This is a genomic window from Frankia sp. AgB1.9 (genome assembly GCF_016786355.1).
Classification (GTDB): domain Bacteria; phylum Actinomycetota; class Actinomycetes; order Frankiales; family Frankiaceae; genus Pseudofrankia.
On record NZ_JADWYX010000001.1, the window covers coordinates 55992 to 112321 of the forward strand.

A 56330-nucleotide genomic window follows, 5' to 3' on the forward strand; every position below is an offset into this window, starting at 1 on the left:
AGTATGGCGAGAACGGTCCAACGCGGTGCCTCCGGCTCCGACATGTCGAGGATGACGACGAGCGGCAACCCGGCGTCGTCCCGTGCCCGGAAGACGACCAGATGTCCGGGTGATCCATCGGGCACCACGGCGGATGGTCTGCCGTCGCCGGCGAGCGCACGCAGCTCACCGCGAACCGCACGGGCGACGTCCTTCGCCTGGTCCGTGGTGACGACTTGTTCGATGCCCGACGATCGGAGGAGGCCCATGGCCATCGCGCCGGCCGGACCGAGCCAGCGGGTGGGAGCAGGCGCTCGCAGGTAGGCGATCAGGCTCGCGATCGGATTGGCGAAGACGGTTGGTCCGAGCTGGGCCCGCTGCCCACCGAGCCGTTCATACCCCTCCCGCGCCGCCTCCTCAGCCTGCCCGCCATAGGGGGGCCACACGGGCACCGCCTCCCGGCTGCCGCCGAAGAGGTCCAGGTCGTCCCAGGTGATCTGGAAGACGACGTCGCGGCGGGCACGGAGCCGGGCCCGCTTGGCGGCGTCGTGGGCGATCCGGTTGTGGGCGTGGGTGGCGTGGAACCGGAACCCTTCGAGGTAGACGTGGACCTTCTGTCGCGGCCCGTCGACCCGGGTGAACGTGAAGTCTGGCCGGGTGCCGTCGGCTGGGTCCTGGGCGGTGAGCCGCCAGTGGACGACTTCGTTGCCGGCGGTGAACCGGAGATGGCCGCTGGCGTGGCCCTCCTCGTCGAGCGCGACATCGTCGGTGATCCGCGCCCAGGTCCTTAGCGTCGCGAGGAAGCGGGCCTCCAGGTCGGACTCGACCTGCTGGTCGAGTCCAACCGTGCCGGTGTCCTCAATGGCGGTGACGTCCCAGCCGTCGCCGCCGCCCGCGTCGAACAGCAGAGGCTCCAGCATCGCCAGCGCCGCCCGACGAGAGACCACGTCCTGTCGCGATTCCGGCGCGTACAGGTGCAGACAGCGGTGGCAGGCTCGACGCTGCTCCTCGGCGCACGGGCAGTCGAGCAGCTTGTCGTAGGCGGCGCGCAGGGTGTCGCGCATGGCGTCCGGCGCGGTGAGGCGGTCGAGGTAGCCAGTCCCGCCAGGTAGCGAGTCGAACAGGACGAGGAACCAGCGTCGCTCACCGGTCGCCCGGTCGGGCATGGACGCGATCGTCGTGGCGAGGTGCTGTGGATCGCCGCCGAAGTGCAGGTCCACGCCCATCCGCAACGCGGCCCGCAGTGACTCGACCCGTTCGTCGACGTCGGCGCTGGCCACCGGCAGAAGCACCCGCAGGGCCTCGGTGCGCAGCTGGTGGGCGAGCAGCACCGGCTCCTGGGTGACGCCCGCGTCGCGCTTACCGCGACGCAGTGGGCACCACGGCCGGTGATGCCGCAGAGCCGGGTCGCGCGTCGCCGACTCGGACAACGCGTCTGACGGTGGGTTGAACACGGGCTGGCCGTCGGCGGTCGCCGCGCCGCAGCCGGTGCACACGAAGAACGGAGCGAGGCGCAGCCGGTGGCCCGCGAACTGGTCGCGCGCCTGGGCGTCGAAGCGCATCGGGCCGACGTTGACCCGGCGGATCATCGCGGTGCGGCAGTAGTCGACGCCGAAGGTCTGATGGGTGTGCCGCCACGATCCGGGTTCGATCCGGTCGGCGGGGAAGTCGACGGCGTCGACCTCGGTGTAGAAACGCCGCTCGCGCTCGTCGTGGTCGTCGCTGATCCGGGCGTCCTCCTGCTTGTCCCGAGAGGTGACGGTCACCGGCTCGACGACCTGGAACAGGCACGAGCCGTCGTCAGCGATCTGGACCGAACTGCACCTGGGGCACGGGGAACGGTCCTCGGTGGCGTTGTCGGTGCGGACGTAGCCGCATTCGGGGCAGAACCGCCACCGCAGCCAGTCCCGGCGCCCATCGGTGGCAATCTCCAGACCGGTGACCTGATGGCGGTAGCCGTTGACGTAGAAGCTGTTGCCCGGTGCCAGCTCCGAGAGCGCGAGCCGCCGCGGCCGTTCGTACTCGACCAGGTCGGACGTGAACCGGATCTTGCCGGTGATGGGATCGACGCTCTCCGGGCCGTAGATCGCCGCTGACAGTGTGGTCACCGCGTCGATCAGCGCGTAGTTCGGCAACAGCCCCAGATCGCAGAGTGCGGTCGAGGCCGGGGTCTGACCGAGGTCGAGCAGCCGGCGTCCGACGGCGCGGTGCTCGGCATCCAGCTCGGCCTTCAGCACAGCCTGTTCTTCGTTGCTGTCGTGCAGCTCGTCGCGGGCCTCGCCGATCGCGCGCAGCCGGTTGCGCAGCGCCTCCTCCTTGCCGCGCCACTCCCGCTCGGCCGCTTCGACGGCTCCGGCGAGGCCGCCGGTCGCATAGCCGCGCAGCTCGCCCTGGGCCTGCTCGCTGATACCGGTGGGGAACAGACCGAGGAAGCGCTCGACGAGCGCGGCTCCGTCATGGAGCGCGGCTGTTACCAGGTCGACCAGATAGCCCGAGGGGCCGAAGAGCTTGGGCGCCCGCGTCGGCAGCGGGCGCAGCGGCACCTCGTCCGGCCGTGGCAGCCGGCCCGCGGCGGCCAGGTCCAGCAGGTGCGCCAGGTACTGGCGGCGCAGGATCTCCACCGCGGACAGGTAGCAGCCCGGCGGAACGATCGTCCCAGCGATCATGTCCTTCGGCTGGTCCATGAAGTAGAGGTCCCGCCGCCGCCGGTCCAGGATCGTCAGCAGGAACGCGTTGCCCGTCCGGCGCCCGGCCCGGCCGACCTGCTGGGCGTAGTTGGCCGGCCGGCGAGGCAGCGCCGCCAAAACCACCGCCGACAGATCCCCGACGTCGATGCCCAGCTCCAGCGTCGGTGTACACGACAGCACGTTCGGAGCCTTGAACCCCTCCCCGTCGCGGAAGGCCTTCTCGACCCGCTCCCGCTGCGGCCGGGTCAGCATCCCCGTGTGCTCGGCGGTGATCACGTGGTACGGGCCGGCGGTCCGGTACAAGCGCCGGTAGTAGTCCTGGGTGTAGTCACGGTCGCGGTGATGACGGCCGAGCCCGGCCGGCTGGTCACCGGCAACGAGCCGGCCGTCGCGGCACCGGTAGGACGGGCACGGCTGGCCACGCCACTGGTCGAGCAGCGACGGGTGCACCGTCTGCTCCCAGAAGCACACGGGGCAGCGGACGAAGGCGACCCGTACCTTGTCATCCGTCAGGAGCTCCGCTTCGATGGCTCCCGGTAGCAGACCGTAGACGCGAGCCGAGCTGTCGAGCGGCGTGTGCACCGCGAGCAGACCGGCCCGCACGAGCGCGGGCAGCGCCTCGCTCCAGAACTCGTCGGCTTGGTCGCGGGTCACCTCCAGACAGCGCTGCGCCCACCGCTCGTACCAGGACAGCCGGCCGGTGGCGACATCGAACTCGGTGCGGTTCTTCGGCTTTGCGAGTAGGAACTTCGGCGCGGCAATTCCGCGCGGAAACGCGCGCATGCCCAGTGGCCTTCCGCCCCAGACCTGGTAGCGGTTGGTTCCCGCCTCATCGAGGTAGCCGCCCAGCCACTGGTGCGCCACCGCGCCCCGGGTGCGCAGACGTTCCAGGAACACTCGCAGCAACGCCAGGTAACGTGCGTCGTCCTGCTCCTGGACCTGCATCTCCGTGCGACCGAGCCCACGATGGATCTCGCGGGCCATCGCGGCCGCGCCTGCGGGATCCCGCATGAGGACGTGCGCCGCGGCAGTGCGAGTCAGCTCCAGGGTGCGGCCATTCCGCGAGCGGAAACCGAACTCCATCAGCGTGTCGAAGGCGAGGCGCTGCCCGATCAGATCCCAGGTCGCCCGGTCACCACCCTTGCCGGACAGCAGCCGCTCCACCGGGCGCAGCCCATGCAGATCCGGCGGCACCACGGCGGACAGCGTCTTGTCCTCAGCCGGTGCCTCGTCGACCGCCGTGATCACATCGGCGATCAGGTCGTTGAGCGCGGTCGGCGCGTCCGTTGACAGCCGGCTGACCAGCAGCGCGCGCAGCGAGAACGTGAAGGACCGAGTCGCGACGAACCCGGCTCGGTGGGCTGCGTCCTGGACCGAGTCGTTGAACATCAACGTCTTGTCCTCGTGCAGCGAGCGGTCCAGCTCACCGGACGTGAAGAGCTGCGTGATCGACGCGGCGGCGAGCGCCGCCGGACCGGTGCCCAGGAAACGAATCGCGTTGCGTTCGCCGCACGCCGGGCACCAATCCTGCTCCGCGGCCGTGTTCGCCGACGGGCCGAGCTGCACGAGGACGAACGCGCTGTCTGGCGCTAGCCGAGGCGTCCGCTTCTCAGGGTCGAAGTCCCGGTCGAGAACGGGTATCCGCAGCCGCTGCGTCATCGTGTCCAGGACCTGCACCTCTCCGCCCACGGACAGCAGCGTCGACCCACCGGTGCGGGCGCCGGGCCGGCCGAGCCGTGCGCCGGCCAACGCCTCCTCGTCGGTCGCCGCGATCAGAGCGCGGACCCGCAGCTTGTCCGGGCCGACTGACGCCCGACGGATCTTGAAGGTGTCGAACTCGACGACGGCGTCATCGCTCTCCGGCGAGAACACCGCCCAGCCCGACCGGCCGCATGCCCGGCAATAGACCGCCGGCAGGAACACGTTCGCCGCCTGGACCGCCGTCGTCGTCGCGGCCGGCAGCACGCGGCCCCCATCGTCGGGGACAGCGGCCATCGTGCCGGCCACATCCCACCGGAACTCTGCCCGCGGCCACGGCAGTACACCGCGCAGCAGCTGCGACACGGCGCGGGCCCACTGGTGCACCTCGACGTGCACGAAGGGCCGCGGCGTCCGCTCGCCGCGCGAAGCCGGATCACGGGCCCAGGACAGCAGGGCGACGAACCGGGCCAGCGCCTCGGCCGCCTTCTCCGGCCGGCGAGTGACCGCCTCCGACCAGTTCGCGGCGCCGTGCCGCCACATCAGGTCCAGGATCTCCGGACCGGTCCGCACCTCGTCCCCGAGTGCCAGCAGCACCGCCCTGGTGAGCACATGGTGACGCAGCCGCTCCGCCAGCGCGAACGGGTCCAGGTTCTCCTCGTCGGTCACGGCCGCGGCCAGCCGGGCCAAGCCGTCGTCCGTCGTCGACGGATTCGGTAGCGCGAGCAGTTCCTCTGGTGTGGGGAGCGATTGATGGATCAGATCACCGGACGGGATGAAGTCGTCTACCGACTGCCGGCTCTCCCCGATCACCGCGTCCGCCGTGACGGCGGTGCCGAACACCTGGCTCGCCACGTCGAGCAGATCGCGCAGGCCGGACTCGCCAGCGGACGCCAGCGTCGCCGACGTCGCCACCGGGCAGATCGCTCCCAACGGCCGGCCGGGCTCCGCGGCGCCCACCGCCGAGGCGAGCCGGCGCAGGAGCATCGCGACGTCCGTGCCTTGCGCCCCGTCGTAGGTGTGGAACTCGTCGACGACGACGTAGCGGATGTCCGCGCCCGCCCACAGCGCCACGTCCTCGCCGCGGTGCAGGAGCTGGTCCAGCATCTTGTAGTTCGTGATCAGAATGTCCGGCGGCGACAGGCGCATGTCCGACCGGCTCGTCAGCACCCGGTCGTAGGTCACGGCGGCCTTATCACCGATGTAGAGGCCCGCCCAGACCTGGTTCAGATCCCTGGTATGGATCGTGAGAAGCTCGTTGATCCGGTTCGCCTGGTCCGTCGCCAGCGCGTTCATCGGGTACAGGAGCACGGCCTTCACACCGGCCCTGCCAACGGCCCGTTCGCGGCGGCAGTGGTCCAGCACGGGGTACAGGAACGACTCCGTCTTGCCCGAGCCGGTGCCCGTCGTGACCAGCGTCGGCTCCGGCACGTGGCCCTGCGCCGAGGTCAGCCGGGCGAACGCCGCTGCCTGATGCGCATAGGGGAAGAAGCGCTCCGGGCGCCATTCGAGGTGCTGCTCCCAGCCTGGTTCGGCCAGGGCGAACGGAGTCCGGACCCGCAGGAACGGGCCTCGGAACATTCCGGAGGTCTCGTCGCCCAGAAAACGGTGCAGGGCCTCCCTCGCGCCCTCGTCAGCGAGCGCATAGGTGGTTGTCAGGTACTGCAGCAGGCTCTCCTTGAGCCCCTGCGCCTCCAATGTCGGCTTCATCGCTTCGGCACCTCGCGGGTCACCGGATCCCACTCGCCGCGCGTGACCGCGTCATCGAGCCGCTGCTGGAACACCGCGTGTGCCGCGCGCATCTCCTGCTCGCGGTTGGCCTGGTAGAAGGGGCCGGTGTAGCCCTTTGGCACTTTCCTGGGATCCTTCGGCGGTTCCGTAGGATCCTGGAATTCGCGGTAGGCCGCGAACTGCGCCCAGCTCTCCTTGGTCTGCCGCTGGCCGTATGTCCGTGCGTTACCCGCGATCTTCCACCCGTCCGCGTCGAACCACGTCACCGAGTCGTACTTCTGCAGCACCGGGAACCGCCCCCGGTAGGCCGCGATGAGCGCGTCCGCACTCATCCCGATCCACACCGCGACCAGCGCGTCGATCTCGACCAGCGCCGCCCGGCGAGCGTATTCGGAGCGCAGCGGCGTGCTCCACCGCCAATTGGGCGTCACATCGTTGAGATCCGCCAGATCGGGCCAGCGTAGCGCCCAATTCTCGATCTGAGGCCAGGCCGGGTCGAACAGCTCCGCCCAGAGATCGGCGTAGGCGCTCGTCAGGCAGTTCAGACGCAGGGTCCGCAGCAGCAGCGCGGATGCCAGCGGGTAATGACGGTTCGGGGCCGGCATGGATTTCGCGCTGTTGACCTGTACGTGGCCAAGCCCCGTCGCACGAAGGAAGTAGTCCACGGGAAGGGACGACCAAAATCCGCCGAGCAGCACAGTATGCCGTGGTTCTGGCAGGGCAGTGCTGTGCACACCGTGAACATGCGACGCACCCGGTGGGATGAGCGCACCGTAGAGGGCCCGCTCCGTGTCAGGTGCGATTTGGGCCCGCCATGCGAGGCGGTAAAAGTGGGTGTACGGACGCCGGGCCTCGTCCGCCAGCCTGGCCTCGACGGCGAGGTCGAAATCAGGGCCAATCAGATCGGTCGTCGACGATACGTCGTACCTCAGCCTGGCAACGGTCTCAGGGTCTTCCCGGAGGCGGTCGAGGACCGCGTGATCGACCCATTGGTCCCGGTCACGGGCGGCATCGAATGCGGCACGGTTGTCTTCAACCGGTACATACGGCGTGTCAGGTACGAAATCAGGAGGCAGTTCCACCAGGTTGTAGCCGTACGGATCGTTCGGGTTCGCGTCGTGGCGCTTGAAGACGGGCGTCGCGGTGGCGATCTGCACTCCCTTGAGAATCACTTCGCCCCAGTCCGCTGGCTGATACTCGCCCCCGGAACTCGACGACCGATCGTAGTCGATCAAGCCGGCCTCCTTCGCGCCGGCCTCGTCGAAGCCGCGAGCGATCGGGGCGTCGAACGCGCCGAGCCGGAGCGGGTAGGCAGCGAGAGCCGCGATCGCGTCAGCCTCACCGGTGCTCACGGGAGACAGCAGACGTGCCTGCTGGTGAGGCTGCGCCTTGTCGTCCAGGAGGCGCTGCCAGATCCGGAGTGTTTCTGGGGTGATCTCGACCACGCGAGATCTGTGTGGTCGCTCGTCGTACTCGGCATTCCGATACCGGACGCCTGGTACCTCGCCCGACCCATCGTGACTCTTCGACGAGCGAAGTGCGTCCGGGGAGACCAGCCAGGAGAGATTGTCAAAGTAAATCTCCCTCGGCGATCCATAGATGTGAACGCCAAAGTGAGATGAATGTCCGATGGGTGGAGGGAAGAAGCGTCCAGCATTTACGAAGTCGCCGTGGACGCGCAGCCTAGAATACGCCTCCTCGCGGATTTTCCCTTCGTTGTCGCCGGTGAAATGGGTATCAGGGTGAAGCATGCCGATCGTTCCGGCCAGGCTGCTATGAATCCACGTCTGCCACATGAAGGCGCGGTATAGGTCTGGCTGCGTGCCAGCGATCAACGGGTAGACCTGCGGCGAGCTGAGGTAGGCGACCTGGGCGCTGACCTTCGTCAGTTCGGTGAGGAATCTCTGGGACGCCTCGGCGTGGCTCAGCAGCTCCTCGCGACGCTCGGCCCGATCTTTCGCAGTCGGCTTCTCCTCGGTCTCGAACCAGGGGTCGGACTCCGCCAGGACGGCGTTCTCCTTCCACTGTGGCCGGACCCAGGGTGGGTTGCCGACCTGGAGGTCGAAGCCGCCGGACTGGGTGAAGACGTGGGCGAACTCCAGCTCCCAGTGCAGGAAGCCTTCGCGGGTGGCGATGTCCTCGACGGTGTGGAGCCAGGGGAAACGTTCCTCGGGGTCGCCGAGGCCCATGCCCATGAGGGCGGGGAGGGTCTCCTCGTAGACCTTGAGCTGGTCGAGGGTGGTGAGGTCCTTGAACAGGGTGTCGTCGGGGATGTCGGCGCTGCCGAGCATCGCCTCCAGGAAATCCAGCCAGTTGTTCAGGCTCAGGAGTGGCACGGCAGTGCGCGGCGCCGCGGCGGTTGCCCTGCGGCCCTTCGAGGAGTCCTTCTCCTTAGGGCTTTTCGCCGGTGGCCCGACCTCTCGGACCTGTACCGCGGGCCGATCAGGCACCCCTGGCACGGCGGCGGCGTTCGGCTGTTCGGGGATGAGCACCTCTGCGGGCGGGTCGTAGCCGATCGGCTGCGCCGCCTCCTCCAATGCTCCCTCGTCCGGATCAGATCCGAGCAGCGCGGCCAGGAGGTCGAGCTGGGACGCAACGGCGCTCGTCGGCGGCCCGGTGGGCACCTCGCCGAGACTTGCGGAGCTGACCTCGCTTCCGGGGCCGTACTCCGGGGTGGCACCGGTCAGGAGGTCGACCTTGTCGAGCGGCCAGTACCAGAGGGCGCACCAGGCGTCCATGACCTTCTTCAGCCGCCAGTAGGGCGTGTCGGCGGCCAGGAAAAGGTCTTCGAGAACCTGTTCCTTGGGAACGGCGTGCTGGGGGCGGCGCAGGAAGCCGAACTCCTCGTCGTCGGGCGCGGCCCCCCAGACGTCGATGCGGCGGGCGATGGCCTCTTCGGAGATCTCCATCCGCCTGATGACCAGCGACCACAGGAACTCGACCCGGCGGGCCGCGTCGCGCAGCCGGTTGGCCTCGGATGACCTGCCCCCGGTGGCCTTCGGGCGTTGCAGGATGCCCTTCTTCCACGTGCCGAGTCGCGTGAGCTGCTCTTCAGCGAGCGGCCGGGCTTCCTTGGCTTCCTTGCCGCCGGTGATGGCGGCCCAACCAGGGTTGGGGAGTAGGAACTGGTGCACGGCGCCCGCCGGAAGCGCCTGTCGCTGGCCGTCGGCCTGGAACGGCAGCGGTGTCGGCGCGAGCCCGCCCTTGGCCTTCAGCCAGGCTTTCGCTGGCGAGGTGACGTCGGCGGCCGAGTACACGGCGCGCCGGGCGCCGATGAGGGAGTTGCCGCGGCGCAGGTGCAGGCCGAACCAGGGTGCGCGCATGCCGCGGTGCATCGTGTTCAGCCAGAGCGAGACCTCGGCCAGCTCGATGCCGGCGGGGTTGAGGTCGACGCCGTAGGCGTTGTGCAGCGCGATGTACGCCTTGACGCGCTGCTTCTCGGTGACCAGCTGGCGGGTCGGGATCGTCTCGCCGCGCTCCTCCTGCCGGCGCTTGAGGTACTCGTCGGCCAGCTGGTTGATGGCCTCGTTGAGGAACGCGCCGGAGCCGAGCGCTGGCTCGCAGACCCTCCATCGAAGCAGCTCAGCGGCCCGGGTCCTGATCGTGCCGCCGTCGGCGTCGAGCTGCTGGTCGAGGCGGTGCTTGAGGGCCAGCTCGACGGTGACCTTGGTCAGTGCCTCAGGGGTGTAGTAGGAGGCGGTCGTCTCGCGATCCCGCCCGGAGAGGCGGTAGGCGAACGAACCGGTCTCGTGGACGACGGGACCACGCTTGCCGTCGAGCTGGTCGGCCTCGTCGTACTTCACCAGCGCGGACTCCGGGTACTTGTCCTGCAGCCGGGCCGGGATCAGCCAGGTGCCCTGCTCGCCCTTGCCGCTCTTGCGTACCTCGTTGAGCGGCTCACCGGCGATGGTGCCGGTGTAGGACATCAGCCCTTCGTAGACCGCCCCGAGCTGGTTGATGCCCAGGTTCCGGTAGGAGATGAACCCACCCCGGCGCCCGGCGCGTGGCGCGCCCCGGCCGGTGGCGGCCTCCTTCATGGTGAGCAGCCGCAGGACCCGGTGCAGGGCGTCATTCCGGGGACGCAGGTCGAGCCGCCGCCCGCTGCCGTCGTCGAAGCGCGGGTCGGGAACGTCGTCGCGGATCAGGCGGATCGCGGCCGGGTCGAACAGCTCGCTGCGCAGTCCCTCGAAGCGCAGTCCCTTGTCCACGCCACTGCGGGTCACCGCCGGCACCCGACGCCGGGCGGCGGCCTTGGTGCCTGGCTGTGCGGGGTGGCCGTCGTTGACGGCGTCGAACAGCACCCGCAGCGACTGGTAGAGATAGAAGCCCTCGGCCGCGTCCGTGTCGATGAGTTTGCGGTCGCCGGCGACAAGCTCGCGCAGGTGGGCCATCGAGTAGCCCGCCTCGTAGGTCGTGTCGTCGGCCGGGACGATGCCCAGCTCGGGACGGGCCTCGGCGAAGAGCAGGAAGATGATCCGGTAGAGATACCGCAGGCACTCGCGGGTGAGCTCCCGGGCGAATGGCGTCCTCGGGTCTTCGAGCTCCGCCGGCGTGATGGCGTTCGACGGCTCGGCCATGCGGAGGAGAACCTCGTTGGCGAGGATCTCCACGGACTTCTTCAGACCGTGGCGCAGGTCCTTGTCGACGCCGGCGGCGCTCGTGCCCGACTTGCGGAGGATGTCATCGAGCACGGTCGCGGTGTCGTTGTCGCCTGGGCGCAGCGTCTCGTGACAGAACAACGCGGCCAACGTGGCCAGCTCGCCCTGCTGAGCGCGGTCATTGCGTTCCAGCGCGACGTCGAGGATCGCGGCCAGGTAGCGGCCTTCGTACCAGGTGCGCCTGTCGGCGAGGATGACTACGCCGCCGTGCAGGAGCAGCACGAACCGAGGGGTCGGCCCGCCCTGGCCACCCAGCTCGCCCTGGAACAGCCAGCCGGCCAGCGCGGTGCCGGTGTCGTAGTGTTCGGCGCCGCTTGCGCGCAGCGGAGCGAGCAGCCGGCTGCCTGGTCCGTCAGGATCGAGCGCGGCGTCCAGTGTGGGCGCCCAGCCACAGTCGACCGCGACGATGCCATCGCCGTGGAACGCGACCTGCACGGTGTGGTCGCGGCCCGCGCGATGCACGGTCAGCTCGGTGGGTTCCGGGCGAAAGCCGAGGGCCTCCAGCAGCGCGTGGTGCCAGACGGTCAGCCGCTTCTCCCATTGGGGATCGTCGACAACGTCCTGGACCCGCCCGGCCGTGCCTGCGGTGGCCGCCGCGGCGGAAAGGTACTCGCGGACGTCATCGCTGAAGTAGTCGCCGCGCAGCGCCCGCAGCCGTTGACGCGGGGTCGACCGGCGGTCGTACTCGTCGGTCTCCCGGCGGGACCAGCCAGCGAAGACGTTCTTGCGCAGATACTCGCCGAGCTCCTCGGCCACGTAGAACGCGGACAGGTACTCGCCCCGGTTCACCAGCGAGTCGTAGGCCGCGCTCACCGGGCACTCCCGTCTGCCATGGCACCGGCGCGAGGTTCCAGGACAGCCAGCACGCGCAGCAGCGGCTCGCTGGCCGTCTCCAGCGAGTCCGTCAGTTTCCGCAGCCGCTGTGTCGTCTTGTCGATCCGCTGCCTCGTCTTGGAGTCACCGGTCTGTGCGGAGACGAACAGCTCCAGCTGGCGCGACCGCCAGGAGTCGACCTGCTGGCGGTAGGGCGCCAGCGTGGCCGCGATCTGCTCGTCGTAGTTGGCTCGCGCAGCGCGCAGGTGGCGATCCGCTTCGTCCACGGCTGGCGCGACGAGGCTCGTCAGCCCGGCGAGGTCCAGCGGCGTGGCGCGGCCCGGCATCCACGGTCCGACGCCGTAGCTCCTCAGCAGGGACTGGGTGAGCCGTTCCGTGCGGGGCTTGCCGGGCAGCCCGCTTACTGCCATCCACTCGACGACGGTCGGCCGGCCGAGCGCGTTGGAGTAGATGCCCTGGATCAGGAAGACCGGTTCGGCGACGTCGGCGGCGAGGACCGGGGCCTGATTGCGACCCACCTCGACAAGTACCTTGTCGGTCACCCAGTCCAGGATCGGGTGAATGTCCGTCAGATAGCCCACCGTCGGCCATTGGCTCGTCGAGCTCTCCCGCGCCGCCTTCAGCCGCTCCTCGGCGAGCCGGTTCGAGAACGTGACCCTCACCCGGCCGGGTTCCTCGCCGACGGGCAGAATCCGCTGCTCGTCCAGGTAGGAACGCGGCAGCGCCCGCAGCCGGTGGACCAGCTCCGGCGTCGGCTCGAACGCGACCGTGCCGTCCGCCTCATGGCGCAGCTTGAGCGCCACCTCCGGGTTCGGCTGGCAGATCAGGTCGAGTGCCGCCTCGAAATAGTCCTCGGTCGTGGGGAACACGGTCAGCACCTCGGCACGAGGAACCTCAGCGTGAGCTGGCGCGGCGCCGACCTGGCCCAGCAGTCCGGCAAGGAACCCGGCCGCGCTCTGCCGCGACTGTGCGATCGACTCCTGCACCGTGCGGCCAGCGACCAGGTCGCGGATCAGCCGGTTCGCCTCCTCGTCTGCCTTGAAGAGTCCGGTGACCGCGTCGGCGGAGCCGTCGATGCGGTGTGCCTCCTCTTCCCGCTCCAGCAACCGGGCTCCGACGAGCCGGTCGTCCAGCGTGCGTGAATTGCCCGCACTGTCAGGACGCCAGGGCTTGTCACTGGTGAGGAGCAAGGCGGTGATCTCTGGGCGCTCGCGCTGGCCATAACGGTCGATGCGGCCGTTGCGTTGCTCGATCCGGATCAGCGACCAGGGCAGGTCATAGTGGATCAGCTCGTGGCACTGCTGGTGCAGGTTCACGCCCTCGGAGGCGACGTCGCCGGTGAACAGCAGCCGCACCGGGTCATCGCGCAGACCGAACTTCTCGATCAGCTCCCGCTGTTCGTCCTCGCTGTTCACGTCGCCGTGCATCACCTGGACGGCGCCGGCGAACGCCTTCCAGGGCTGCTTCTTTCGGTCCTCCTCATCGGCGATCTCGTCGCGAGTGAAACCGAGCAACGGTGGGACCGTGTCGGCCAGCCAGTTCAGCGTCGGGACGCTCTCGGAGAACACCACGACCCGCACGCCGGAACCGGGGCCGACCTTCAGTTCCTGTAGTCGCGCTACCAGGCCCGCCCGTTTCGCCGAGTCATCGTCGCCGATCCCTTCAGCTGCCTCCTTCAGCCGTAGCAGCGCTTCGCGCTCCGCGGCGCGCGCCGCGAGGCGGGCAGTAGACGGCGCTGGGGTGTCGGCGGAGGCCTGCTTGGAAAGCAAGCCCGACCGCTTCGGCCGTGCCGGTCCCTCGTCCAACGTCTTCAACCGGTTCTCGATCGTCGACAGCAGCGCCTTGTGCGAAGAAAGGAACACCTTCAACAGCTGGTAGGCATCAAGCTTCGTCTGTGCGGCGGTCGGCGCCCGCTCGTCGAGGGGCAGCCAGTGCGCCCGGAGCTCGTCGAGCACGGCCTCCTCCGCGGCCGTCGCCGGCAGCGGACGGCTGACCGGCGGAAGCCGGTCAGCCCAGGCGTCACGCAGCCCGTCGCGCACCTCCGTCGACGTTTTCGTCCGCCGGATGTACAGGTGCTTGAGCTCGTCGGGCTCGTACTTTCTCGGGTCCGCGATCGCGGCTTCGTCGAGCAGGCCGATCAGCTCGGCGAACGAGCGAGCGTCGCCGTTGTGAGGTGTCGCCGACGCCAGAACCAGAGCGTCGGTGTTCCGTGCCAGCAGCCGGGCCAGCTCGTTGCGCTGCGCGCCCCGGTTGATCAGGTTGTGCGACTCGTCGATCACCACCGCGTCCCAGTCCGTACCCTCCAGGTGCGGCGCGTAGATCGGGTCCTTCAACGTGTCCACCGAGACGATCACACGCTTGAAGTAGGCGAACGGGTTGCGGCCGGCTGGGATCTCCTGCTGCACCCGGGTGATGCCCGTCGAGTCCAGTCGCACGAGCGGCAGGCCAAACCGGGTCCACAGCTCTCGTTGGAACTGCTCGAGCACCTGCCGCGGTGTCGCGACCAGGATGCGCTCGCCGCGACCTCGGCGAATCAGCTCGGCCAGGAGAATTCCGATCTCCAGCGTCTTGCCGAGGCCAACCGCGTCGGCGATCAGGAGCCGCGGCTGCGGGTTGCGCATGGACAATGCCAGCTCGGCGGGCCGCCACTGGTGCTTCTGCTCGTCCATCAGGAAGCGGTCGGCCAGAGCCAGGCCGTGCTCGGTCTGCGGCAGGAACGTCTTGCGGATCACCGCCTCCAGGAACAGCCTGGCCCTGAGATGGTTCGCTGAGCCGTCCGCCACCAGCGTCGTCTCGCGTGGGTCCAGCACCCTGATCTCGTCAAGAGACTCGTAGAACACCGCGTCCGTGCCGCGCACGAACGACGAGACGCCGGTGACCTCGACCATCCAGCCGTCCCGCGTCGTCCGTGTCACCTTCCGCACGAGCCACAGCTCGTCTCGGATCAGCACCTGGCTACCGGGCGGGAATCCCGGCGTCGTGTCGTCGTCCTCGCCTGCGACCGGTTCCGCGCCAGCGGCTGATTCGGGATTCAGACCCTCCCCGAGGACCCACAACTCGCCAGGCGCGATCCCCCCTGATGCGCTCACACCCATCCCCGTCTCTCTCCCCACAACCCCGCCGTCTCCTCGCCGCCCTGTCGACTCGCCGACGGCCCACGTGTCCGCGCTACCTGCGTGGACCGACAAGCGGGGAGCCCAACGCATACTGCACGCGCAGCCGTTCGGCCACCTGACGCGGGTGGCGCCGACCAGCCTTCACTGCGCGGCGCGACAGAGACGTGCCGTCGGAGCCCGTGGCCGCCTCCGGCGCCTCGAGCGGCGTCCCGCCGGTCACGGGAGACCGCCCACTATCTGAGGCCGGCTGGCCGCCTGGCGTGCCCAGCCCGGTAGAAGCCTCCTCCGACCGCAGGCCATCCAAGGGGCCCGACTCGTCGTCGACGCCGGCGGGATCGCTCTCGACCCCGGGCGGAAGACCAGCTGTGCTATCCGGCGGTGGTGACAGGTCGCCGGAGGTACGGGCGATCAGGGCGAGACGGGCCTCCATCGCCGTTGTCCTGGACTCGGTGAGCAGTGCCGCGCAGGTCATCGCGATCTCGTCCAGGGACGGCCGCGCGGCCGCCTCGTGCGCCAGCATTCCCGCCAGGAGAGGAAGGAGAGGTTCCGGAACCTCACTCAGGTCCGGTGCGACGTCCGGCCTGACGACCTTCGTCGCGATCTCCTGCCACAGCTGGCCGTCATACGGATAGTGGCCGGCAGCGGCATAGAGCAGGACTGTGCCGAACGCGTACACATCCGCTGCCGACGTGACCGGCCCGCGGCCACTGGCCTGCTCCGGCGGCATGCATCGCGCGGTCCCGATCACGTCCCCGGAGTGCGATAACGAATCTGGCGGGGCATCGAGGAAGGCGCCCAACCCAAAATCGATGATGATGGGGCCGTCCGCGCCGAGCATGATGTTCTGCGGCTTGAGATCCCGGTGGAGCAGGTTTGCGGCATGCACCGCTTCCAGCCCTTCGGCCAGCAGCAGGCCCAAGCTCGCCACCAGATGCGGTGGCAACACGCCGAACTCCTGGATGTGTTCGAGCAACGTCCGGCCGGGGACGTACTCCATCGCCAACCATGGCCGGTCCGCGAACGGGTCCGCGTCCAGGAAGCGCGCCACCCGGTTCGTCCCGACCACAGTTCGCGCGATGCGCGCCTCTCGCTCAAAGCGCTCCCGCGTGTGCGGGTCGAGCCGATCCGGGCGGATCACCTTGACTGCCACCGGCGATCCCGCCCGTGAGTGGGCAAGGAACACCTCGCCCATCCCACCAGCGCCGAGCCGCTGTGCCACCCTGTATCGCCCGATCGTGCCGGCCGGCTCCGTCACGCCGAACCCTGCCTTCCCCCGTCGTGCTTGTGGTGCGCCACAACCCATTCCGCGGCCGGAGACACAGTGCGGAGGATATCTAGCCGATCACGCCCTGCACAGCCTGTCTGGCCGGAACAGTCCTCAAGCGGGCTATCGCTCGGCCCTACCGGGCATTGGTCGATCTTGCGGGCGGTGACGTCGATGGGCCTGGGCCGGTCGGGCATCAGGAAGCTGACTGCGACGGTGCGGGACGGGTCGGTCGGAGCGTGACAGCGCGACTACTCTTGTGCAAACTGCCGCCCGTTGCTGGCCAGGTGAGGTGAGTCGCCGTTGCCCGGTCTCGTGGACCCGCGTTTCGGGCCGAGGATGCGTGAGCTGCGGGAGTCGCGGGGTCTGTCCTTGCGAACGTTGGCGGTGCGGGCGTTCACGAGTAAGACCCAGTTGCAGGCGTTCGAGACTGGCAAGGATCGGCCCAGCGCGAAGACGGTGCAGCACATCGACGACGCGCTCGACGCGCGTGGCGAGCTGGTCGCTCTGGCGTCCGACGATGCTCGCACCGACGTAACGGTGCGGTCGTCTGCCGGCGGGTTGGAGTTCCCGGCGCACTGGATGGACGCCGTCGATGCGGCGGCGACGCTGTTTCGACGAGACGTCGAACAGCGGGCTCGTGCCCGCGGGTCGGGGTTCGACGCCGGGGCGTATGCGAAGCCGGTGATGCGTTGGTTGACGGCTCCGTTCGACGAGCGGCCTCGGGGCGCTGGTCGACGGCCGGTCGGCGCTCCGGACGTCGAGATCGTTCACCGGGCGACCGGGATGTTCCGGGAGCTGGACAACCAGTACGGCGGAGGGTCTGTCCGGGAGCTGGTAACGCGTTTCCTCGATGCCGAGGTCGCGCCGCTCCTGCGGGACGGCCGGTTCGATGAGCCGGTGGGGTCGGCGTTGTTGTCAGCGGCGGCGGAGCTGACGCAGCTGGCTGGTTGGACGTCGTACGACGCGGGGCTACACGGCCTCGGACAGCGGTACCTGGTCCAGGCGTTGCGCCTAGCGTTGGCGGCTGCGGACCTTCCGCTCGGCGCGGAGATCATCGCGGCGATGAGTCATCAGGCGTCGTATCTCGGTGCCGCTGAGGAGGCGGTGGACCTTGCCCGAGCCGCAGCGCGGACCGCGGCGGATGCCGGGGTGGTGGCGATCGCGGCCGAGGCCGCCGTCCTGGAAGCACATGGTCTGGCGCTGCAGGGTGAGGAGCGGTTGTGCGCTGTTGCTCTGGACCGTGCCCAGCATGCCCTTGACCGGGCCGACCGCACAGCCGATCCGAAGTGGATCGGGTATTTCGACGAGGCGTATCTGTCGGCCCGGTTCGGGCACTGCTTCGCCGCGCTGGGTCGGGGCGACCTGGCGCAGCGGTTTGCCGAACGCTCGTTGGAAATGGACGGCCGATACGTCCGGGGACGGCAGTTCAACCTCGCGCTACTGGCCCGCGCGCACGCCCAGGCTGGTGAGGTCGAGCAGGCGGCGACGGTCGGCATCGAGGCGGCCGCCGCAGCCGCGGGGTTGAGGTCGGCGCGTTCAGAGGACTATCTGCGGGATCTTGCCCGGCGGCTCGCCCCGCACGCGGGCCTCCCGGCGGTCGACGCTTTCACTGAGCGGCTGGCTCCGGTCAGGGCGGCGGGTTAGAACTCGCCGTTGGCTTTCGCGAGCAGTGTCGCGAGGACTCCGGCTACGGACCCGGCGCCGACGATCTCGCCTTGGACGACGCGGCTGTAGGCCTCGGAGAGCGGGACCCAGCCGACCTTCGCGGTCTCGTTGATGTCGGGGGCCTGGCCGGTGGGGTCGGCGCCGCGGGCGAGGAAGACGAGGTTCTGCTGGTCGATCGTGCCCACGGCAGGTTGGAAGGAGACGAGCTCGCGCATGTTGCGGGGGCGCCAGCCGGTCTCTTCCTCGACTTCGCGGGCGGCGCAGGCGGCGGGGTCCTCGTCGGGGTCGAGGTAGCCGCCGGGCAGCTCCCACACCCATTTGTCGAGGATGAAGCGGTGGCGCCACATCATCAGGACCCGCTCGTCGTCGTCCAGGACGACGACGACCGCGGCGCGCGGAAGGCGCAGCACGTACTGCTCGAAGCGCACCCCGTCGGGTAGCTCGACGTCGGCGATGCTGAGCACCGCTCGTCGGGTGTCATCGACCACCCGCTCCCCGTGAATGATCCATTCGCTGGGCCCGCGGACTTCCGTGGTCATGACGCGAAGGCTAGTACCCGACGGCGCCGCCCGTTGTCGCCAACGTGTCCCGCGGCAGGAACCGCTGTCCGGACGGACGCGCGGAAACGTCCGGACGCAGCCGGACACCAAACCTCTTCCCGGACGCATGGCGTAACCAGCATGCTCCCGATCGTGGTCACGCATCCAGCGCGACCCCGCCCGATCCGAGGAGGAGGTCCGTCGTGCGCCCGGCACATAGATCGGAGGGCACCGTCGCGACTGGGTGGCAGCGTCCCTCTGTCACCGACGCGAAGGTGGTCGACGCCGTCGAGGCAGCCTGGTGCCATCCCGGCATCGCGGTCGTGCTGCGCGGCACGCTCAGCTGCCCGACCACGATCTCCTCGGGCGCGTGGACGGACTTCCTCGCCGCGGTCAAGCGCGGAGAGTACGACCAACTGCCGTCAGCCGAGAGGCGGCATGCCCAGCCAGCCAATGATCATGTCGAAGGGAGGGCTCGTGACTGACGCCGAGGTAATTGACGGGCAGGCTGCTCGTCTTCGCAACAAGATCGTCGACGATCTCGTGGCCGACGGGACGATCGCCTCGTCGGTGGTCGAGGCCGCGATGCGCCGGGTGCCGAGGGAGGCGTTCGCGCCGGAGGCCGAGCTGAGCGCGGTCTACCACCCGTGGAACGGGCTGGTGACCAAGCAGGACGCGGGCGGCCGGTCGCTGAGCTCGCTCTCGGCGCCGCATGCGCAGGCGCACATGCTGGAGCAGGCCCGGATTGCGCCGGGGATGAACGTCCTGGAAGTCGGCTCCGGCGGGATGAACGCCGCCTACCTGGCCGAGCTGGTCGGGCCGTCTGGCCGGGTCGTCACCGTCGATATCGACGAGTTCGTCACCGGTCGGGCCGCGCGGTTCCTCGCACAGGCCGGCTACCCGGACGTCCACGTGGTGCTCGCCGACGCCGAGGCCGGTGTGCCGGAGTTCGCCCCCTTTGATCGGGTGCTGGTCACGGTCGGGGCGTGGGATATCCCGCCGGCCTGGCGGGATCAGCTGGTCGAGGGCGGCCGGCTGGTCGTGCCGTTGCAGGTCATGGGTCTCATGCGCACCGTGGCGTTCGAGAAGGCCAGCGACCGGTTGATCTCCGACTCCGCGAAGCAGTTCGGGTTCGTCCCGATGCAGGGCGCTGGCGCGCATGACAGCTTCGAGCTGCCCTTGGCCGGGGGAGCGGTGACGCTGGTCTTCGACGAAGGCGCTCCGGCGGATCCGGGGGCGCTGGCCGGCGTGCTGGACACGGAGCCGCTGGTGGTCGACAGCGGCGCGGGCCTTCGGATGGGCGAGCCGTGGGCGACGATGCAGATGTGGCTGGCCACAGCGCTGCCGGGCTTCTGCCGGCTGAGCGTTGACAGCGGGCTGAACGAGGCGCCGACGCGGCCTTTGCCCAGCCGGGCCATTGGGTTCGCGGTCGTCCAGGCCGGCAGCGCCGCCTACGTTGTGCCCCGCCGGCTCGACGGCGACGACTTCACCCTCGACGTCTACGCCCACGGGCCGAACGCCGCGGGTCTCGCCGTGACCGTCGCCGAGCAGCTGCGTATCTGGGACCGGGACCATCGTGGCGGCCCGGGACCGCGCTACCTCGTCGTTCCGGCCGCGACCCCGGACGCCGACCTACCGGCGGCGGACCGCGTCATCGACAAGACCCACAGCCGGATCGTCCTGTCCTGGCCCCGTCCGGCGGACTCCCTCACGGGCCAGGACGCCGCTCACCAACCCCTCCCACAGTAAGGACCTGATCTCCATGACCTTCCAGCCCTCCGGCGGCGCCACCGCGCTGCTCGACCGGCCCGTGGACGAGGACGAGTTCACCCTCGACGTCCGGGTCATCCTCTCCGCCCGGTCGCCGCTGAGCGGCGACTGCCCGACCAATGACGGTTGCGGTGAGACCTGCAAGGACGGCGCGAGCGCCTGTCAGTCGGTGGCCAACAACGTGTTCTGACCGGTGAGGTTCCCGGCCGCTGGCACGCCGGCGGCCGGGCCTCGGCGAAAGGCGAAGTGATGGCGACGGGGGCGGCAGAGCTGTCCTGGAGCCCGGTCGGGCTGTTGCGGATCACGACCGAACTGGGAGGGCTTGATCTCGCGGAATCCCTGGATCTGTCCCCCACTGCTCCCGTCGGCCCGCTTCTCGTGTGGCTGACGACGACCTGGAAGCGCGCGGAGATCCGTGAGGCTTTGGTCTCCGCGAGTCCCGCGCTGTGCGCGCAGATCGAGACGGTCCTCGCCGACAGCGGAGCGGCTCCCGCTCGCGTCCGACGGGTGGCGGCGTCGCTGGCGTCGTACCTGCTTCGCTGGCAGCGCCGGCAGACGCCGTTCGGCCTGTTCGCCGGGGTCGGCCCCGCGCGGTTCGAGAGCGCGGCGGCGAAGGTTCGCTGCGGCACTGGCCACCGGTACGCGGTCCGGGCGGATGCTGGCTGGCTCGGTGAGGTGACCGCTCGGCTCGGGCAGTGCCCCGAGTTGGCTGCCCGGATACGGGTCGTGGCCTGCAATGTCATCGTCCGGCGAGGTGGCCGGCTGATCGCTCCCGGAGCCGCGCCGGACGCTGGCCCGCCCGGGGAGGCGGCGCTGGAGGTTTCTGTCCGGGCGACCGGCCCCGTGGTCTTCGCTCTTGACGCGGCGACCGCCCCGGTTCCGCTCGGCGAGCTTCGCGAGCTGCTCGCGTCCCGGTTCCCGGCGGCCAGCGCTGACCAGCTTGATGGGGTCCTTCGCGGCCTGGTTGACAACCGGTTTCTGATCAGCGCGCTGCGGGTTCCGATCAGTGAATCGGACGCGCTGAGCACCGTCTGCCAGGTCCTCCACGACGCCGACGCTGGAAGCATCGCCGAGGTCGCGGACCTGGTCGGCGAGCTGTACGCGATCCGCGACGCCTTGCCCGCGGACCCGGTCGACACCGTCCCGGCCGGAGTCAGCGCACAGATGAGCGCCCAGGCCCCTGCGGCGCGGTCACCGCTGCTGATCGACACGGTCGCCGACTGCGAGGCCGACATCCCGCCTGCGGTCGCTCGCGAGATCCGGGACGCCGTGACCGTGCTCTATCGCCTTTCGCCCCACCCGTTCGGGCATCCGGCCTGGCGGGAGTACCACACCGCGTTCCGCGCCCGCTACGGCACGGGCGCCCTGGTCCCGGTCCTCGACCTGGTCGCGGACAGCGGCCTCGGGTTGCCGGCCGGGTTCCTCGGCTCGGCGCGTGAGACGCCGCCACGCCAGCTGAGTGAACGTGACGAAAAGGTGATGGCGCTCGTCCAGGAGGCGATGGCCAGCGGCGGTGAACTGCTCGTGACCGACGCGGTGATTGCCGGGCTGTGCGCGGACAGTGGTGCTGTTCCGGTGCTGCCGCCGCGTACCGAGGTGGCCTTCGAGATCCACGCGGGGACCGTCGCGCAGCTCCAGGCCGGCCGGTTCACGCTGGAGGTCACTGGCACCCCCCGCCCGGCGAGCAGCATGGCCGCACGACACGCTTACCTGTCGCCACCGGAAGAGTTCGCGGCGGTTCGTCGGACGTTCGAGCCGAGCGAGCCGGGGCTGGTGGCGGCGCAGTTGTCGTTCGCACCGCGTCGCCAGCGCAGCGAGAACGTCACCCGCAATGGTCGGTGGAGCCCGAAGCTGATTTCCCTCGCTGAGCATCGGCGGCCTGGTACAGATGTGATCGACCTGTCGGACCTGGCGGTGACGGCCGATGATCAGGGCTTCGGCCTGATCCAGCTCTCGACCGGCGACCCGGTCGCGCCTCTGGTGTCGAACGCGCTGGAGGCCAGTGTCCATACGCCGCCGCTGGCCCGGTTCCTCGCCGAGGTGTCGATCGCTACGTGTGCGGTGTACGGCTCGTTCTCCTTCGGAGCCGCGTCGCGCCTGCCGTACCTGCCGCGGGTCCGCTACCGGCGCACGATCCTGTCCCCGGCCCGCTGGCTGCTCGACGCCGCCCAGCTCCCCGGGCGCCGCGCCGCTCCCGCCGAGTGGGAACAGGCCCTGGCTGGCTGGCGGGCGCGCTGGCAGGTCCCGGACCACGTCGCACTTGTCGAGCACGATCGGCGCCAGCCCGTCGACCTGCGACACCCGGCCCACCGGCACCTATTGCGCAGTCGTCTCCAAAGCGCTGGACGGCTGGAACTGCGCGAGACCGCACCGCCCGAGCAACTCGGCTGGATCGGGCGCGCCCACGAACTCCTCTTGCCGCTGACCCGCGTCGAACGGGACGTCGTTCCAGCCTCGCGCAAGCGTCCATCGTCGCGTCCCGTCCTGGCTGCCGCGCTTCGCCTTCCGGCGGCCTCATCGGTCGTCGCGGCCCGGCTATACGCCCATCCGGAGCGGTTCGACGACATCCTCGCCGATCATCTCCCCGCCCTGGTTCGCAGGCTCTCTGGCGACCCGGCGTGGTGGTTCCATCGGTATCGCAACCTGCAAGACCATCAGAGCGACCAGTACCTGGCGCTGTTCCTGGACGTCGGTGAACCAGGCGCCTATGCGGCAGCCGCGGGCCAGCTTGCGGACTGGGCCGGCGAACTGCACCGCGGACGGCTGGCCGCGCAGTTGACCTTCGCCAGCTGGCAGCCACCCACTGGCCGTTACGGTCACGGCGCCGCGCTCGATGCCGCCCTGGGCGTCTTCAGGGCCGACTCGGCCGCCGCGCTCGCCCAGATCCGCGCCGCCCGCACCGGGACAGATCCCCAGGCGCTGACAGCGCTGAGCTTCCTCGACCTCGCCACGGCGCTCGCCGGCGACGCGGCCACCGGGCGGGAGTGGCTGTTGGACACGGTGCCCCAGAGCCACGGCCCTCTCGATCGAGCTCTTCGCTGCCAGGTCATCGCGCTCGCCGAGGGGCCCGGACCGCTCGCTGAGACGCCCGCGGGCCGTGCGGTGACCGCCGCCTGGCAGGACCGCGCCGCCGCGCTTACCACCTACGCCAGAGAGCTGGTGTCCCAGCGTGAGCCCGCTGGCGTGCTCGGGCCGCTGCTGCACCTGCACCACCTGCGGACGCTCGGCGCCGACCCCGACGCCGAGCGCGTCACCGGCCGCCTCGCCCGAGCGCTGGCACTGCACGCCCAGGCCACCCATGCGAACGGCTGACACCACGGCCTCCGGGCTCCCGTCGCAGGCCGACCTCGCGTCCGAGGCTGACCGTCACCTCCATGAGGTCGGCGCCGTGCCGCCGCGAACCGCCGACGCCCAGACCACCGGAGCGGCGTTGGCCGACGGCACCGCCGGCATCGCGCTGGCACACATCGAACGCGCCCGCGCCGGCTTCGAAAGCTGGCATCGAGCCCACCAGTGGATCTGCGCCGCTGCCGCCGCGCCCGTCAGCGACCACGACACCGCCGGGCTCTTTTTCGGGGCTCCGGCCCTGGCGTTCGTCCTCGATGCGGCAGCCGGCTCTACCGACCGCTACCAGGGCGGGCTCGCCGACCTCGACGCCGCCGTCGCCCGGCTCGCGCACCGCCGTGCCGCCCAAGCCCTCGCCCGCATCCGGGCCGGCCGGCTCGCGTCGTTCGCCGAGTACGACGTCTTCGGCGGCCTGACCGGGCTCGGCGCCCTGCTCCTGCGCCGAGCCCCCACCGGCAGCGCGACCGAACAGGTGTTGACCGCCCTCGTCGCACTGACCAGACCGCTGACCGTAGACGGCGAAACGCTGCCCGGCTGGTGGGTCGACCACGACCCCCACCGCCGACAGACCCTGGCATTCCGCGGCGGCCACGGCAACCTCGGCGCCGCCCACGGGATCACCGGTCCGCTCACCCTGCTCAGCCTCGCCGCCCGCAACGGCACCGTCGTCGACGGACAGCTCGACGCCATCGCCACCGTCTGCGACTGGCTCGACGCCTGGCAGCAGGACTGCGCCGCCGGTCCATGGTGGCCCGAACATCTCGCCCTCGACGAGCTCCGCACCGGGCGCTGCGCCCAACCTCGCTCGGCCCGACCCAGCTGGTGCTACGGCACGCCCGGCATCACCCGCGCCGGCCAGCTCGCCGCCCTCGCCCTTGGCGACCGCCACCGCCAAGCGGCCTACGAACAGGCCCTGCTCGCCTGCCTCGACGACCCCACCCAACAGGCCCGCCTCGTAGACCCCGGCCTCTGCCACGGCCAGGCCGGCCTCTTCCAAACCGTCTGGCGAGCCGCCACCGATGCCACGACCGGCGATTTGCGCGCCCGACTACCGGCACTCGCCGCCCGTCTCCTGCGAACCGCTCGAACCGCGGACCAGGCCGACCCAGGGTTCCTGACCGGCGGCGCCGGCATCGCGCTGGCGCTGCACACCGCAGCCACGAACACAGCCCCGCGCTCGGGATGGGACACATGCCTTCTGATCAACTAGTCCATCCGGCCACCACCGAGCACGCGATCCTCCGGGTCCTCAGCGGCGACCCAATCCTGGCCACAGCCACCAGGTCGGGCCTGGACCCCGGCGACCTGGCCGCCGCGACCGAGATCTACCGCACAGCCGGCCGCCAGGCCCTCGCCGCGCACCGCGACACCGCCTGGCACCAGATCTACCTGCGGTTCTCTGACTGGCAGCACGCCGACCAGGTCGCGGCAGCCCACCTGGTCCGGATCCTGGACGACGCCGAACGGCACGGCCAGATCAGCGCCTGGTGGTTCATGCGGAAACACCCCTGCTGGCGCCTACGGCTCCACCCGACCCGCCCGGGCTCGCAGGCCACGATCGAGGCGGCCCTCGACCAGCTCGTCACAGACGGATATCTGGACGCCTGGTGGCCCGGGGTCTACGAACCGGAAACCGCCGCGTTCGGCGGCGGCATAGCCATGGACATCGCGCATGCCCTCTTCGCCGCCGACAGCCGTGGCGCGCTCGATCTAGCCACCACGGACGGCCCCGGTATGGGGCGACGCGAGTTGTCGCTCCTGCTCGTCAGCGCGCTACTGCGCGGCGCCGGCCTGGAGTGGTATGAGCGCGGAGACCTGTTCGACCGCGTCTGCACCGAACGACCCCTACCCCGCGACGTGCCCACTGAGAAGATGGCCGATCTCAGCGAAACCCTGGCCACCCTGCTGCGCGCCGACACCGCACCCGACGGGCCACTGTTCGGCCCCGGCGGGCCTGTCGCGGCCCAAGCCCGCTGGGCCGAGGCCTGCGCTACGGCCGGCCGGGCACTCGCGGACGCCAACCGAACCGGACTCCTACACCGCGGACTGCGCGACGTCCTCAGCTATCACGCCCTCTTCCACTGGAACCGGCTCGGCCTACCTACCCGAACCCAGGCGCTCCTGGCGCACGCCGCCCGCCAAGCCATCCTCAGCCCGAGTGGCATGTGACTGGAGATGGACCGGATCTACGCGATTGACCTTGCGATGATCCGCAAAGCGGCGGAGATGACCTAGCCCGAGGTCGCCAAGAAGCTCGAATTTCCAGTTCAGGAAACAGGCCAAATCTGGGCATCCGTACGCGGAATCCGGCCCGAGCGCCGGATTGGAGGGATCGCCAATGCCGGGTCGCCCACCCTGGGTAGGTGGCGACATCTGACGTACCCGACACCTCAGACGCGAGCCAGGTACCGGCGCAGCGCGATCCCACCCCGGCCACCACCCCAGCCGAGAGCCTGGAAGACCAGCCCGGCGGCAGCGCACCGGACCCAGAGGTCCGCGCGGCGATCCCGCATGATCCTGTCCTTACCTACGGGAAGGAGGACGACGACACCAGCAGTGCCTGGCGCAAGCACGAGAAAACGATGGAACGTACCGGGGTACGCACCATGGTCAAACGGCTCCCGGGCCTGCTCCGGCTGGCCTGGTCGCTCGCCTGGGAGGCTGATCGGAACGGTCTGATCGCGTTGGTGACGGTCCGCGTTGTCGCGGGACTCGTCGAGGCCGCCGGCCTGCTCGCGGTGGCTGGCGCGCTCAGCGGGCTGCTCACCGCCGGCCCGACGCCGGACCGGGTCCGCCACGCCCTGCCAGCGCTCGCCCTGATCCTCGCCGCAGGGCTCGTCCGGACCGCGCTGTCGTTGGTGGAGAACCTGCTGCGCGCCAGGTTCGGGCCCCGGATCGACCGGGTGTGCGTGGTCCGGTTGCTCGACCTTGCCACCACGACGTCGGTCATGGCATTCGACGACCCCCGCTTCGTGGACGACCTGGAAGCTGCCGAGCGGGGCGCCGTCAGCGGCCGTCAGCTCGTCGACAATGCCACCACCGTCTTCACCTCGGTGGTCCGGCTCGTGGCCGCGGCGGGCGTCCTCGGCGTCCTGCACCCGCTGCTGGTGCCGCTGTTGATCCTCTCGATTCTTCCGGACGGCTGGGCGACCGCCCGCTCGGCCCGGCTGGCCTACGCGTCCTGGCTGGGCCGTATCCGCCTCGTGCGCCGCCAGTTCATGTTGCGCTACTACATGATCGACCGGGACTCGGCAGCCGAGATTCGCTCGTTCGGGCTCGGTCGCTTCCTGCTCGACGAGTATTCCGTGATCGCCCGCGGAAACGAGGCCGAGGCGCTGCGGGTCGGGCGTGGCCAGGCGCGCTACCGGCTGGTCGGCGAGAGCGTCGCCGGGCTCGCGTTAGGCGCCGTCTACGGCACGCTGGTCGTGCTGCTCGATACCGGGGTGATGCCACTCGCCGCCGCCGGCGCGGCAGTGCTCGCGATTCGCAACGGGCGCGGCGCTCTGTCGACGGCGCTGTCCAGCCTGAACGACGCGTACGAGAACTTCCTTTACTTCGACGAGTACCAGGCATGGATTCTGGAGGCGACCCGCCGGATTCCGCCGTCGCGGTCGCTGGCTGCCCCGGTCAGCCCGGACGTCATTCGCGTCGACGGCGTCACCTACACCTATCCGCACACGGAGACGACCGCGCTGCGGGGCGTCTCCGTCGAGCTGCGCCGGGGCCAGGTCGTCGCTTTCGTCGGCGCCAACGGCAGCGGGAAATCCACCCTGGCCAAGGTTCTCGCCGGCCTTTACGTCCCCGACAGTGGCACTGTGCGCTGGGACGGCGTCGATCTCGCCGGCGTCGACCCGGACAGCGTCCGCGACCGAGTCGGCCTTATTCCGCAGGTCTACACCCGGTGGCCGATGTCGGCCCGATTGAACATCGCCGTCGGCCGGGTGGCCCGGCTGGCGACCGACGGCCCGGACAGTGTCATCGCGGCGGCCGCCGCCACCGGTGCCGACGAGGTCATCGACAAGCTGCCGCACGGCTACGACACCTCGCTGGCCCGCCAGTACAACTCGGGCCATGACCTTTCCGGCGGCCAGTGGCAGCGCATCGCCTGCGCGCGGGCTGTCTACCGGGACGCGCCCATTCTCATCGCCGACGAACCGTCGGCGGCCCTCGACGCCCGGGCCGAGCAGGCATTGTTCGACCTGATCCAAAGCCTCGGTAAGGATCGTATCGTCCTGCTGATCACGCACCGTCTCGCCAGCGTCCGCACCGCCGACCGCATCTACGTTCTCGACGACGGGCTGGTCGCCGACGAGGGCACCCACGCCGAACTGATGAACCGACCCGGCATCTATCCGGACCTGTTCACCCTGCAGGCCCGCCAGTTCGTCGACACCATCCCGGTCGACTGACCGCGGCCGACCACTCAAGGTCACCTCCCACACGTGGCACATCGCCAAGCGCGTCGGCCTGTGCTGCGCCCTCGTCAGGGAGGCCGGCCAGGGCGACACGACGATCACCGTAGGGAAGCGGTTCGCCGAGCCGGACGGCACCTGGACGCTGTACGTCGACCGCGAGCCGGTCGGCGAGGTGACGGTCACGGGCTGCGTGAAGCGACGCGGCGCCGGCGCGATCCTCAGCCTGTCGGGACCGCTACCAGTCGCCATGCCCCGAGGCACGGAACTCGGTCGCGACCTGCTCAGCCGACGACGGCTGCACGATCTTCGCCATTCGAGCGCCAGCATCCAACTGGCTGAGGGCATCGACATCACCCTCGTCTCGAAGCGGCTCGGCCACTCCTCGCCGCACATCACCGGCCTGCGCTACACGCACCTGTTGCGCAGCGCGGGCCAGGCCGCAGCCGAGAAGGTCGCCAACGCCGTCCCGCGCCGCGTCGTGCGGCGCCACGCCCACCTGACGCCCACAACGATCAATGAGGGGGATGAGGGACAGTCGGCCGAGGTAAACCTGCAGGTCAGCAGCCTAGATACGGGTGGGCCGTCAGGGACTCGAACCCTGAACTCGCCGGTTAAAAGAGGACGTGAGGACCCGGTGGGTACGGGTGATGGCAAGCGGAAGCGCATACGTTGCAGCGGTTCCCGGCACGGGTACGACCGCGTACGAGTGATCGAAAACGGCGTCGGATGGGCACGGCGCGCCCAGCGTGTGCCCATCACGAGCCCTGCGACGCTCTCGATGACCCCGCTCGCCGGCAGCTACGCGGCGTAGCCGCTGTCGGTGGCCGAGTCGAGGGCGATACGTCTGGGGCCAGTTCCGCTAGCCGTTCCCCAGACGTCTGGCGGCTAGTTCGCGCGCTCGTCGAGCCAAGAAGCACCGGAAGTCAGGGTCATCCAGCAGTGCTTGGAGATCTCCGCGAAGCTTGATCCGGAACAGCATCGTCTGGAACAAGGTCCCCTCGTCCGCCCCTGCGACCATGTTGGCCGCGTATCCGATGACGCCGTTAACAACGGCTGGGGTTGTCCCACATCGGTCAGCGGCATGCTGCAACAGCTCCGCCGTCGTACGCGGGTCGGCATCGACCTCCGGTAGTAGCTCGTCTTCTACGAACCGATACCACCGGACTCGCCGGTTCTGGTGGCCGACGATCGCGTGATCAGCAGAGCTGCGCTCCAAAGCTCTGTAGTCTGGCTGGCCGTCGACCCACCCGAGCCTGATCGACGTGCCATCCGAGCTGACGACCTCTGGTCCATAGGGCATCTCGACAACGAACATGTAGCCAGGTGGAAGCCCGCGGACGAGTGCCATCGCGCCCGCGAAGGCACTGACGTCCGCCTTGGCGAGATCGGTCAGCCAGCCCCCAACGTCCGGTGTCGATCGGATGCGCGAGAGGAAGCGATCCGGCACCAAGATTGCGGAAGCAAAGCGGCTCGCCTCCGCCTCATGGCCCTGAACCAGCCAACGCGGCACTCGGCTCGTATGGCACGGGATGGCGCCTGTGTGCCAGCCGAGAACGATGTGGCCCAGTTCGTGCGCCATGGTGAACCTTTGCCGCCGACGGTCCGCATTCCGCCGGACAAACACCTTTGGCCGCGCGCTGGTCAACCCGACGACCAAACCATCAACGTCGTAGTCCCAGTCGAGGATTTGGATGTCAGCCGCAGTCTTGAGCAGCGCTTGGACGTCGACGGGCGGTTCCAGGTTGAGCCGCTCGACAATTAGCCCGGCCGCGCTCTCCTCAGGCTTCAAGGTCGTCAGCGGACAGCCGGCCGGTTTCCTGGAGCCACTGGATCAGCGTCTGAGCCTCGGAATCGTCTCCGGTGCGTGCCGCTGCTAGCACAGTCGAAGTGAGCGCCTTGAGATCGTCGACGGGCCGACCAGTCCTACGGGCTTGGGCAGCGAAGCGAAGCGCGCCCGGCTGCTCGACCCACATCGCGTATTCTGCCGGCCCGAGCCCGAGGTACTCCCGCAGCGCCACTGGGTGGCCGTCGGGCGCGCCGTCCGCCTCGTGCCACGTATCGACCCAATCGTCGACGTCTGCGAGCAGCGCCCGCCCCACGAGGCAAGCGTCAAGAAAGGTCGATGGCCTAGACATCGATCCTCCTTCCCGGAACTGCCTCTCCGATCATGACACCCGTGATCGCGTCGAGCACGCCGACGTGCCGACCGCGCGCGTTGTACGCCTCAATATGCCCGTGAACGTCGTCCCATTCATAGAGGCGTCGGCCGCCTTTCTGACGCCAGCGGCGCTTCCGGCCGGGAGCGCCTGCATGCTCCTGGGCGTGCAGGAAGCTGTCGGGCGGCACGGGCCACGGCGGACCGGGACTCTCGGCCCGCCAGTCCAGGGGATCAAGGGACCTTGACGACACGGCGCGTAGCGTAACGGTCTGATTAACACAGTAGTACGGCGCATCGTTCCATCGGGCCCTAGACCGGTGCGAGTGCCCACCGTCCCGGGCTTAGTCGATCTTCGTCCACGTGCACTGGGACTCGAACGCCACGTCGGTGGGCTTGATGGTCACAACGCCACGACCTCCGTCAGCGAAGCCGTTACCGAGGACATCGCCGTCCCCAGACGCATTGGACAGCCGGGCCCAGTAGAACGACCCCGAGCCGCCGGTCGCCTCGTAGGTGCCTGGCTGGATGTGCCGCCCGACCAGCCACATACCCGGGCTGATCGTCACCGCCGGCGACGCCGGGGTCGGCTTGCCGAGCGACACCCCACCAGACGCAGCTTTAGCCAGGACGTCGGCCTGGTCCCGGATGGCGGTCAGTTCGCCGAGCATGCTGTCGACGCGGTCGCGTAACGCCTCAGCAGCGGCGCGCAGATCATCCATCTGTCGTCCCCCGTGTCCTCGCACCGCGGTGCGGCCGATCATCGTCGGCTAGTGCCATCCGTGCATCCAATCGGACCAAGGTGGCAGCGAGCCGAGGCCGAGGCAAGAGGACGTTCTGGCGAAGGCGCGACGCCGGTATGGCCGCGTGATCTGGGCCAGGATCGGGGGGACCTGATGCGGCGAACGGCGGCGGTAGTCGCGTTAGCGTCGGCGCCCGACGCCGAAACCGGGGCCGAAGTCGGCCACGGGCGATCGTCGTCCAGTGCCTACGATCACGGGTGCAAGGTGTCGTTGGTCGTGAGAGATGGGCGTGCGCCGTGGCTCAGATGCCGAGGCTGGATCTCAGGTCGGGGTCTCACGACGAGGTCCTGACGCGGGTCGAGCGGTCCCTGGGGGTTCGGTTGGACCGGGGCGCCGCGGTGCGTAAACGGCGTTCGATCGGGCTGCCCAGCGACGCGGGCACCTGGGTACGTGTTGAGGCGCGGCCGGCGTCGAAGGTGTCGGGGCAGGGCTGGAACGGGGCCGAGACCGCCGCCACGCTGCAAGGGGTCGCTATGCCGGCCTGGTACCAGGGCGTCTCCTGGGCGCAGCCCGAGACAGGGTTGCTGTGGCGGGCGGACGAGACCGGCTACGTCGCGGCCCACCCGATCAGGCCGGGGGGCATCCTCACCGTCAACCCGGGGCTCGACGATGCCTGGTGGTCGACGCTGGCCCGGTCGCTGGCCGCGCTCGCCAGCGCCGCCACGACCCGGGTCGCGACCCTGCACACCGTGCCGATCAGCCAGGCGCGGGTGAGCGCGACGATCGGCCGGGTGTTCGGTGACCAGCTTGAGACGACGGTCGACCGGTGGGCGCCGGCGCATGCCGACCTGAACTGGGCGAACCTGACCGCCCCGGATTGTGTCCTGCTCGACTGGGAGGACTGGGGCCTGGCCCCGGCCGGACTGGACGCCGCGAACCTGCTCGTCAACTCACTCGCCGTCCCGGCGCTTGCCGAACAGGTCCGTCACACGTTCGGCGCCGAACTGGGCAGCCGCACCGGCCGGATCGTCACGTTGTTCTTGTGCGCGGACATCGTGACCGCCCCGGCCGACTACTCCGGTCCGCTCCTCGACCCGGCACGCGTACTGGTCGACGAGCTACTCAAGGCGCTTCAGGTCTGAGCCGGCCGGCGAGAAGCTGCCGGTAGCGGGCGATCTGCGCGGCGTCGACATCCAGTTCGGTGGCGGTCGCGAGCGCGCGCAGATGTGCGCTGCTGGTCGAGCCGACGGCGACGCGGGCGACCTGGGGCAGCTCGAAAGCCAGGCGGAAGACAGCGGGCAGGGTCGCAGCTTGCTGGCCGGGCCGCAGGAACGCCCCGGGATTGATCCGCTGCCATGCGGGGTTGGCGGCGTCCCCCGCGAATGGGCTCATGCCCCACCGCCCGGCCGGTGGCACTCCCAGCAGTGCCGCGGCCTGCTCGGCCGCGTCCAGGCCGTCAGCGCCGACGGCCAGACCCGACCGCACCATCAGCACGTCGGGCCGCGGAGACGCGCCCAGTCCCTCGCCAGCGGTGAGCAGCCGGGCGAGCGGCCGGCTGTCCCAGCAGGAGATTCCCCATGACCCGCACAGCCCAGCGGCGACCGCGTCGGCGAGCACGGCGCACGCCGCGGCGAATCGGTCGTAATCGGCCGCCAAGTCCCCGCTGAGCGACCGTTCTGGGCTGTGCAGCAGAACCACGTCAGGTACCCGGCCGAGCTCGTCCACCGCCTCCGCGACCGCGCGCCGCAGCCGTCCCGGGTCGAGGGAATGCTCAACGCCACCCGCCGCCCGGAAGAAGCCCACCTTTGTGGAGACCGTGAACTCGCTGAGAAGATCAGCCGCTTCGGATGCCAAGATCCGGTGGGCGGCGAAATCGCGGTAGTTGCTCGCCGTGTCGAGCGCTCGGATCCCGGCCGTCAGCGCCGCTTCTAGCTGCTGGCGGCGGTGGTCGGACCGGTACAGTCCGAGCACGACGTGCCGCTCGGCGCCGTGCACACGGGCCGTCGGCGCGGTGGTCTCAGCCGTCCCGGTTCTCGCCGCTGTCGCCGACCGCCCCGTCGGAGTGCGCCGTCTCACCTCGGTCCCGGACCGCTGCCAGTTCCTCGACCGCCACGACCAGCTCGTCAGACTCAGCCGCCATGATCGCGCCCTCCGTTCGCCTCGGATCCTTAGCCCGCCACCCGCCCGGGAGACTCCCCGGGCGGGGCGTCGCTGATCACCAGGACGCTACCGTGCAAGGGCGAAAGTTGCTGTGGCATTTAGGAAAAGGCCCCCGGTCGATCCTCTGCCGGCCAGTCTGCGTGTCCAATCTGATCAAGGTGGCGGTGTTGTGCAGCCCGTCAGCCGGCGGTGTCCTCACGGGCGGCGAGTTCCAACGCCACCTTGCCCAGATCCTCGCCGCGGGCCAGGCGGGCGCCGATCTCGCCGAGAGCCACGATCAGGTTCGTTGCCGCAGCGAGCGGGCCGCCGGTCGGGTCGTCCTCCGGCCCGGCCGGTTCGTCGTCGTCGAGGTCGGGCGGGTCCAGGCCTAGTGCGACGTGGATTCGGACCGCCAGGACGTAGGCGGCGGCCTGGTCGTCGCCGTCGACCATGGCGCGGATGATGCCGAGCGCGGCGGCAAGGTCGGCGTCAGGGTCGGGCGGCGGGAGGGGCACTGCCCGATCTTCTCTCGCGCGCCGGGTCGTTCGGCGCTTCAGGGTCGGTTCAGCTGGTCTTACGCGGTCGCCCTCCGCCGACGCCTGCACCGGGGCGGGCGTCGAGCCAGGTGGCGATGGTCGTCCAGTGCCAGCGGGGCCGGTCGGGGAACGTGAGGTCGTCCGGTTCGGGGAACGGGGTCTTGGTGCCGCCGGCGCGGTAGTTGCGCAGCGTCTTCACGGCGATGCCTGTGCGGGCAGAGATCTCCGCGTATCCGAGTAGAGGGTCTTCGGTCATGGCGCCATGATGCCATGTCCCGGGATGTGATGTCCCGGAGGTTTGTGCTTCCGTTGATACCTATGGGATGCAGCATCCCGTAGGTTTATAGGTGTCAGGCCAGCAGGTCACACCGAGGGGGACTCAATGTCGATCACCACCACCGCCAGCCGCTACCTTGGCCGGGTCGTCCGGGCCGCCTCCCTGGTCGCCGTCGAGGTCACCGCCCCCTCGGCTCCGACCGTCGATCTGTTCGCCGGATTCGACCAGTTCGGCGCGGACACCGACGAGATGGAGGCCCGGTTCACCGAGGCGGCCACCGGTACCCCCGCCGCGGCCCCGAAGCCGGTCGAGACGGTCGAGGTTGCCCCGGTCGGACCGGCGAAGCCGTACAGCCCGGCCGAGATGCCTTCGGTCGCCCTCGTCGAGGCTGCCGCCATCGCCTTTGACCTCGCGGGCGAGCAGGCCCGCTCGGCGGACCGCACCAAGCGCAAGAGCCGGAAGATCCTCGACCGCATGCCCGCCGGCGTGTTCGGCCGCGCGGTCGTCACCTGGGAGGAGTCGGCCCGCGAGACCCCGGACCTTGTGAAGATCGCGGCGATTCTCGCCGAGCACGGCATCGACGAAATCCCGATGCGGAAGGTGGCCCCGTCGCTGAAGGTGGCGATCCTGCCGGCCTGAGCGCCACACAGACGGGAAAGCCTGTCCTGGGTCGGCCGGAAACCCCGGGACAGGCTTCCGTCGTTCCACGGCGCCACGGCGCCCCGGTGGCCTCGCGCCGCATCACGCTTCGCGCGGAGGAATCCCAAAGTCCGCTATCCGTTGGGCCGCGAACCCGAGCCTCTCCGCAGAATCCGCGACCTTCCCGGCGACGTCGGCGATCATCGTCGTTGGACCTGTGAGCTTGTCCAGCCGGTACACCGCCGCCAGGAGTGCGAGAGTCTGCGCATAGGCGATCTTCTCGCCCGGTTCGAGGTCATCCAGGGCGATGGTGTCGAGTACTTGGACGGCCTGCCAGTGGCCGTTGAGGATCGTGCCCGCGAGGCGAGCGTTCCGCTCCTGGTCAGTTTCTGGACGTGGACGGCGGAACCGGCCTGGCATGGACAAGCCCCCTCGATGTCGCTGTGACGGATCGAGCGTCTGCGCACACCCGGTCGCCTGACCGGCCAGGCGCAGACTCAGCGCCGGTCCTCCGCGGCTTCTGCGAGCCTGCCGAGATTCTGCGAGATCCGTCCAATTGCGGTGATCGGGTCGGACAGCCACTCGACCAGATCGCCGCCTAGATCGGCCAGCCTCGCCAGCGCGAGTGTCTGCGCGTACGTGACCTTCCCCTCGTCGTCCAAGCGGTCTGGGTCGACGAAGAGGAGAACCTGCGCGGCCCGACGACCAGCGTCGGCGAGCAGGATATTTGCCTGATCAAATTCGGCCTGGGTCAGCTGGCGGGACCGATGCTGTGGCATAGAGGCATCGTCGCCGGACTGGCACCGGCCAGCAGGGAAACGGCGGATCGTCCTCATTCGCCCGACAGGTACGGAGATGTACTCGCAGCCTTGTCGTTTGCTCTGCGCTGACTCGCGCCGGACGATAGCAACTCGGGTGTGACCTCCAGCGGAGACGCCACCGAACCCGACGACGTGACCGCAGCCCGCATCCGCGACGTGCATCATCTCTTGGAACTCTTGGACCTGCTCCCAGTGCCCGACCTGGAGAAGAAGGGTCACTTCTGGAACGAGTTCGCCGTCGCTGAGGCGGGCGACAGAGCCAAACCCGACCCCCACTACATCGTCGGGAAGCTGGCCTCGTGGATCCAGGATGTGAACGACGAGCCTGGTGACGCGGAGCGTGCCAGGCGGCTGGCGAGCTACTGCCTGCACTTCTTCGACAAGCAGGGCCCCGCCGTTGGGGACGTACTGCGAGGGTGTGTCGATGGTGGCGAGGCGACAGGTCAGCGGCTCGCACAGTCCATCTGCGAGGTGGCATGGCGCATCTACGTCCCGATCGTCGCCGCAATGAACCGAGAGAACGATCCGCTGCGGAGGCGTCAGAACATGATCTGGCAGCTGCGACAGACCGGGGCCAGCGGCGACGGTGGCGTCTAATCCGCGGTAGGTCGTATACCTGGGGGTCCATCCCTGTCTGCCAGCAGCGCAGCGTCCTAACCGTCACACCGATCTTCTCGGACGGGTCGGCGGGAGCCATGAGCGGTTCCACAGGCTCACCTCGACTTCGTCGAGAGTCTGCGCCAGACGGTGGCCGCCTATCCCGGCAGCCCGGTCACAGGTGGACTGGTCTGGTCTTCACCGTCGACCGCTTCACCCAGTCGAGGACTACTAGGCGCTGGTAGCGCACGCTCCTGCCTATCTGCACGTATGCCGGCCCTTGATCCGCCAGTCGCCAGCGCTGCAACTGTCTCGTGCTGACTCCAAGAAACTCAGCCAGTTCGGTCGGGGTCATCAATGGGTCCACTGAGTCTCCTTGTGGGCGGAATCGCAGAATTCCTGTCGCGCGGCGTCGCTCGGCGCTCCTGGCGAGTCGCGGCGGTCCCGCAGGTCAGTCATCGGGCCACCCGCCCCACCCGTCGCGGTGGGTGTCCAGCCAGGCCGTGACTTCGTGGCGCCACCAGGCCCGATACCGGGGCCGATCGATCGCCGGGTCTGGGAAGCCCTTCTGGCGGGTGAGCGCGTCGGCCCGCGACTTCGAGATGCCGAGGACCTCCGCGAGGTCGGCAACGTCGACCACGTCAGCGGGCCCGGTAGTCACGGCCAGCACACTAAGTGAGCTGATACACACAGCGTGTGTTAGCTGTCCTAGATATGTGTGTAAGAGCCCTTGGTGAGTTCACTGCGATCGCGCTACGGTGCCGGATAGGACAAGAAAAGGCCCGCCCCGGGGCGGTCACCCCGGAACGGGCCACGACGCACGCCGTAGGGGGCGATTGCCGTTATGGACATGATCCTGCCCGACGACGGGCCGCAGGTCGACCCGCCAGACCAGCCCCCGTACGAAGACGACGGGTCGGAGTCCGGCTGGGACTACACCTCCATCGTCCCCAGCCACTGGCGCTGGAACGACGAGGCTGTCCAGGCCTACCGGCTCCAGACCGGTTGGGGGCCGAAGTGAGCCCCGACGAGCGGGCACGGCTTCTGCACCAGATGGCGACCAGCTACGCCAACCGGCAGCACCCGGGCGACCGGTGCGTACTCGTCCGGCTGGTCGGCGGTGAACCCGTTGACGGGGTGGTCTGTTTGACGACCGAGGCGGCGCTGCTGGTCGCCGACGCGATGGAACTGCACCCCGACGACTTCCGGATCATCGCGGCGAGAGAGATGTAGCCATGCAGATCACGATCACAGGCAGGAGGTGACGTCGGCGTAAACGGCGGTGCCGTTCCGGCTCGGTGGGTTCTGACCCCCTTGTGCGTCGCTCATCTCGGAGTCCACATCCACGGCGCTGCCGGATTCGTGGCCTTAGTCCGGACGGCTAGGGAGCTGGTGCGAGGAAAGGCAGGGCCAAGTTCAATGTGTCGATCACGACCTTGCCTGCTACATGATGTTTGTAGGCGTCAATGCGATCCTTCTGCCAGGGCCTTGGCTCGGGCTTCCGATCCGACACCAGGACGACCGGCGGATTGGGCATCTCGCCGATTTCGAGCCAGACGAGGTTGTCGTACATCTCGGTGTACGCGTCCGCGAAGACATCCCGTAGCTCCGGCGCCGGCCACCCCACCAGATCGTGGACGAGTTCGCCGCGGATGACGACCAGACCCTCCACCACCCGCCCGGCAGGGTCGGCGTGTGCCCGCCGATGGTAGGGCTCCTTGCCCTCGGCCTTCTCGTGGTGCGCGCGAAGGGTGTACAGGTGTCCAAGCGCTTCGCGCATCGCCCGTCGCTGCAACCGCTCCGACGATGCCGCCGCAAGCCGCCCGATCGCCTCGCCCAAGTCCTCGAAGATCTCCCCGTACATGTCGGTCATGGCGCCAGAGCGTTCCACCCGGCTCGCCGGATGCTCCCAACGGGGCCGGCAAAGCACGAGAGACCACGTGACCGCTTAGGTCGGCGATCCATTCTGGTCTGGCCGTTCTCCCGCGACGAGCGCGGCGAACTGCTGAGCGGTGAGAACGGGCAGATCGAGCAGGTGAATCCGGCCGGCCCGCCGGTCCCGGTCCCCGCCGCTCAGGCAGACCACGTCGGTCACCGCCACGGTGAGCTGCCTCGTTGGAACACCGCCGGCCTGCCGCACCTGCCGGCGCACCGTCTGGACATCCGCTTCCGATCCGCCGATGACCAGGACCCGGTGCCCGGCCAGCGGTTGGCCCTCGGCGACCTGAGAGCGGTCAGGCAGGCCGGAGCGTCGCAGAGCCCGCGCCTTCGCCGCGGCGGCGGACATTCTCGCCATGTGGGCCTTGAGCGCCGACTCGGCCCGACGGGCCCGCTCCTGCGGGGAGAGCTTCCCCTCGGGGTCGACCTGTCTCTCAAACTTGGCCATAAGCCCGCGGCGGGCTGGCTCGGTGGCCGCTGTCCGGTCGTCGGTCATCGCCCATCTGGTGTGAGATGCCGCTCGTGCCTGTAACGACGTGTAGGCCGACGCTTTGCGCTGGGGCCTCTGTTCGGTTCCCATGGCCGCATGGTGCGGTGCCGGAGCCCTCCCGACCTGTGGTCTGACCGTGGCCAGGTGCGCTGTAGGTCCGTCCCCAGTGAGGTAATCGCGCGGACTTCCCGGCCGGTATCTCAGCCTGCTGTGCAGACGTCCGCCCCGATCGCGCCCACGAGGTCGTAGCCGATCGACGTGTCGAATCCGTCGGGCTGCAACTGGTCGTCGATGTACAACTCGGCCGCGTCTGGTTCCGAACCGCTCGCCAGCATCTCGCAGACGTGGCCGGCGACCTGCTCAATCTCGCCGATGGGCACCGTCTGGTGGTCTCGCGCTTCGATGTCGGCTTGGACCTTCGCGTACCGGTTCGGCGGCGTGCTGCTGGGCGATACCGGGCTGCCTACGGGCGCCGTCATGGTCCTGGTTGGTGTTGGGTTTGGTGTTGGGTTTGGTGTTGGCGGCGGGGCTGGTTGCGGGCTCGGTGGAGCGGTCGGCGTCGGGCGGGGTGGAGCCGACGGCTGCGTCGCGACAGATGACCCGCCGACCGGCTGTGGCGCCTCGGGCTCCCAGCGCCACCCGTCGTTGTCTGCACAGACGATCGCTTCGCCATTGGCCGCGACGCCATGGGCGCCGTGGTCCGAGGTGCGGCAGAACTCGCCCGGCTTGTAGCAGGCGCCACCGTTGGTCAGCGGATAGCAGCCCGCCGGGGCCTGCACAGACGTGGTTCGTGGTACCGACGCGCCTGGAGGAATGGCCGCCACGGCTGTTCCAGCGGGTAGCCGGGGGTTGGCCCCAGCTGAGGGCTGCGCCGCGAAGCCCTCTGCACCAGGTGCCGTAAAGGGCGGGCTGGTGCCAGCAGGGCCGCTCCCAGGAACGGCGAGGTAGAGCGGGCTGCCGGTCGTGCTGCTGGTGATCGGCGCCGAGTTCGCCGCCGGGGTGACGGCGGTTGAGCTGCATGCCGTTGCGGCGGCGGCGAGCGCGATGACGGCGAGCATGGTGCGGCGCACAGAGGACCCCCCGGTCTGTGGATGCGGCGCGGCGGACCCTACCGCCCGTTTGCGCATTCGACAGTTGTCGGGGTCTCGATCGGCCGAAGCGCATGGTGCGGTTCAACATGGAGGACTAGCCTGGCCCTGATCGCGTGCCGAGTGATCACGGGGGCTGTTCGGTGCGGTGTGAGTTCGCTGTCGACGAGTCGACCGAGCGCAGGATGCTGCTCGGCGGCGGTTGGGCGCCGTGGTCGCCGTCGGTGGATGGCGTCTGATGGATCAGGTGCAGGAGTCGGCGACGGGCAAGAAGGTCGACTTCTTCGTTTCCTATGCGCATGCCGACGAGGAGCACGCCGAGTGGATCGCGTGGGAGCTGGAACAGGCCGGCTACACCACCGTGATCCAGGCGTGGGACTTCGTCGCCGGGTCGCACTTCGTCCACCAGATGCACCGCGCGGCCCAGAACGCCAACCGAACCGTCGCCGTCCTGTCCTCTGCCTACCTGAACTCGGCCTACGCCGAAGCGGAATGGCAGGCCGCCTGGGTCGACGACCCTCTCGGCGAACAGCGCAAGCTGATCGTCGTCCGGGTCGAAGACTGCGACCGTCCCGGCCTGCTTCGCCAGGTGGTCAGCGTCGACATCTTCGGCCTGGCTCCCCGAGAAGCGCGGGACGAGCTCCTGAAAGCCGCCCGCGGAGGGCGACGGAAGCCGACGAACGCGCCCGTCTTCCGACGCCGTAGTCCTGACCCGGCTCTCGACCTTCATGCGGTGGCCGATCAGCTCGCGGTCGCGGTGCGCCGGCAGTGGGAGGACGAGGCGGCGCTGCGTCGGCTGAATGATCCGTACCCGCTGCCAGTTCGCTGGGACGCGGCGGACAGCGGGCTGCTCGAAGGGTGGGCATCGATGGTCCGGTTGGCGACCTTCGGAGCGGGCTGGCCCCCAGTCCCACCGTCGGGGACGTGGGCGGCCGGTCCGGGCGGGCTTGCGGGCGGCGACGGTGAGCTGGCGGGGCTGCTGGGGCGGGTGCCGACAGGGCGGCTGGTGGTGCTGGGCGAGCCGGGATCGGGCAAGACGATGCTGACGGTCCGCTTGGTGCTCGACCTGCTCGCCGATGGGCGGCGTGCGCCGGGCGGGCCGGTTCCGGTGCTGGTCTCGCTGGCGTCTTGGAACCCGGCCGAGCAACCCCTGCACGACTGGCTCGAAGAGCGCCTCGTCGCCGACCACCCAAGCCTGACCGTGCCCGTCGCGGGAAGAACCGGAGTCAGCCGGGCACGGGCGTTGCTAGATGCCGGGCTGGTCCTTGCGGTGCTCGACGGCCTCGACGAGATCGGCGACGCCGGCCGCGGCGCCGCGCTCGCCCGGATCAACGACGCGCTGCGTCCTGGACAGCGCCTTGTGCTGACCTCTCGCACCACCGCCTACCAGCAGGCCACCTCCCCGGCCGACGGACCCGAGGTCCGCCTGGCCGGCGCGGCCGGTATCCAGCTCTGCCCGCTGGATGCGGCGATGGTCGGCGAGTACCTGCGCGGTTCCGCCGGCGGGTCGGCTGGCGCCGCCCGCTGGGACCCGCTGCTCACCGCTTGGCCGGCGCCGGTCGCGCAAGCGCTGACTACGCCGCTGATGACCACTCTCGCCCGCGTCGTCTACAACCCCCGCCCCGGCGAATCCGTCCTCGCCGTCGGTCGCTTACCCGCCGAGCTGCTCGACCCGAACCGTTTCCCTACCCGGACCGCCGTCGAACAGCACCTGTTCGACGGCTTCCTTCCCGCTGCCTACCGACCCCACCCCGACCCAGCTCGACGTTGCCGCTGGAAGGCCGCCGATGCCGAACGCTGGCTGATTTACCTTGCCCGCCACCTCGACCACACCCTGCACGGCACCCCCGACCTCGCTTGGTGGGAACTCCCCGAAGCCCTCTCCCGCGGACAATGGCCTGTGTTCGGGCTCGTGGGCGGGTTTGTGTTTGGGCTTGGGTTCGGGATGGTGGGCGGGCTTGTGTTTGGGCCTGTGTTCGGGCTCGTCGCCAGCCTCGTGTTCGGGCTCGTGTTCGGGCTCGCGATCGGGTTCGAGCCAAACGGTCGGACACCGGCACAGATGGCACAGCGGAGAATCTTCTTAAGTTTCGCATGGTGGAGAAGATTGGTAAGTAATGACATCGCGCCCGCACTCGCGGCAGGGCTTGTGATCGGGCTCGTGTTCGGGATCGTGGGCGCGCTTGCGGTCGGCCTCGCGGTCGGGATCGCGGTCGGGATCGCGGTCGCGCTCGCGGTCGGGCTCGTGGGCGCATTCGTGGGCGCGAGCGCGTACGTGGTCGGGTTCTCAAGCACGCGAACGGATCTCGCAACAGCCGCGAGCCCGATCCGAGTTCTTCGTCAGGATCGAGCCGCATTCCGTACATCCATACTCGCGCTCGGGCTCGTGGTCGCGCTCGCGCTCGTCGGCGGGCTCCTAGTCGGGCCTGCGGTCGGGCTCGCGGTCGTGGGCGGGGTCTTGGTCTCCCTCGTGAAAGAGGACGATGAGACGGCATGGGGAATGTTCGTGCTGACCCGTGCCTGGCTCGCCACGCGCGGCCGGCTGCCGCGGAATCTGATGGCGTTCCTCGCGGACGCTCATGAGATTCGAGGTGTCCTGCGCCAGGTGGGCGCGGTCTACCAGTTCAGACACATCGAGCTTCAGCACCGCCTCGCCAACCGGCCGTGACGCTGGTCGCCTATTTCACTTCGATAACGTATTCGAGCTGGTACCGGTCGGCGGGCACGGTGATGTCCGCAGTCTCCACGGCCAGCTCGCCAGCGTAGTGGGTTCGGGCGATCCGCTGCACCCACATGCCATCCGGCATGTCGAGCTGGCGCCGCTCGCCTTCAGCGGCGGCCCTGGCCTCGATCCGTTCGACCACCCGGTCGATGCGGATACCGATGCTGTCGAAGCGGGCGACCACACCGCGCGGCCCGTCGCCCTCTTCCGGTTCCTCGATGGCCGTTCCGCCGACCACGCCGAACGGCTCCCAGGACACCGAAAGCTGAATCGGCCGTTCATCGGCCGTGTAGCGGTAGCGGGTCCGCATCACGTGCGCCCCGGCCTCGATGCCGAGGCGCGCCGCAACGTCTTCCGTCGCCCGGATGCGGTCCGTCTCGTGTGTCCAAGCAGGCGTGGTGCCTTCCCGCTGGGCATCTCTCGCGAACGGTGACGTCTCGCCCGGACTGCGGGTGTAGCGGGTCGAGGACCGTGTGCGAAGCGCGGGGCGGGTCCGGACGAACGATCCGCGACCGTGTTGGCGGACGATCAAGCCTTCGACCCGCAACGCTTCGAGCGCCTGCCGCGCGGTGATCCGAGTGGTTGACCAGTTGGTGGCGATCACCGACTCCGACGGCACACGGGCGCCTTCGCCGAGTTCGCCGCTGTCGATCTGGCGGCGGATGTCGTCGGCAATCCGCTGGTAGAGGGCGCGCGTTCCGTCTCCGGTCACGTGCTGACACGGTATCGGATAACCCATCCACACGCCTATAGGTGACAACTCCCTAGACACCTATAGGGGACTTAGGTTAGCGTCATACCCGTCAGATCGCCCACATCGACGGGAGGGCAGATGCCCGAGGACATCGGGGAGAACCAGCTACTCACGCCCGGCGAGGCACTGAAGGTCTTGGACAGGCGCGGGCTGCGGCTCGGTGCCTCGACCCTTCGCCGGTACGCGACGTCCGGCCGGTTGCGGTCCGAGGCGTTGCCGTCCGGACATCGGCGGTATCGACGTGCCGACGTGGTCGCGCTCGTCTCCGGTCACCAAACGACCGAGACCAGCCCCGACGCCGCCTGAAACGAAGGCGGCCCCGAAGCAGCGATTCGAGCGCTGCCCGGGGCCTTGATCCGAACCCCCTGACAACACCAGGAGACCCGAACCCGTGAACAGTTTGACGTCTAGCGACCCGTGGGACGAGCACCCCTCGGACTACGCCCGCCAGGTTGCCGTGCTGGCCCTCGACCTGCCCGCCAACAGCCCGGTCCGCCAGGTCATCGGCGCAGGCGACATTCCCGCCACGCTGATCATCGACGTGTTGGACACCATCGCCGACAACGCCGACGTGTACGCGGCCCGGCACGCCGAGTACGTCAACCAGACCGGCCGCGACCTGCACGCCACCGTGATGCGCGAGGCGATCTCCATCGTCTACGCCACCATCGCTCAGGCGCTCACCACTGGCGGTGCCCGATGACCACGCAGCCCGACTTTTCCGAGCACCCCGACCTGATGGCCCTCGGCACGGCTACGGCCACAGTGCCCGTGAGCGTCATCTTCGACGCCTTCCAGGCCGCCCGGGAACACACCCTCGACTACGCCCACCGGGCAACCGACCTGCGGGAGTCCGGCGATCTCCGGACCTGCGACCTGGCCGCCGAAGTTGGCTGCGAAGGTCTCAACCTGGCCGGCGACATGATCGCCCGGGTTCTGTTCGGCGCGGACCACCCCGAGCCGGAGCCGCAGCTCGCCTATGACGATCTGAACGAAGCGCTGTCCACGCTGATCTCGGCTGCGGTCGCCATGTCGAAGGCCATCCCGGTCCGTTCGGCGGTCAAGCTGCTTCACGCCATGGCCGGGCATCTCACCGCCCAGGCGGAGAGCGGGGCAGACGGTACGAACCTGCCTGACGGGATGGGTAACCCGCTGGCCCTGTTCCCGCATCTGGGCTACCACCGACACATCTCGACGGCCGCCCTCCAGGGCGCGTTCGACAAGGCCGCCGCCGTCGCGGTGAAGCACCGGACGACGACCCCGCTGGCTGCTGCGGCGGTCCGCGATGTCCTCGACGAGATCGGTACCCATCTGACCGACGCACTCGTCAACGGTCAGGTGCGGTGTGGTGGCTGCGGCGAACACGTCCGGGCCCGGACCGATGGCTCTCCGGCCAAGCACCGCACCGAGGGCGGCCACGTCTGCCCTGGATATCTCCCGTGAGTACCTCGACCGCCGGCCCGGGGCAGCGGTCCTATCCGTTGCCCCGGCTGGATGACGACCCTCGGTTCACCTTCGGCCTGATGCGGGACGTCGCGAAGGTGCTGGCGGAGCACGGCTACCCGCCGATCACGTCGGGGGCCGACCACGTCGAACTGAAGATGGCGCTGTTCAGCTTTCTGTACGCGCCGGGGGCGACACAGTGAGCGGCCTTCCTGACGGGGCGACGATCGGCACCTGCTCCAACGACGGATGCGGCGGGACGGTCTACATCGGTCCGTCGGGTGCCGAGACCCACACCAGCAACCAGCCCTGCCCGAAGACCGGCCGATGGGCGACCGTTCCCGCATTGGACCGCATCCGGGACGGTGCCCGATGACCCCGGAGGAGCGGGAGCGGGCCCGCGCCACCGAACGGGCCGACGTTCGTGTTCTCGCCGCGATGATCGACGAACTGGTCAACCCGGCGAAGGCCATCGCCGACCGGTTCGGCGAGGCTCAGACCCGGGCCGAGTTGCAGCAGCAGCGGAACGACCGAGCCGGGATGCTCGCCAAGGCCGACCGGTACGCCGCCGAGCTGGCAGAGACGAACGAGGGCCCGTTCTGGGCGGCCAAGGCGACCGCGCTACGGGACGAGATCGGCCGTATCGACCGGGCCATCGGCGCGTCGACACAGCCGGCAGGCGATGCGCCATGACCGCCACGTCGAACGTGCAGCGCCGTCCGGCCCGTCAGCCGATGGTGTTCTCCCGGCGGGAACTGACACCCCCGCCGGGCCTCCTGGCCCGCTGGCGGGCACGGATGGCCGAAGCCAAGGACGAAAAGGAAGTCGACGCGCTGGCCGGCGGGGTGGTCGGTGTTGGCCTCCTGGCCGCATACCTCCAGACGGGAAAGCAGAAGGAGGCCGCCCGCGAACTGCGCCGACTGCTGGCCGTCGAGCAGGCCGCGTTCGAGCGGACTTTGCAGCTTTCCGACGCCCGACCGGTCTACAGCGGCGATCCGTGGGCGGAGGCGACATGAGACAGACACTGACCCGACGGCCGAGCCTCAACGTGGACCTGTGGGTGCCGCGACCCGAGGATCTGGCCACCGCCCGGCCGATGATCCATGCCGACGGGATCGGCGCGACGTACGCAGCGTTCGGCCTGGCACTCGTCGGGCTGCCCGGCCGGGTCGCCGACTCGCTGGCGACCGATCAGCGGTTCGCCGCCGCTGCCGATCTCCGACTGATGATCGCGCTGGACCAGGTGGCCGCGCAGCGTCGGGCGGCCCTGATCCTCGCGCAGACGGGTCCATGTACCTGGACAGGGGCGTTGGCGTGAACATTCACGTCCAGACCACGGCCGTCGTGCCTCTCGGCTGCACCATCGCCGAGCTTCGGACGTTCTTCGACGGCCTCGACGGTTCCGCACGGCTTGTCGACGCGGTGCTGGTGGCAGGCGACGAGGGCAGGGTGAGCATCCCCGACCTCGTCGACCTGGTCCTCGTTGTGGCCCCGGTCCGGTCCACCGACGCCGGTTCGGACCGGGAGCAGACCAGTCCGGACCGGACCGTGAGTAGCGCGACGAGTCCGGACCGGTCCGGGTCCGCAGACCGGTCCGCAGACTGCTCCGCACCCGGTGCGCCCCTTGCGGAGCAGTTTGCAGGGGTTGCGGAGCAGTCCACCGCACCCGGTGCGGAGTTTGCGGAGCACACCCCGCAGGCCACACCACACACCACACCGGGCCCTGAAACCGGCGCACTTCATGCCGCCGAGGTGGACATCTCCGACCTGATCCCAGAGGCCGAGAGGATCGCGGACAACTGGGACGGGCTCCGCAACCCGTCGAGCCGCGCGCTGGCAATTGCCCTGCGAGACAAGGGTTTCAAGCTGTCCCAGGAGCGTGTGTTGGCCATCGCCGCACACATCGCCGCACGTGCCAGGACGGCACAGGGCGACCGGTCGGGAACACCACACGCCGCCGCGCCGGCCGCTCCGCAACTGGCCTCGACCGCGGCGGCGAGGGGTTGATCGACATGCCCTCTGCGCCACTGTTCAGCACACAGAAGACCGCACTCGGGACGATCTTTGCGGTGGTGCTCCGCAACGCCGCTCCGCACTTGCGGAGCGCTTGCGGTGGTGCTCCGCGACCTTGCGGAGCAGTCCGGAGCGAACCTCGACAAGTCGCCCCGCAGTCCAGCGCCGCAAAGATCGTCCGTCCGTCCGGTGATCGTCCGTCCGGGTGGTCCGGTGATCGTCCGCCGGTCCGGACCGGACGGTGGACCGGTCCGGACCGGACCGTCCGCGGACCGATGTTCGTCCGGGACGGTGCTCCGTGAGCGTCCGGCCTGCCGAGGTCAAGGCCCGGCTGTTCGATCAGGTTGGTGGGCGCTGCGTCTACGGCTGCGGCCGGGCCGCGGACCACCTCGACCACGTCATGCCGAAGTCCCGAGGGGGAAGCAACGCGCTGGCCAACCTGGCACCCTGCTGCACCGTCTGCGGGACGTCGAAGGGCTCCCTGACGGTCGTTGAATGGGTGACCCGGATGGCCGTCGAGTTGGCCGCCGGCCTTCCCGTCGCGGTCCTGTCCTCCGTCGAGGTTGCGCAGGTGGCTGCGTGACCGCCGCCGAACGGGCAGCGGCGAAGCGAAGGGCGGCGCACAAACGCAGAGAGGCTGTGCTCATCGCCCGTTCCCGGGCGGCAAAGGACTCTCCAACGAAGCAGATCTCGGCTGCTGCCGATTTCCTGCGGGCCGTTCTCGCCCAGCTTCCCCGGGCGCAGGCAGAGGCGGCGGCGAAGGAAGCCATCGCGTTCGTTCAAGACCTCCTCGACCGCATCGACTCGGAGTTCCCGTGACACCCCCCGAGGCTGTCACTTTCTGTAACTATCGGTGGGTGCTTGGCGGGGCTGTCGGTGCCCGGTCTCAGCCCCTCCCCCACCGCCACCATCTGCCCCTGCCGCGATCTGCCGCGGCAGGGGCCTGGGGGCGCCCCTACGCGCGCGCGCACGAGCGGCAGATTGCGGCAGCGGCAGCAGATACCCGTCCGAAGATCACGGGGGAGGGGTTGGCCCCCACTTTGGTGCTCCCCCGAACACGATCACCGATCGATACGCATTGTGACATTCGACCGTAGGGGAGACCCCGCGAAGACCCGCCTTCTCGGCCCGTCCGAAGCCTGCCTCGCCGCCGCCGAGCCCGTCGTCCCGCCTGACGTTCTGGCATCTGCCAGCCCCTACCCAGCCGGCGGCGAAGCCGGCAGCGTCCGTATCGAAATCAACGCTCCGGCCGTCGAATCCGAAGGAGCACAGTCGCTATGGCCCGCTACCGCTGCCCCGCGTGCAAAGCCAAGTCCCAGAAGGTCGCGACGCGGGCCGAGGCTGCCGCACTGCTGGAGACGCACCGCCAGTTCTTCTGTGTCGGCGCTGCCTCCGTAGGGCGCAAGGCGAACCGTTGATGAGCGGCAGACCCATTCCCGGTCGAGGCGGTCGGGTAAGGTCTCTGCCATCGACTCCGGCTCGTCTGGATGTCCATGAGCAGGCTCCCGCCGGTCCAGCCGGCCACATCAACGCCTGACAAGATCTGCCCCTCGTTTTCGGGGGCTGATCGTCATGCAGTCATGGACGTGATGGGAGAACCTCTTGAACAACGACCAAGTCCCGAACACCCGTGAGACCCGCGACGGACATCCGGTGGCGTCTCTCCGAGTGGCCGGGGTACGCGAGGCCGCATTGCGCCGCCGGACCGAAGGCCCAACCGAAGAAGATCGGCGCGCCGCTGAGCGGGCACGCCGGCCGGTCGACAAGATCCGTGTCGCGATCGAAGCGGCAGACTCGGCGACACTGCGGGCGGCCCTGCTCGCAGTCGTCGACAACTGCACCAACGCCGACGGCACACCGATGGTGATGGACGGCGGGGTGCTCGAAGTGCTGGGCGTGCAGCTCGGGACGAGAAAGCCTCGCCAGAGCCGCTGAGACGGCCCCAGACGTGCGAACGGCCCGCCACCCACCCTGGGCGCGGGCCGGTCGGCTTACGGTCGATCTGGGCGCCAAGGGCGCCAAGTCGCACCTCAGCGCCCGGCGATCCGGGCGAGTCCGTTGGTCGGGTTGCGGCGGTTGACGCGCAACGCTTCCTGCTGCACACCCTTGTAGACGTTCCGGCCGTTCAGGTTGATGTCGGGCTGCTGGACGATAACCGTGATGGTCGGCCCCGCGCCCGAACTGCCGAACTGGGAGGGGAGCCCGACCCAGCCGCCCGTCGCCTTCCCGCCGGCCAGCATCGACTGCGTCTCGCCTGCGGGGTGGATGTAGGCAGGTGCGCCGAACACGGCCAGCTCGGGGCCTCGTTCACCGACAAGTACAGCCTGGCCGACGGGAGGGGAACCACCGTCGGCGAACGGCGCGATCTTGTTCAACGTGCCGACGAACCCGCCGACCTTCCCGGCCACAGTCGAGATGCCGCCGGTGATGTCGTGGATGGCGCGGGAGATCGAGTCGAACGTCGTCTTGATCGCGCCCCACACCCAGTCAACCGTGCCCTTGATCCCACCCCAGATCGTGTTCCACGCGGTCTGGAACCCGCGGCCGGCGGCACCGATGACCTTGTCGAAGGCGTCGCCGATCGAGTGGAACGTGGGGGACAGGAACCCGTCCCAGATGTCAGACAGTGCCCTCTTGATGTCGCCCCAGATGCTTTTCCAGGTGGATTCGAGCAGGCGCAGCCCGAAGCCAATCACCGAGTCGAAGGCGTTCGCGATGAAGTGGAAGGTGGGTTCGAGGAAGCCGTGCCACACGTCCGACAGGGCCGTCTTGATCCCACCCCAGATGAGATCCCAGGTCGACTTGAGTGTCCGCAGGGCGAAGCCGATCACCGAGTCGAAGGCTGCGGCGATGGTGTGGAAGATCGGCGAGAGGAAGCCGTTCCAGATCGCCGACAGCGCATCCTTGATCGCTCCCCAGACGGTGTGCCAAGCGGTCTCCAGACCTCGCAGCGCCGTGCCGATGACCGTGTCGAATGCCTTGGCGATCCAGTGGAACGTCGGCGAGAGGACCGAGTTCCACACCCAGTCGACAGCCTTCCCGAGCGCGTTCCACACGACCCGCCAAGCGGTCTCAAAGCCGCGGATGGCCGTGCCGATCGTCTTCTCCAGGATCGACGCGACTGCCTTGCCGAATGGTTCGAGGACGCTGTGCCAGAACCACTTGACCGCCTTTTCGATGGCCCGGTAGGCGATCTCCCAGGCGAGAATCTGAAGACGGATAGGGAGCAACAGGAGGTTGATCGCCTTCGCGATGTCCTTCAGGATTGGCTCGACGACGTGCCAGGTGTCGGACACGGCCGTCTTGACGTCATGCCAGGCGTCGTGCCAAACCTTCTTGATCCCGCCTGTTACGTCATGCCATGCCTTCTCGATGCCCTTGATCGAGTCCTTGAAGCCGTTGACGAACGGCCGGATCTGGTCGCTCAGCCAGTGAAGCGTGTCGTGCCACGCCGTCTTCAGCGCTCCCCACACGGCATGCCACGCACTCTCGACCGCGTGCCAGGCCGTCTTCAGGCCGCCGAGAACCGCATCCCAGGCGACCTCCAAGCCGTGTACGACCGCATGCCACGCAGTTTTCAGCGCATCCCAGGTGGCGAACCATGCGATTTTGATGCCGGCCCAGGCGACCCGGAACGCGGTTTCGACGCCCTTCCAATGCTTGATCAGCTCGTAAATACCGGCCGCGAGCAGCGCGACAGCAATGATGATCGCGCCGATCGGGTTCGCGTCGGCGGCGGTGTCGAAACCGAGCATCGCGCCCGTAGCTGCAAGGAGACCGGCGATAAGATCGCCAATCCACATGGCTACGGAGATGCCCATCAGGGCGCCGAGGCTAAGAATCATCCCTTCGGCGATGTTCGGATGTTTGGCGAAGAAGTCAGCGATGTGTTCCAGGGGCGGGATCAGCTTGTTGCCGAGTTCGATGCCCAGCGAGACAGTCTTCTCCTTGAGTTCCTTCATCTGCTGGGAGAACGAGTTCGCTTCGGTCTGCTTGAACGCCTTGTTGATGTCACCGGTAGCAGCCCCGGCGGCCTTGACCTTCTCCATGTAGACGTCGTAGCTGCCGATCATCTCTTGGATGCCCTGGCCACCCTTGGACCCGAACAGGTCGGTAAGCGCTACCGCCTTTTTCATGTCCGAGCCGGGGCCAGTGCCGTAGAGCTTGTCGAGCTTTCCCTTGAGGTCCGTGATGGCGGCCGGAAGGCCGCCCTTCTGGATATCGTTCTCCAGGCCGGTCACGAAATCTTTGGTCGTCAGGTGGAGCTGGCCGAGTACTTCCTTAGCCGTGCCGGCGGGCTTCAACATGTACTTCATGACGTTGGTGAACTGGGTACCTGCCTGCGCACCACGGCCGTTCATGTCACCGAACAGCGCGAGGGACGCCGTCACGTCCTTCACGGACATGCCGTAGTTCTTCCAAATGGCGACGTTGCCCTTGCCGAAGGCGTCTGCCATGTCCTGCATCGACATGTCGCCTTCGCCAACGGCGGCGACGAGCTGACCGGTGGCCTGGCTCAGGTTCTGCATGCCGGGCAGTCCGGAGACCATCGCCGCGTCGAGGGCGTTCGTGACGTCGGTCAGATTCGCGCCCGATACGGCCGCGGCCTTGCCGGCCACCGTGAGGACATCCATTGCCTTGGGGGCGTTCACGCCCATCGACTTGGTTGCGGCCTCGACGTGCAAGAGCGCTTCGGCGAGTGAGTCCGGGTCTTGCCCGACCTTGCCGGCTAGACTGAGAACCTGGCTCTTCAGCGAATTGACCGTAGGGATGGTCATGCCCAGCTGGGAGTTGAGCTTCTCCATCTCCGCGTCGAAAGACGACGCGAGATGCACCGACTCGGCGGCGATCGCGACGAGACCGACTGCCGACGCCTTGCCAAACTTGACCATCGCGTCGTTCATCGACGCGACAGCCTTCTCCCGCGAGGCGGCTATCTTCGCGTCAGCCGCAGCCTGTGAGGCCACCTGGGCGTCCAGTGCGGCTTGCCATTCGAGGGTCCCCGCAGTCGCGGCCCGAGACTGGGCGACCTGCATTTTCATCGCGTTGCGGTCGGCCGCCACACCTTGGGCCGCCCATTCGGCGTCCCACGCCGCACCCCACTTGGCCGCACCTTCGGCGCCGGATGCGGCCATCGCGTCGTCTGCGGCCTTGACAGCCGCCGTGCCCTGCTCGGCGAAGGTCTTGATACTGCCGACCGCTTCTTTCATGCCGGCCGCGAACTCGGCGGTATCCGTGATCAGGCGGATTACGGCCGGCGGCAACAGGTCACTCACGTCCGGCCCCCTCGCGGGCGGTGATCTCAAGGGCTTCCGCGAGGGCGGCGGTCGGGTCCTCCGAACGCAGCAGTTCGCCGATGGAAGTCACGAGAGCGGTGATCAGCAAGCGCTGAGCCTGCAACGCCCGGAGTTGCCGTACGACGACGTTCTTCGCGGGCCGCGGGGTGGAGAGAATTTCCGCGATGACTGCCTCGGTCGCGGTCGTATCACGGCGCCAGCCGGCTACGATGAGGCACAGCGACGCGGCCCGGAACATGTTTCCGTCTGGCATTCCGCTCGACTGGCTCATCTCACCTCCTGGCCTTCTGGTTCCGTAATGATGCTGTCGCTTTGGGTTGTGCTCGGTAATTCTTTTGTTCTCGCGGGTTAGAACCAGCGGAAAGTAGCTGGTTCGCTACGCCTTTTCGGTCGGGTCTTCGGACTGGTAGAACGGCGTCAGCGGCACCAGTCCGCCGACCACGGCGCCGTTCTCGGCCACCAGATCGACAAACGGCGTGTCCGCGGTAAACGTCAGCACCCCGTCGGGTCCCGCGCCGATCGCGGTCGGAACGGTCGAGACCCGCTCGACCAATGCCGCCTGGTAGGCCGCCGCCCGCTGCGGCAGCGACGCCGGATCACCACCAGCCGCACCGACCGCACGACTCCAGGCACCGCCCGCCAGCACATCAACCGGCGTGCGGACCGGGTTCACTCCGTCGATGGCAAACGGCCGGTTGTGGACGAACACGGTCAGCCCTCCCCGGCGATTAGTGGGGCGATCTCGTCGCGGAACTGGCGTGCCCCGGTCTGAAATCCCTCCGGGTAGCGGTCGGGAAGGGGCGCCATCGCGTCGGTAAGCGCGCCTACTGCAGCCGCCGCGTCGCGAATCAGGTCCTGTCGGCCGATCCGCCAGACCATGGCGAGCCGGGGCCGTAGGGGGTCCATCAGGGCGATCGCGTCGACCTGGTCGAGGTCGACGGCAATGTCCGACGCCCACCGGTATCCGTCGGCACGACCGGTCTCGAAGTTCGCCGACCGTTCCGCCTCCAGGGTGCGGATTCGGTCTTCGGACACGCGCCGAGCGGACCGGTACCGCTCGATCGTCGAGGCGCTGGCCATCGGTCAGCCCTCCGCTGGCGGCTTGGTGCCTTGCGCCGCCCTGAACAGAGCGGTGATCGCCGCCTGGGCGACAAGCGGAACCTCATGGTGTCCCGCCATCGCGCCGAAACTCTCGGTCTCGATTCCGAACGCGGGCAGCGCCACGCTGGAGGCGTCGCCGAGGGTCTGCACCGCTGTCTGGACCAGCCAGTTCGGCTGACCGCGCAGATCGGCGCGCCGCGTCTCCCACCGGGCGAACTCGTGGGCCAGGACCAGGACCCGCTGCAGCAGGCCGGGAAGCTCCTCCTCGAGTGCGTCCCGCTCGGCGACGATCTCGGCCCTGATTCCGGCGATCCGTTCCCGCTCGACAGCGAGCCTCTCGGCTTCCCGCTCGGCCGCCTGGCGGGCCAGGGTGTCCTGCCAGTCCTGTTCCCGTTGGCGCAGCTCGGCCGCAGCCTGGTCCGCTTCGGCCTGCCTCGCCGCGGCGACCGCTCGGGCCTTGTCGAGCGCGTCGAGCCGGGCGCGGTCGACGTCTTCGTTGGCCTGTACAGCGGCCTGCTCGGCGGCGAACGCGTCAGCGGTCGCCTGCTCGGCGGCGGTCTCCACGTCGGCGGCGTTGAGGTCAGCAATCGACGTCGAGGTGATACCGGACTTGGTCGTCATGCTCGGCCTCCCGGCCCGGACAGATGGGCTGGGCCGAAGCCCGGGGACTTGTAGAGGGCGGCTGGTCGCTGTGTCTGCTCCAGCGCGTCACGCGTCTCGGCCATCGACGCGGCGAGACGGTCAAGCTGGTCCGTGAGCGGCTTCATCGCCTTCTCAAGGACGGCCTTGGTGATGGCGTTCGTGTCGACGACCGGCGCGGACTTCGGTGTCACGGTCTTCACCAGCGGAACGGCGGCGTGTTCGGCTTCGAGATTGCGAGCACGGCCGTCCCACATCCGCCATGTGCCGCCGTGGCCCTGAAGGTCACGGATACGGCGAGCCTCTGTGACCTCGGCTGCACGGTCGTACGCAGACATGTCCAGCAGCTGTTGGGCCCGGTCGAGCAGTTGAGCGACAGGCCCCGGACCTATTCCCATGGACTTGCAGACATCCGCTTCATAGGCGGTGCGGTCCCGCTCGCCGGCCTGCGCAAGCGCCTTGTCACGTAGCCCGGCGAGGATGACGGTCGCAGCGGCCTTCGCGAGCACACCAGCGCCATCCGCGCGCTTCTCTACCTCCGCGACGTCGGCGAGGATCACCATCGCGTCGGCGACATCGGCGGGGCGGACTGCCGCAGCGGCTGCGGCCTTCTTGAGTCGTTTCTCGACTTGAGACATCTCCCGGCTTCTTCACGGCTGTGGGTGGGCGTCTGTCGAACGTCCCCATCTGCCGCTACTCGCCGGCGCCTTTGCCCTCCGGAAGGGCGCGCCTTGCCTTTTTCGCGCGCTGCTACGCGGCCTTGTCGTTCGCCGCGCGGCGGGGTCGTCCAGGGCGACGGGTCGCATACCAGGTGGCCAGGCTGTCCGTGGACAGTTCCCAGCTGCGTCCGAGCTTCCGCGCCTCGATGGCGCCCTGTTCAGCCCGGTTCCGCAGCCGGGCTGCACTGAGCCCGGTCCATTGGGACGCTTCCGTTACCGACACCCACGGTGCCATGTCGTCCGTGTCGAGAGCGAATCCCTTGCGCAAGCTTTTTGGAGCCTGCCGATCGGAGGCGAAGGTGAGCTGTCCCTGCCAGGCTTCCACAGTCTCGCGGAGAACGGGAATCGCCGCGCGGACCGCGTTCTCGCACTCAATAGGTAGCCCGGCCTCAATGGCGGCCTTCAGAAGGGCGAGAAGGCCTGCGGACGCGGACCCGGATAGATACGCCGTCCCATGCGCCGAGAGGGCGTCCAGCGCCTTCACGGCCCGCGCGGGAAGCGTCCCGTCCCGGCGCTGCACTACCGCGGCTCCAATCCGGCCGGCATCTCCGAGCCGGGCGACGTCAAGGCCGTCGACGACAGTCGCCGGGCCCGCCACGTGGACGGCGGTCACGCCTCGTCGTCCACCATCATCGCGACCCGAAGGCCGAGTTCGGCAAGGCTCGGCCGGTCAGGGCCTGCCAGGGACGCTGCGACCGTCGCCATTGCCGCCAGCCGTTCCGCCGACTCGGTGACGACGCGGGCCATCGTGGCGGCCACCCCGTCGGCGCTGCCACAAACCACCAGCCAGACCTGCGGGTCATCCGGGGTGTCATCGTCATCGTCGTCCGTGTCGGGAGTGTCGTCACCGATCCCGGCGGCGTCACAGAGCTGTTGGGCAAGCCGACCAGTCAGGCGGTCGACGTCCTGCCCTGCGGCGAGCGTGACTGCTTCGACCGCTTCGGCGAGACGGGACTTGTAGGAGGTCACGGCGCCTCCAGGCCCGGATGTTTCGCCCTCTGCGTTTCAGAAACGGGGCCCGGTGTATCAGTTCCTGGGTATCGGTTCGGAAGCGATACGGCGTCGCCGGTGATGTCGTCGAGCACGAGGCCGACCGTCTCATAGATCACGGTACCGCCCGGTCCGACGGCGGTAAGCACCCCGACCGGTCGGCCTTCCGAATCGGTATCCGTCCTGCCGTAGGTCGCGTAACCGCCCTGTGCCCACAGCAGGTCGCCGCGCGCCATCTCGGCCTCCCAGACGTCCATAGCGGCAATCACCGAATCCCACCCGCCGGTCATCGGCTGTCCTCGCGGGCGAGCACAGAGGCGACGCATTCGACGGCCAGCTCGAAGTAGCGATCCCTCTGCTCGTCGGTCAGCGCCAGTTCCGGGCTGTCGGCGATCGCGGTCACTGTGTGGATGAACTCCGGCGGGGTGCCGTCGGGCCACTGGATCGTCTCGTCGGCCATCAGTTCAGCCCCGGCGTCGGGTGGGCATGCTGGCGCAGCACGTCGCGGACAACGCCGGGCATGGCCTGGCGCTGATCGCCGGTCAGTGCCAGGTCGGGGTGTGCAATGACCGCGCGGAAGACCTCCAGGAACGCGGCGGCGGTCCGCTCGTTGATCGCGGCGATCCGCTCGTCGAGTTTCAACCGGGCCATGTCGACGAGGACCCGACGGGCGCCGTCGAGGGCCCGCTCAAAAACGACGACGGCAGCCCGGACCTGCTCGCCCTGGGCATCGGACCATGTCTCGATGCTGGGGACCTTCGACAGTTGATCCTCGGCGACCTGCGACCAGGCGAGGACTCGCCCGGCCAGGATCTTCAACGCGGCGAGCGGGTTCTCGACTGGGGTGGGCTCGAAGCCGTCGAGGATGCGGCGGATCTCGTTCTCAGCGGCACGTTCAGCGGCCTTGGTCTTGGCCTGCCTGCTGGAGCCTCCGTGCATCCGGCACGTCTTCTGGCCGGCCATCGGCGGGTTGGTACAACGCTGGCCTGCCCGGTCGGGGCGCCGCTTGCCCGAACAGGTCGCGCTACAGCGGGGGTTTGGATGGGTCACGGGGTCTCCCGATAGTGGAAGGGTTGGTGTCGGATACGCGGCGGCCTCGCACACCCGACTTGAGCTTCGGCGGGGTGAGTCAGGTCTTGGCGGTGTCGACGGCGTTCATGCCGTCCGTCCGTCGCCACGCTGGGTCCGAGCCTTGGAGGTGGCCCGGCGGTTCGACCACCGTCCTGTCAGGTGGCCGATGACGGCGCAGATGGGCAAGCCGACGGTGAAGATGATTTCGCCCAAGGTCATGAGTTTTCCCTTGCGTGTAGGTGCCGGATGGTTGGGCACTGGCGCGGGCCCTTTCCCCATCCGGACGGGAGCCGGCCCTCTCGGGTTGCCCCGAGCCCGGTGCCGCAGCTGTTCTGGTTGCCTGAGGCGCGGTGCGGCCGGCGGCTGGGTGGTCCGCGTGGCGGCGGCGACGTGGTCACCGCGTCTCCCGGGGCTCGCACTGGTGGCCGTCGAACAACTCGACGCGGGCGTACGTCTC

58 protein-coding genes (1 of these 58 only partly in view) are annotated in these 56330 nt (G+C 69.1%); 26 read left to right on the top strand and 32 right to left on the bottom strand.

Annotated elements, in window-relative coordinates; translation table 11 throughout:
- The 4 genes from I6A60_RS43080 to I6A60_RS00295 all read right to left on the bottom strand — a co-directional run.
- On the bottom strand, positions 1-6074 hold the 5' portion of the coding sequence (locus I6A60_RS43080) for a DEAD/DEAH box helicase (RefSeq protein ID WP_203012966.1). The gene continues 622 nt to the left of window position 1, outside the view; only the first 6074 of its 6696 coding nucleotides appear in the window; its start codon is at positions 6072-6074; its stop codon lies off the left edge, out of view.
- A complete protein-coding gene (locus tag I6A60_RS00285) occupies positions 6071-11566 on the bottom strand; it encodes an Eco57I restriction-modification methylase domain-containing protein (RefSeq protein ID WP_203012969.1) in 5496 nt (1831 codons plus the stop codon). Before I6A60_RS00285 ends, I6A60_RS43080 begins: the two co-directional genes overlap by 4 nt.
- The gene (locus tag I6A60_RS00290) at positions 11563-14676 is read right to left on the bottom strand and encodes a DEAD/DEAH box helicase (protein WP_307838627.1); all 3114 of its coding nucleotides are present in this window, start codon (positions 14674-14676) and stop codon (positions 11563-11565) included. The genes I6A60_RS00285 and I6A60_RS00290 overlap by 4 nt, the downstream gene beginning before the upstream one ends.
- Positions 14677-14755: 79 nt before the next feature.
- Complete coding sequence (locus tag I6A60_RS00295) at positions 14756-16006, bottom strand: serine/threonine-protein kinase (protein WP_203012972.1); 1251 nt, start codon at positions 16004-16006, stop codon at positions 14756-14758.
- Positions 16007-16270: 264 nt separating this feature from the next.
- Here I6A60_RS00295 and I6A60_RS00300 point away from each other — a divergent pair, with 264 nt between their 5' ends.
- Positions 16271-17614 carry a helix-turn-helix domain-containing protein gene (locus tag I6A60_RS00300; protein WP_203012975.1) on the top strand — a complete coding sequence of 448 codons (1344 nt, stop codon included), beginning with the start codon at positions 16271-16273 and terminating at the stop codon, positions 17612-17614.
- Here the strand turns inward: I6A60_RS00300 and I6A60_RS00305 are convergent.
- On the bottom strand, positions 17611-18174 hold the full coding sequence (locus I6A60_RS00305; protein ID WP_203055530.1) for an NUDIX hydrolase: 564 nt from the start codon (positions 18172-18174) through the stop codon (positions 17611-17613). The two genes, I6A60_RS00300 and I6A60_RS00305, sit on opposite strands and share 4 nt — an antisense overlap.
- 203 nt (positions 18175-18377) lie before the next feature.
- Between I6A60_RS00305 and I6A60_RS00310 the strand changes: the two genes are divergently transcribed.
- The 8 genes from I6A60_RS00310 to I6A60_RS41115 all read left to right on the top strand — a co-directional run bounded on the left by I6A60_RS00310 (position 18378) and on the right by I6A60_RS41115 (position 28515).
- Positions 18378-18659 carry a DUF397 domain-containing protein gene (locus tag I6A60_RS00310; RefSeq protein WP_203012979.1) on the top strand — a complete coding sequence of 94 codons (282 nt, stop codon included), beginning with the start codon at positions 18378-18380 and terminating at the stop codon, positions 18657-18659.
- Positions 18652-19923 (top strand): methyltransferase, FxLD system, encoded by a 1272-nt coding sequence (fxlM, locus tag I6A60_RS00315; RefSeq protein WP_203012981.1) that lies wholly within the window; start codon positions 18652-18654, stop codon positions 19921-19923. The genes I6A60_RS00310 and fxlM overlap by 8 nt, the downstream gene beginning before the upstream one ends.
- Before the next feature lie 13 nt (positions 19924-19936).
- Positions 19937-20134, top strand: coding sequence for an FxLD family lanthipeptide (locus tag I6A60_RS00320; protein WP_013428026.1), 198 nt, complete (start codon positions 19937-19939; stop codon positions 20132-20134).
- A 59-nt stretch (positions 20135-20193) separates the two neighbouring features.
- The gene (locus tag I6A60_RS00325) at positions 20194-23256 is read left to right on the top strand and encodes a lantibiotic dehydratase (protein WP_203012983.1); all 3063 of its coding nucleotides are present in this window, start codon (positions 20194-20196) and stop codon (positions 23254-23256) included.
- On the top strand, positions 23243-24499 hold the full coding sequence (locus I6A60_RS00330) for a lanthionine synthetase C family protein (protein WP_203012985.1): 1257 nt from the start codon (positions 23243-23245) through the stop codon (positions 24497-24499). Before I6A60_RS00325 ends, I6A60_RS00330 begins: the two co-directional genes overlap by 14 nt.
- Entirely contained in the window at positions 24481-25458 is a 978-nt protein-coding gene (locus I6A60_RS00335) for a thiopeptide-type bacteriocin biosynthesis protein (RefSeq protein WP_203012991.1), read from the top strand. Before I6A60_RS00330 ends, I6A60_RS00335 begins: the two co-directional genes overlap by 19 nt.
- 194 nt (positions 25459-25652) lie before the next feature.
- Entirely contained in the window at positions 25653-27698 is a 2046-nt protein-coding gene (locus I6A60_RS00340) for an ABC transporter ATP-binding protein (RefSeq protein WP_203013004.1), read from the top strand.
- Between the two features lie 178 nt (positions 27699-27876).
- A complete protein-coding gene (locus tag I6A60_RS41115; protein WP_307838629.1) occupies positions 27877-28515 on the top strand; it encodes a tyrosine-type recombinase/integrase in 639 nt (212 codons plus the stop codon).
- A 48-nt stretch (positions 28516-28563) separates the two neighbouring features.
- Here the strand turns inward: I6A60_RS41115 and I6A60_RS00350 are convergent, their stop codons facing one another.
- The 4 genes from I6A60_RS00350 to I6A60_RS00365 all read right to left on the bottom strand — a co-directional run bounded on the left by I6A60_RS00350 (position 28564) and on the right by I6A60_RS00365 (position 30581).
- The gene (locus I6A60_RS00350; protein ID WP_203013008.1) at positions 28564-29493 is read right to left on the bottom strand and encodes an ImmA/IrrE family metallo-endopeptidase; all 930 of its coding nucleotides are present in this window, start codon (positions 29491-29493) and stop codon (positions 28564-28566) included.
- Positions 29483-29803: a hypothetical protein gene (locus I6A60_RS00355; protein WP_203013023.1), complete on the bottom strand. Its 321-nt coding sequence runs from the start codon at positions 29801-29803 to the stop codon at positions 29483-29485. Before I6A60_RS00355 ends, I6A60_RS00350 begins: the two co-directional genes overlap by 11 nt.
- 28 nt (positions 29804-29831) lie before the next feature.
- Positions 29832-30113 carry a colicin E3/pyocin S6 family cytotoxin gene (locus I6A60_RS43860; RefSeq protein WP_374210138.1) on the bottom strand — a complete coding sequence of 94 codons (282 nt, stop codon included), beginning with the start codon at positions 30111-30113 and terminating at the stop codon, positions 29832-29834.
- A gap of 90 nt (positions 30114-30203) precedes the next feature.
- On the bottom strand, positions 30204-30581 hold the full coding sequence (locus I6A60_RS00365) for a hypothetical protein (RefSeq protein WP_203013028.1): 378 nt from the start codon (positions 30579-30581) through the stop codon (positions 30204-30206).
- Between the two features lie 419 nt (positions 30582-31000).
- Between I6A60_RS00365 and I6A60_RS00370 the strand changes: the two genes are divergently transcribed.
- Complete coding sequence (locus I6A60_RS00370) at positions 31001-31744, top strand: hypothetical protein (protein ID WP_307838630.1); 744 nt, start codon at positions 31001-31003, stop codon at positions 31742-31744.
- On the opposite strand, the gene I6A60_RS00375 is transcribed toward I6A60_RS00370, so the two are convergent.
- The 4 genes from I6A60_RS00375 to I6A60_RS00385 form a co-directional block, all read right to left on the bottom strand.
- Entirely contained in the window at positions 31725-32597 is an 873-nt protein-coding gene (locus tag I6A60_RS00375; RefSeq protein WP_203013045.1) for an aldo/keto reductase, read from the bottom strand. The genes I6A60_RS00370 and I6A60_RS00375 overlap by 20 nt on opposite strands.
- 22 nt (positions 32598-32619) lie before the next feature.
- A complete protein-coding gene (locus I6A60_RS42610) occupies positions 32620-32742 on the bottom strand; it encodes a hypothetical protein (RefSeq protein WP_255544966.1) in 123 nt (40 codons plus the stop codon).
- Between the two features lie 199 nt (positions 32743-32941).
- Complete coding sequence (locus tag I6A60_RS00380; RefSeq protein WP_203013048.1) at positions 32942-33256, bottom strand: hypothetical protein; 315 nt, start codon at positions 33254-33256, stop codon at positions 32942-32944.
- 49 nt (positions 33257-33305) lie between these two features.
- Entirely contained in the window at positions 33306-33533 is a 228-nt protein-coding gene (locus I6A60_RS00385; protein ID WP_203013064.1) for an AlpA family transcriptional regulator, read from the bottom strand.
- A 126-nt stretch (positions 33534-33659) separates the two neighbouring features.
- Here I6A60_RS00385 and I6A60_RS00390 point away from each other — a divergent pair, with 126 nt between their 5' ends.
- Positions 33660-34193: a hypothetical protein gene (locus I6A60_RS00390; RefSeq protein ID WP_203013067.1), complete on the top strand. Its 534-nt coding sequence runs from the start codon at positions 33660-33662 to the stop codon at positions 34191-34193.
- A 102-nt stretch (positions 34194-34295) separates the two neighbouring features.
- Here I6A60_RS00390 and I6A60_RS00395 read toward each other — a convergent pair whose 3' ends face one another.
- Both I6A60_RS00395 and I6A60_RS00400 read right to left on the bottom strand, forming a co-directional pair.
- Complete coding sequence (locus I6A60_RS00395; RefSeq protein WP_203013070.1) at positions 34296-34613, bottom strand: hypothetical protein; 318 nt, start codon at positions 34611-34613, stop codon at positions 34296-34298.
- A 77-nt stretch (positions 34614-34690) separates the two neighbouring features.
- Positions 34691-34972: a hypothetical protein gene (locus tag I6A60_RS00400; protein ID WP_203013073.1), complete on the bottom strand. Its 282-nt coding sequence runs from the start codon at positions 34970-34972 to the stop codon at positions 34691-34693.
- A gap of 138 nt (positions 34973-35110) precedes the next feature.
- Here I6A60_RS00400 and I6A60_RS00405 point away from each other — a divergent pair, with 138 nt between their 5' ends.
- The gene (locus tag I6A60_RS00405; protein WP_203013088.1) at positions 35111-35611 is read left to right on the top strand and encodes a hypothetical protein; all 501 of its coding nucleotides are present in this window, start codon (positions 35111-35113) and stop codon (positions 35609-35611) included.
- A 175-nt stretch (positions 35612-35786) separates the two neighbouring features.
- Here the strand turns inward: I6A60_RS00405 and I6A60_RS43865 are convergent, their stop codons facing one another.
- Entirely contained in the window at positions 35787-35966 is a 180-nt protein-coding gene (locus I6A60_RS43865) for a helix-turn-helix transcriptional regulator (protein WP_374113344.1), read from the bottom strand.
- Positions 35967-36062: 96 nt separating this feature from the next.
- The gene (locus I6A60_RS00415; protein ID WP_238434498.1) at positions 36063-36272 is read right to left on the bottom strand and encodes an AlpA family transcriptional regulator; all 210 of its coding nucleotides are present in this window, start codon (positions 36270-36272) and stop codon (positions 36063-36065) included.
- Positions 36273-36461: 189 nt separating this feature from the next.
- On the opposite strand from I6A60_RS00415, the gene I6A60_RS00420 reads away from it, so the two are divergent.
- Positions 36462-36632, top strand: coding sequence for a hypothetical protein (locus I6A60_RS00420; RefSeq protein WP_203013095.1), 171 nt, complete (start codon positions 36462-36464; stop codon positions 36630-36632).
- Positions 36629-36844 carry a hypothetical protein gene (locus tag I6A60_RS00425; RefSeq protein WP_203013098.1) on the top strand — a complete coding sequence of 72 codons (216 nt, stop codon included), beginning with the start codon at positions 36629-36631 and terminating at the stop codon, positions 36842-36844. Before I6A60_RS00420 ends, I6A60_RS00425 begins: the two co-directional genes overlap by 4 nt.
- A gap of 148 nt (positions 36845-36992) precedes the next feature.
- On the opposite strand, the gene I6A60_RS00430 is transcribed toward I6A60_RS00425, so the two are convergent.
- The 3 genes from I6A60_RS00430 to I6A60_RS00440 form a co-directional block, all read right to left on the bottom strand.
- Positions 36993-37484 (bottom strand): hypothetical protein, encoded by a 492-nt coding sequence (locus I6A60_RS00430; protein WP_203013101.1) that lies wholly within the window; start codon positions 37482-37484, stop codon positions 36993-36995.
- Between the two features lie 75 nt (positions 37485-37559).
- Entirely contained in the window at positions 37560-38045 is a 486-nt protein-coding gene (locus I6A60_RS00435) for a hypothetical protein (protein ID WP_203013103.1), read from the bottom strand.
- A gap of 194 nt (positions 38046-38239) precedes the next feature.
- On the bottom strand, positions 38240-38518 hold the full coding sequence (locus I6A60_RS00440) for a hypothetical protein (RefSeq protein WP_203013106.1): 279 nt from the start codon (positions 38516-38518) through the stop codon (positions 38240-38242).
- An 847-nt stretch (positions 38519-39365) separates the two neighbouring features.
- On the opposite strand from I6A60_RS00440, the gene I6A60_RS41120 reads away from it, so the two are divergent.
- The gene (locus I6A60_RS41120) at positions 39366-41792 is read left to right on the top strand and encodes a TIR domain-containing protein (protein WP_238434499.1); all 2427 of its coding nucleotides are present in this window, start codon (positions 39366-39368) and stop codon (positions 41790-41792) included.
- A 10-nt stretch (positions 41793-41802) separates the two neighbouring features.
- Here I6A60_RS41120 and I6A60_RS00455 read toward each other — a convergent pair whose 3' ends face one another.
- The gene (locus I6A60_RS00455) at positions 41803-42558 is read right to left on the bottom strand and encodes a GntR family transcriptional regulator (RefSeq protein WP_203013109.1); all 756 of its coding nucleotides are present in this window, start codon (positions 42556-42558) and stop codon (positions 41803-41805) included.
- A gap of 120 nt (positions 42559-42678) precedes the next feature.
- On the opposite strand from I6A60_RS00455, the gene I6A60_RS00460 reads away from it, so the two are divergent.
- The 11 genes from I6A60_RS00460 to I6A60_RS00510 all read left to right on the top strand — a co-directional run bounded on the left by I6A60_RS00460 (position 42679) and on the right by I6A60_RS00510 (position 47991).
- Positions 42679-42906 (top strand): hypothetical protein, encoded by a 228-nt coding sequence (locus tag I6A60_RS00460; RefSeq protein WP_203013112.1) that lies wholly within the window; start codon positions 42679-42681, stop codon positions 42904-42906.
- Positions 42907-42991: 85 nt separating this feature from the next.
- A complete protein-coding gene (locus I6A60_RS00465; protein WP_203013115.1) occupies positions 42992-43303 on the top strand; it encodes a hypothetical protein in 312 nt (103 codons plus the stop codon).
- Positions 43300-44043, top strand: a complete 744-nt coding sequence (locus tag I6A60_RS00470) for a hypothetical protein (RefSeq protein ID WP_203013118.1) — start codon at positions 43300-43302, stop codon at positions 44041-44043. The genes I6A60_RS00465 and I6A60_RS00470 overlap by 4 nt, the downstream gene beginning before the upstream one ends.
- Entirely contained in the window at positions 44040-44246 is a 207-nt protein-coding gene (locus I6A60_RS00475) for a hypothetical protein (RefSeq protein WP_203013121.1), read from the top strand. The genes I6A60_RS00470 and I6A60_RS00475 overlap by 4 nt, the downstream gene beginning before the upstream one ends.
- 169 nt (positions 44247-44415) lie before the next feature.
- Positions 44416-44736 (top strand): hypothetical protein, encoded by a 321-nt coding sequence (locus I6A60_RS00480; RefSeq protein WP_203013124.1) that lies wholly within the window; start codon positions 44416-44418, stop codon positions 44734-44736.
- Complete coding sequence (locus I6A60_RS00485) at positions 44733-45059, top strand: hypothetical protein (RefSeq protein ID WP_203013127.1); 327 nt, start codon at positions 44733-44735, stop codon at positions 45057-45059. The genes I6A60_RS00480 and I6A60_RS00485 overlap by 4 nt, the downstream gene beginning before the upstream one ends.
- Entirely contained in the window at positions 45056-45361 is a 306-nt protein-coding gene (locus I6A60_RS00490) for a hypothetical protein (protein WP_203013130.1), read from the top strand. The genes I6A60_RS00485 and I6A60_RS00490 overlap by 4 nt, the downstream gene beginning before the upstream one ends.
- On the top strand, positions 45358-46050 hold the full coding sequence (locus tag I6A60_RS00495; protein WP_203013137.1) for a hypothetical protein: 693 nt from the start codon (positions 45358-45360) through the stop codon (positions 46048-46050). Before I6A60_RS00490 ends, I6A60_RS00495 begins: the two co-directional genes overlap by 4 nt.
- A gap of 304 nt (positions 46051-46354) precedes the next feature.
- On the top strand, positions 46355-46639 hold the full coding sequence (locus I6A60_RS00500) for an HNH endonuclease signature motif containing protein (protein WP_307838631.1): 285 nt from the start codon (positions 46355-46357) through the stop codon (positions 46637-46639).
- On the top strand, positions 46636-46875 hold the full coding sequence (locus I6A60_RS00505) for a hypothetical protein (protein ID WP_203013140.1): 240 nt from the start codon (positions 46636-46638) through the stop codon (positions 46873-46875). Before I6A60_RS00500 ends, I6A60_RS00505 begins: the two co-directional genes overlap by 4 nt.
- 849 nt (positions 46876-47724) lie before the next feature.
- Positions 47725-47991, top strand: coding sequence for a hypothetical protein (locus I6A60_RS00510; RefSeq protein WP_203013143.1), 267 nt, complete (start codon positions 47725-47727; stop codon positions 47989-47991).
- Positions 47992-48086: 95 nt separating this feature from the next.
- On the opposite strand, the gene I6A60_RS00515 is transcribed toward I6A60_RS00510, so the two are convergent.
- From I6A60_RS00515 to I6A60_RS00565, 11 genes are all read right to left on the bottom strand, one after another.
- Complete coding sequence (locus I6A60_RS00515; protein ID WP_203013159.1) at positions 48087-51332, bottom strand: phage tail tape measure protein; 3246 nt, start codon at positions 51330-51332, stop codon at positions 48087-48089.
- Positions 51325-51624, bottom strand: a complete 300-nt coding sequence (locus tag I6A60_RS00520) for a hypothetical protein (protein WP_203013162.1) — start codon at positions 51622-51624, stop codon at positions 51325-51327. The genes I6A60_RS00515 and I6A60_RS00520 overlap by 8 nt, the downstream gene beginning before the upstream one ends.
- Positions 51625-51729: 105 nt before the next feature.
- Positions 51730-52062, bottom strand: a complete 333-nt coding sequence (locus tag I6A60_RS00525; RefSeq protein WP_203013165.1) for a hypothetical protein — start codon at positions 52060-52062, stop codon at positions 51730-51732.
- Between the two features lie 2 nt (positions 52063-52064).
- A complete protein-coding gene (locus tag I6A60_RS00530) occupies positions 52065-52388 on the bottom strand; it encodes a hypothetical protein (RefSeq protein ID WP_203013169.1) in 324 nt (107 codons plus the stop codon).
- 48 nt (positions 52389-52436) lie between these two features.
- Positions 52437-53075 (bottom strand): hypothetical protein, encoded by a 639-nt coding sequence (locus tag I6A60_RS00535; protein WP_203013172.1) that lies wholly within the window; start codon positions 53073-53075, stop codon positions 52437-52439.
- The gene (locus I6A60_RS00540) at positions 53072-53656 is read right to left on the bottom strand and encodes a hypothetical protein (protein ID WP_203042212.1); all 585 of its coding nucleotides are present in this window, start codon (positions 53654-53656) and stop codon (positions 53072-53074) included. The genes I6A60_RS00535 and I6A60_RS00540 overlap by 4 nt, the downstream gene beginning before the upstream one ends.
- A 187-nt stretch (positions 53657-53843) precedes the next feature.
- Positions 53844-54296 (bottom strand): helix-turn-helix domain-containing protein, encoded by a 453-nt coding sequence (locus I6A60_RS00545; RefSeq protein ID WP_203013178.1) that lies wholly within the window; start codon positions 54294-54296, stop codon positions 53844-53846.
- A gap of 125 nt (positions 54297-54421) precedes the next feature.
- A complete protein-coding gene (locus I6A60_RS00550) occupies positions 54422-54781 on the bottom strand; it encodes a hypothetical protein (protein ID WP_203013181.1) in 360 nt (119 codons plus the stop codon).
- Positions 54778-55092: a hypothetical protein gene (locus tag I6A60_RS00555; protein WP_203013184.1), complete on the bottom strand. Its 315-nt coding sequence runs from the start codon at positions 55090-55092 to the stop codon at positions 54778-54780. Before I6A60_RS00555 ends, I6A60_RS00550 begins: the two co-directional genes overlap by 4 nt.
- Entirely contained in the window at positions 55089-55262 is a 174-nt protein-coding gene (locus tag I6A60_RS00560; protein WP_203013187.1) for a hypothetical protein, read from the bottom strand. Before I6A60_RS00560 ends, I6A60_RS00555 begins: the two co-directional genes overlap by 4 nt.
- Positions 55262-55906, bottom strand: a complete 645-nt coding sequence (locus I6A60_RS00565; RefSeq protein ID WP_307838632.1) for an HGGxSTG domain-containing protein — start codon at positions 55904-55906, stop codon at positions 55262-55264. The genes I6A60_RS00560 and I6A60_RS00565 overlap by 1 nt, the downstream gene beginning before the upstream one ends.
- Positions 55907-56330: the final 424 nt, after the last annotated feature.

Coding starts and splice junctions, on each gene's coding strand:
- I6A60_RS00440 (WP_203013106.1), bottom strand. CDS start 38,518: ATGACGGCGCCCGTAGGCAGCCCGGTATCGCCCAGCAGCACGCCGCCG.
- I6A60_RS00540 (WP_203042212.1), bottom strand. CDS start 53,656: ATGGTGATCCTCGCCGACGTCGCGGAGGTAGAGAAGCGCGCGGATGGC.
- I6A60_RS00400 (WP_203013073.1), bottom strand. CDS start 34,972: ATGCCACAGCATCGGTCCCGCCAGCTGACCCAGGCCGAATTTGATCAG.
- I6A60_RS00490 (WP_203013130.1), top strand. CDS start 45,056: ATGAGACAGACACTGACCCGACGGCCGAGCCTCAACGTGGACCTGTGG.
- I6A60_RS00520 (WP_203013162.1), bottom strand. CDS start 51,624: ATGAGCCAGTCGAGCGGAATGCCAGACGGAAACATGTTCCGGGCCGCG.
- I6A60_RS00395 (WP_203013070.1), bottom strand. CDS start 34,613: ATGCCAGGCCGGTTCCGCCGTCCACGTCCAGAAACTGACCAGGAGCGG.
- I6A60_RS00535 (WP_203013172.1), bottom strand. CDS start 53,075: ATGACGACCAAGTCCGGTATCACCTCGACGTCGATTGCTGACCTCAAC.
- I6A60_RS00470 (WP_203013118.1), top strand. CDS start 43,300: ATGACCACGCAGCCCGACTTTTCCGAGCACCCCGACCTGATGGCCCTC.
- I6A60_RS00560 (WP_203013187.1), bottom strand. CDS start 55,262: ATGGCCGACGAGACGATCCAGTGGCCCGACGGCACCCCGCCGGAGTTC.
- I6A60_RS00555 (WP_203013184.1), bottom strand. CDS start 55,092: ATGACCGGCGGGTGGGATTCGGTGATTGCCGCTATGGACGTCTGGGAG.
- I6A60_RS00430 (WP_203013101.1), bottom strand. CDS start 37,484: ATGACCGACATGTACGGGGAGATCTTCGAGGACTTGGGCGAGGCGATC.
- I6A60_RS00295 (WP_203012972.1), bottom strand. CDS start 16,006: ATGGGTTGTGGCGCACCACAAGCACGACGGGGGAAGGCAGGGTTCGGC.
- I6A60_RS00305 (WP_203055530.1), bottom strand. CDS start 18,174: ATGACCACGGAAGTCCGCGGGCCCAGCGAATGGATCATTCACGGGGAG.
- I6A60_RS00320 (WP_013428026.1), top strand. CDS start 19,937: ATGACCTTCCAGCCCTCCGGCGGCGCCACCGCGCTGCTCGACCGGCCC.
- I6A60_RS00385 (WP_203013064.1), bottom strand. CDS start 33,533: ATGACCGAAGACCCTCTACTCGGATACGCGGAGATCTCTGCCCGCACA.
- I6A60_RS43865 (WP_374113344.1), bottom strand. CDS start 35,966: ATGACCCCGACCGAACTGGCTGAGTTTCTTGGAGTCAGCACGAGACAG.
- I6A60_RS41120 (WP_238434499.1), top strand. CDS start 39,366: ATGGATCAGGTGCAGGAGTCGGCGACGGGCAAGAAGGTCGACTTCTTC.
- I6A60_RS00390 (WP_203013067.1), top strand. CDS start 33,660: ATGTCGATCACCACCACCGCCAGCCGCTACCTTGGCCGGGTCGTCCGG.
- I6A60_RS00325 (WP_203012983.1), top strand. CDS start 20,194: ATGGCGACGGGGGCGGCAGAGCTGTCCTGGAGCCCGGTCGGGCTGTTG.
- I6A60_RS00435 (WP_203013103.1), bottom strand. CDS start 38,045: ATGACCGACGACCGGACAGCGGCCACCGAGCCAGCCCGCCGCGGGCTT.
- I6A60_RS00420 (WP_203013095.1), top strand. CDS start 36,462: ATGATCCTGCCCGACGACGGGCCGCAGGTCGACCCGCCAGACCAGCCC.
- I6A60_RS42610 (WP_255544966.1), bottom strand. CDS start 32,742: ATGGCGGCTGAGTCTGACGAGCTGGTCGTGGCGGTCGAGGAACTGGCA.
- I6A60_RS00485 (WP_203013127.1), top strand. CDS start 44,733: ATGACCGCCACGTCGAACGTGCAGCGCCGTCCGGCCCGTCAGCCGATG.
- I6A60_RS00480 (WP_203013124.1), top strand. CDS start 44,416: ATGACCCCGGAGGAGCGGGAGCGGGCCCGCGCCACCGAACGGGCCGAC.
- I6A60_RS00460 (WP_203013112.1), top strand. CDS start 42,679: ATGCCCGAGGACATCGGGGAGAACCAGCTACTCACGCCCGGCGAGGCA.
- I6A60_RS00330 (WP_203012985.1), top strand. CDS start 23,243: ATGCGAACGGCTGACACCACGGCCTCCGGGCTCCCGTCGCAGGCCGAC.
- I6A60_RS00365 (WP_203013028.1), bottom strand. CDS start 30,581: ATGGATGATCTGCGCGCCGCTGCTGAGGCGTTACGCGACCGCGTCGAC.
- I6A60_RS00335 (WP_203012991.1), top strand. CDS start 24,481: ATGCCTTCTGATCAACTAGTCCATCCGGCCACCACCGAGCACGCGATC.